The 57,282-nt window shown below is 66.5% G+C and carries 55 protein-coding genes and 1 pseudogene; 25 read left to right on the forward strand and 31 right to left on the reverse strand.

What is annotated here, in order from left to right:
• Window positions 1–179: zinc ribbon domain-containing protein (locus tag B141_RS47750; RefSeq protein WP_157180821.1), on the forward strand; the 179-nt coding region annotated here is incomplete at its 5' end.
• Window positions 180–253: 74 nt separating this feature from the next.
• Here the strand turns inward: B141_RS47750 and B141_RS0124675 are convergent.
• Window positions 254–1,291, reverse strand: coding sequence for a Gfo/Idh/MocA family protein (locus tag B141_RS0124675; protein WP_020577864.1), 1,038 nt, complete (start codon window positions 1,289–1,291; stop codon window positions 254–256).
• 121 nt (window positions 1,292–1,412) lie between these two features.
• Window positions 1,413–2,912: a CehA/McbA family metallohydrolase gene (locus B141_RS0124680; RefSeq protein ID WP_020577865.1), complete on the reverse strand. Its 1,500-nt coding sequence runs from the start codon at window positions 2,910–2,912 to the stop codon at window positions 1,413–1,415.
• A gap of 811 nt (window positions 2,913–3,723) precedes the next feature.
• On the opposite strand from B141_RS0124680, the gene B141_RS0124690 reads away from it, so the two are divergent.
• On the forward strand, window positions 3,724–4,131 hold the full coding sequence (locus tag B141_RS0124690; protein WP_020577866.1) for a DUF4259 domain-containing protein: 408 nt from the start codon (window positions 3,724–3,726) through the stop codon (window positions 4,129–4,131).
• A 332-nt stretch (window positions 4,132–4,463) separates the two neighbouring features.
• Here the strand turns inward: B141_RS0124690 and B141_RS49585 are convergent, their stop codons facing one another.
• The 3 genes from B141_RS49585 to B141_RS0124710 form a co-directional block, all read right to left on the reverse strand.
• Window positions 4,464–4,619: a hypothetical protein gene (locus B141_RS49585; RefSeq protein WP_020577867.1), complete on the reverse strand. Its 156-nt coding sequence runs from the start codon at window positions 4,617–4,619 to the stop codon at window positions 4,464–4,466.
• 233 nt (window positions 4,620–4,852) lie between these two features.
• Window positions 4,853–8,545, reverse strand: a complete 3,693-nt coding sequence (locus B141_RS42525; RefSeq protein ID WP_020577868.1) for a type ISP restriction/modification enzyme — start codon at window positions 8,543–8,545, stop codon at window positions 4,853–4,855.
• Window positions 8,546–8,889: 344 nt separating this feature from the next.
• Entirely contained in the window at window positions 8,890–9,600 is a 711-nt protein-coding gene (locus tag B141_RS0124710; protein ID WP_157181253.1) for a hypothetical protein, read from the reverse strand.
• Window positions 9,601–10,467: 867 nt separating this feature from the next.
• On the opposite strand from B141_RS0124710, the gene B141_RS49590 reads away from it, so the two are divergent.
• Window positions 10,468–10,962: a hypothetical protein gene (locus B141_RS49590; protein ID WP_157181254.1), complete on the forward strand. Its 495-nt coding sequence runs from the start codon at window positions 10,468–10,470 to the stop codon at window positions 10,960–10,962.
• 596 nt (window positions 10,963–11,558) lie between these two features.
• Window positions 11,559–11,789 (forward strand): zinc finger domain-containing protein, encoded by a 231-nt coding sequence (locus tag B141_RS0124720; RefSeq protein ID WP_020577872.1) that lies wholly within the window; start codon window positions 11,559–11,561, stop codon window positions 11,787–11,789.
• Window positions 11,790–12,661: 872 nt separating this feature from the next.
• Here the strand turns inward: B141_RS0124720 and B141_RS46060 are convergent.
• A complete protein-coding gene (locus B141_RS46060) occupies window positions 12,662–13,474 on the reverse strand; it encodes an IclR family transcriptional regulator (RefSeq protein WP_084678495.1) in 813 nt (270 codons plus the stop codon).
• 163 nt (window positions 13,475–13,637) lie between these two features.
• Here B141_RS46060 and B141_RS0124735 point away from each other — a divergent pair, with 163 nt between their 5' ends.
• Genes B141_RS0124735 through B141_RS42535 form a run of 5 tightly spaced genes read left to right on the forward strand, consistent with a single transcriptional unit; the run spans window position 13,638 to window position 18,898 of the window.
• On the forward strand, window positions 13,638–14,162 hold the full coding sequence (locus B141_RS0124735; RefSeq protein ID WP_020577875.1) for a GNAT family N-acetyltransferase: 525 nt from the start codon (window positions 13,638–13,640) through the stop codon (window positions 14,160–14,162).
• Window positions 14,159–15,280, forward strand: a complete 1,122-nt coding sequence (locus B141_RS0124740) for a Gfo/Idh/MocA family protein (protein ID WP_020577876.1) — start codon at window positions 14,159–14,161, stop codon at window positions 15,278–15,280. The genes B141_RS0124735 and B141_RS0124740 overlap by 4 nt, the downstream gene beginning before the upstream one ends.
• 56 nt (window positions 15,281–15,336) lie before the next feature.
• On the forward strand, window positions 15,337–16,713 hold the full coding sequence (locus B141_RS0124745; protein ID WP_020577877.1) for an aspartate aminotransferase family protein: 1,377 nt from the start codon (window positions 15,337–15,339) through the stop codon (window positions 16,711–16,713).
• On the forward strand, window positions 16,707–17,906 hold the full coding sequence (locus B141_RS0124750) for a mandelate racemase/muconate lactonizing enzyme family protein (RefSeq protein WP_020577878.1): 1,200 nt from the start codon (window positions 16,707–16,709) through the stop codon (window positions 17,904–17,906). The genes B141_RS0124745 and B141_RS0124750 overlap by 7 nt, the downstream gene beginning before the upstream one ends.
• A complete protein-coding gene (locus tag B141_RS42535) occupies window positions 17,903–18,898 on the forward strand; it encodes an amidohydrolase family protein (protein WP_202805899.1) in 996 nt (331 codons plus the stop codon). The genes B141_RS0124750 and B141_RS42535 overlap by 4 nt, the downstream gene beginning before the upstream one ends.
• On the opposite strand, the gene B141_RS0124765 is transcribed toward B141_RS42535, so the two are convergent.
• From B141_RS0124765 to B141_RS0124780, 4 genes are all read right to left on the reverse strand, one after another.
• Window positions 18,859–19,692: a carbohydrate ABC transporter permease gene (locus B141_RS0124765; protein WP_020577879.1), complete on the reverse strand. Its 834-nt coding sequence runs from the start codon at window positions 19,690–19,692 to the stop codon at window positions 18,859–18,861. The genes B141_RS42535 and B141_RS0124765 overlap by 40 nt on opposite strands.
• Window positions 19,689–20,489, reverse strand: coding sequence for a carbohydrate ABC transporter permease (locus tag B141_RS0124770; RefSeq protein ID WP_020577880.1), 801 nt, complete (start codon window positions 20,487–20,489; stop codon window positions 19,689–19,691). Before B141_RS0124770 ends, B141_RS0124765 begins: the two co-directional genes overlap by 4 nt.
• A 129-nt stretch (window positions 20,490–20,618) precedes the next feature.
• Window positions 20,619–21,932 (reverse strand): ABC transporter substrate-binding protein, encoded by a 1,314-nt coding sequence (locus B141_RS0124775; protein ID WP_020577881.1) that lies wholly within the window; start codon window positions 21,930–21,932, stop codon window positions 20,619–20,621.
• 34 nt (window positions 21,933–21,966) lie between these two features.
• Entirely contained in the window at window positions 21,967–23,217 is a 1,251-nt protein-coding gene (locus tag B141_RS0124780) for an NAD(P)/FAD-dependent oxidoreductase (protein WP_020577882.1), read from the reverse strand.
• 116 nt (window positions 23,218–23,333) lie between these two features.
• On the opposite strand from B141_RS0124780, the pseudogene B141_RS51640 reads away from it, so the two are divergent.
• Window positions 23,334–23,808 (forward strand): annotated as a pseudogene (locus tag B141_RS51640) (IS3 family transposase); the annotation flags it as partial.
• A gap of 111 nt (window positions 23,809–23,919) precedes the next feature.
• On the opposite strand, the gene B141_RS0124785 reads toward B141_RS51640, so the two are convergent.
• From B141_RS0124785 to B141_RS42540, 4 genes are all read right to left on the reverse strand, one after another.
• Window positions 23,920–24,144 (reverse strand): hypothetical protein, encoded by a 225-nt coding sequence (locus tag B141_RS0124785; RefSeq protein ID WP_020577883.1) that lies wholly within the window; start codon window positions 24,142–24,144, stop codon window positions 23,920–23,922.
• Window positions 24,145–24,254: 110 nt separating this feature from the next.
• Complete coding sequence (locus tag B141_RS0124790) at window positions 24,255–25,169, reverse strand: fatty acid desaturase family protein (protein WP_020577884.1); 915 nt, start codon at window positions 25,167–25,169, stop codon at window positions 24,255–24,257.
• Window positions 25,170–25,374: 205 nt separating this feature from the next.
• Window positions 25,375–25,545, reverse strand: a complete 171-nt coding sequence (locus tag B141_RS49595; protein ID WP_020577885.1) for a hypothetical protein — start codon at window positions 25,543–25,545, stop codon at window positions 25,375–25,377.
• Window positions 25,546–26,462: 917 nt separating this feature from the next.
• Window positions 26,463–26,960, reverse strand: a complete 498-nt coding sequence (locus B141_RS42540) for a DUF5994 family protein (protein WP_020577886.1) — start codon at window positions 26,958–26,960, stop codon at window positions 26,463–26,465.
• 615 nt (window positions 26,961–27,575) lie between these two features.
• Between B141_RS42540 and pknB the strand changes: the two genes are divergently transcribed.
• Window positions 27,576–29,405, forward strand: coding sequence for a Stk1 family PASTA domain-containing Ser/Thr kinase (gene pknB / locus B141_RS0124805; RefSeq protein ID WP_020577887.1), 1,830 nt, complete (start codon window positions 27,576–27,578; stop codon window positions 29,403–29,405).
• A gap of 62 nt (window positions 29,406–29,467) precedes the next feature.
• Here pknB and B141_RS0124810 read toward each other — a convergent pair whose 3' ends face one another.
• Window positions 29,468–30,385: an aminoglycoside phosphotransferase family protein gene (locus B141_RS0124810; RefSeq protein ID WP_157181255.1), complete on the reverse strand. Its 918-nt coding sequence runs from the start codon at window positions 30,383–30,385 to the stop codon at window positions 29,468–29,470.
• Window positions 30,386–30,595: 210 nt separating this feature from the next.
• Window positions 30,596–31,141 carry a DUF2637 domain-containing protein gene (locus B141_RS50825; protein WP_202805900.1) on the reverse strand — a complete coding sequence of 182 codons (546 nt, stop codon included), beginning with the start codon at window positions 31,139–31,141 and terminating at the stop codon, window positions 30,596–30,598.
• 733 nt (window positions 31,142–31,874) lie between these two features.
• On the opposite strand from B141_RS50825, the gene B141_RS0124825 reads away from it, so the two are divergent.
• Window positions 31,875–32,693 (forward strand): GNAT family N-acetyltransferase, encoded by an 819-nt coding sequence (locus B141_RS0124825; protein ID WP_020577891.1) that lies wholly within the window; start codon window positions 31,875–31,877, stop codon window positions 32,691–32,693.
• 156 nt (window positions 32,694–32,849) lie between these two features.
• A complete protein-coding gene (locus B141_RS0124830) occupies window positions 32,850–33,263 on the forward strand; it encodes a hypothetical protein (protein ID WP_020577892.1) in 414 nt (137 codons plus the stop codon).
• A 365-nt stretch (window positions 33,264–33,628) separates the two neighbouring features.
• Here the strand turns inward: B141_RS0124830 and B141_RS0124835 are convergent, their stop codons facing one another.
• Complete coding sequence (locus tag B141_RS0124835; protein WP_020577893.1) at window positions 33,629–34,105, reverse strand: RidA family protein; 477 nt, start codon at window positions 34,103–34,105, stop codon at window positions 33,629–33,631.
• A gap of 408 nt (window positions 34,106–34,513) precedes the next feature.
• Between B141_RS0124835 and B141_RS50375 the strand changes: the two genes are divergently transcribed.
• Window positions 34,514–35,563 (forward strand): phosphotransferase family protein, encoded by a 1,050-nt coding sequence (locus B141_RS50375; RefSeq protein WP_169512968.1) that lies wholly within the window; start codon window positions 34,514–34,516, stop codon window positions 35,561–35,563.
• Between the two features lie 62 nt (window positions 35,564–35,625).
• On the opposite strand, the gene B141_RS42550 is transcribed toward B141_RS50375, so the two are convergent.
• Window positions 35,626–36,318, reverse strand: coding sequence for a hypothetical protein (locus B141_RS42550; protein WP_020577895.1), 693 nt, complete (start codon window positions 36,316–36,318; stop codon window positions 35,626–35,628).
• Between the two features lie 104 nt (window positions 36,319–36,422).
• Between B141_RS42550 and B141_RS49605 the strand changes: the two genes are divergently transcribed.
• From B141_RS49605 to B141_RS0124860, 3 genes are all read left to right on the forward strand, one after another.
• Entirely contained in the window at window positions 36,423–36,599 is a 177-nt protein-coding gene (locus B141_RS49605) for a hypothetical protein (protein ID WP_020577896.1), read from the forward strand.
• Window positions 36,600–36,810: 211 nt separating this feature from the next.
• Window positions 36,811–37,290 carry a DUF3987 domain-containing protein gene (locus B141_RS0124855; protein WP_020577897.1) on the forward strand — a complete coding sequence of 160 codons (480 nt, stop codon included), beginning with the start codon at window positions 36,811–36,813 and terminating at the stop codon, window positions 37,288–37,290.
• Window positions 37,287–38,183 carry an aminoglycoside phosphotransferase family protein gene (locus B141_RS0124860; RefSeq protein WP_020577898.1) on the forward strand — a complete coding sequence of 299 codons (897 nt, stop codon included), beginning with the start codon at window positions 37,287–37,289 and terminating at the stop codon, window positions 38,181–38,183. The genes B141_RS0124855 and B141_RS0124860 overlap by 4 nt, the downstream gene beginning before the upstream one ends.
• Window positions 38,184–38,518: 335 nt before the next feature.
• Here the strand turns inward: B141_RS0124860 and B141_RS52325 are convergent, their stop codons facing one another.
• From B141_RS52325 to B141_RS0124875, 3 genes are all read right to left on the reverse strand, one after another.
• On the reverse strand, window positions 38,519–38,641 hold the full coding sequence (locus B141_RS52325) for a hypothetical protein (protein WP_020577899.1): 123 nt from the start codon (window positions 38,639–38,641) through the stop codon (window positions 38,519–38,521).
• 162 nt (window positions 38,642–38,803) lie between these two features.
• The gene (locus tag B141_RS0124870; RefSeq protein WP_020577900.1) at window positions 38,804–39,130 is read right to left on the reverse strand and encodes a winged helix-turn-helix domain-containing protein; all 327 of its coding nucleotides are present in this window, start codon (window positions 39,128–39,130) and stop codon (window positions 38,804–38,806) included.
• Complete coding sequence (locus B141_RS0124875) at window positions 39,127–39,555, reverse strand: hypothetical protein (protein WP_020577901.1); 429 nt, start codon at window positions 39,553–39,555, stop codon at window positions 39,127–39,129. Before B141_RS0124875 ends, B141_RS0124870 begins: the two co-directional genes overlap by 4 nt.
• Window positions 39,556–40,141: 586 nt before the next feature.
• Here B141_RS0124875 and B141_RS0124880 point away from each other — a divergent pair.
• A complete protein-coding gene (locus tag B141_RS0124880) occupies window positions 40,142–41,623 on the forward strand; it encodes an MDR family MFS transporter (RefSeq protein ID WP_157181256.1) in 1,482 nt (493 codons plus the stop codon).
• A 379-nt stretch (window positions 41,624–42,002) separates the two neighbouring features.
• On the opposite strand, the gene B141_RS42555 is transcribed toward B141_RS0124880, so the two are convergent.
• From B141_RS42555 to B141_RS42570, 6 genes are all read right to left on the reverse strand, one after another.
• A complete protein-coding gene (locus B141_RS42555; RefSeq protein WP_020577903.1) occupies window positions 42,003–42,212 on the reverse strand; it encodes a hypothetical protein in 210 nt (69 codons plus the stop codon).
• A 147-nt stretch (window positions 42,213–42,359) separates the two neighbouring features.
• On the reverse strand, window positions 42,360–43,703 hold the full coding sequence (locus B141_RS0124890) for a glycoside hydrolase family 28 protein (protein ID WP_020577904.1): 1,344 nt from the start codon (window positions 43,701–43,703) through the stop codon (window positions 42,360–42,362).
• 46 nt (window positions 43,704–43,749) lie between these two features.
• The gene (locus B141_RS42560; RefSeq protein ID WP_020577905.1) at window positions 43,750–44,649 is read right to left on the reverse strand and encodes a dihydrodipicolinate synthase family protein; all 900 of its coding nucleotides are present in this window, start codon (window positions 44,647–44,649) and stop codon (window positions 43,750–43,752) included.
• Window positions 44,646–45,443, reverse strand: coding sequence for an SDR family NAD(P)-dependent oxidoreductase (locus tag B141_RS0124900; protein WP_237742797.1), 798 nt, complete (start codon window positions 45,441–45,443; stop codon window positions 44,646–44,648). Before B141_RS0124900 ends, B141_RS42560 begins: the two co-directional genes overlap by 4 nt.
• 35 nt (window positions 45,444–45,478) lie before the next feature.
• A complete protein-coding gene (locus B141_RS42565; protein ID WP_020577907.1) occupies window positions 45,479–46,672 on the reverse strand; it encodes a mandelate racemase/muconate lactonizing enzyme family protein in 1,194 nt (397 codons plus the stop codon).
• Window positions 46,665–47,360: a GntR family transcriptional regulator gene (locus B141_RS42570; RefSeq protein WP_063828661.1), complete on the reverse strand. Its 696-nt coding sequence runs from the start codon at window positions 47,358–47,360 to the stop codon at window positions 46,665–46,667. The genes B141_RS42565 and B141_RS42570 overlap by 8 nt, the downstream gene beginning before the upstream one ends.
• A 232-nt stretch (window positions 47,361–47,592) precedes the next feature.
• Between B141_RS42570 and B141_RS0124915 the strand changes: the two genes are divergently transcribed.
• The 4 genes from B141_RS0124915 (at window position 47,593) to B141_RS50380 (ending at window position 51,238) form a co-directional block, all read left to right on the forward strand.
• Window positions 47,593–48,528, forward strand: coding sequence for an ABC transporter permease subunit (locus tag B141_RS0124915; protein WP_020577909.1), 936 nt, complete (start codon window positions 47,593–47,595; stop codon window positions 48,526–48,528).
• Window positions 48,518–49,429 (forward strand): carbohydrate ABC transporter permease, encoded by a 912-nt coding sequence (locus B141_RS0124920; RefSeq protein WP_020577910.1) that lies wholly within the window; start codon window positions 48,518–48,520, stop codon window positions 49,427–49,429. The genes B141_RS0124915 and B141_RS0124920 overlap by 11 nt, the downstream gene beginning before the upstream one ends.
• Window positions 49,430–49,471: 42 nt before the next feature.
• Window positions 49,472–50,761, forward strand: a complete 1,290-nt coding sequence (locus tag B141_RS0124925; RefSeq protein WP_020577911.1) for an ABC transporter substrate-binding protein — start codon at window positions 49,472–49,474, stop codon at window positions 50,759–50,761.
• Window positions 50,762–50,896: 135 nt separating this feature from the next.
• Window positions 50,897–51,238: a DnaB-like helicase N-terminal domain-containing protein gene (locus B141_RS50380; RefSeq protein WP_020577912.1), complete on the forward strand. Its 342-nt coding sequence runs from the start codon at window positions 50,897–50,899 to the stop codon at window positions 51,236–51,238.
• Here B141_RS50380 and B141_RS52930 read toward each other — a convergent pair.
• Window positions 51,191–51,811, reverse strand: a complete 621-nt coding sequence (locus B141_RS52930; protein ID WP_084678500.1) for a zinc-ribbon domain-containing protein — start codon at window positions 51,809–51,811, stop codon at window positions 51,191–51,193. The two genes, B141_RS50380 and B141_RS52930, sit on opposite strands and share 48 nt — an antisense overlap.
• Window positions 51,812–52,765: 954 nt before the next feature.
• On the opposite strand from B141_RS52930, the gene B141_RS0124940 reads away from it, so the two are divergent.
• Window positions 52,766–53,362 carry a hypothetical protein gene (locus B141_RS0124940; RefSeq protein WP_020577914.1) on the forward strand — a complete coding sequence of 199 codons (597 nt, stop codon included), beginning with the start codon at window positions 52,766–52,768 and terminating at the stop codon, window positions 53,360–53,362.
• A gap of 134 nt (window positions 53,363–53,496) precedes the next feature.
• Window positions 53,497–53,940 (forward strand): hypothetical protein, encoded by a 444-nt coding sequence (locus tag B141_RS0124945; RefSeq protein WP_020577915.1) that lies wholly within the window; start codon window positions 53,497–53,499, stop codon window positions 53,938–53,940.
• A gap of 57 nt (window positions 53,941–53,997) precedes the next feature.
• On the opposite strand, the gene B141_RS0124950 is transcribed toward B141_RS0124945, so the two are convergent.
• Both B141_RS0124950 and B141_RS49610 read right to left on the reverse strand, forming a co-directional pair.
• Complete coding sequence (locus B141_RS0124950) at window positions 53,998–54,381, reverse strand: HK97 family phage prohead protease (protein ID WP_157181258.1); 384 nt, start codon at window positions 54,379–54,381, stop codon at window positions 53,998–54,000.
• 501 nt (window positions 54,382–54,882) lie between these two features.
• The gene (locus B141_RS49610; protein ID WP_157181259.1) at window positions 54,883–55,353 is read right to left on the reverse strand and encodes a peptidoglycan-binding domain-containing protein; all 471 of its coding nucleotides are present in this window, start codon (window positions 55,351–55,353) and stop codon (window positions 54,883–54,885) included.
• A 296-nt stretch (window positions 55,354–55,649) separates the two neighbouring features.
• Here B141_RS49610 and B141_RS0124960 point away from each other — a divergent pair, with 296 nt between their 5' ends.
• Entirely contained in the window at window positions 55,650–56,075 is a 426-nt protein-coding gene (locus B141_RS0124960) for a hypothetical protein (protein WP_020577919.1), read from the forward strand.
• A 94-nt stretch (window positions 56,076–56,169) separates the two neighbouring features.
• On the opposite strand, the gene B141_RS0124965 is transcribed toward B141_RS0124960, so the two are convergent.
• Window positions 56,170–56,655, reverse strand: a complete 486-nt coding sequence (locus B141_RS0124965; protein ID WP_020577920.1) for a carboxymuconolactone decarboxylase family protein — start codon at window positions 56,653–56,655, stop codon at window positions 56,170–56,172.
• Between the last annotated feature and the right edge of the window lie 627 nt (window positions 56,656–57,282).

The following is a 57,282-nucleotide window of genomic DNA, read 5'->3' on the forward strand; positions in this document are numbered from 1 at the left end:
AGCAGTGCTCCGAGTGCGGCCACGTCGACAAGCGCAACCGTGTCGACCAGGGGCTTTTCATCTGCCGGAACTGCGGGGTCGTTGCCCACGCCGACCGGAACGCTTCCCACAACATCGCCCGCAAGGGCGAGGCTGTGTGGACTGCGGGGCGTGAGTCACGCGTCCCTGCCACCCCATAAGGAGTGTCTGGACGCAGGAGCCAACCCAGCAGCCAGTTGGGCGCTACCTCCAAGCCCGGTCCTTCAGGGCCGGGTTAAGTTGACCGCAGGTTGCCCACCCGGTTCGCGTCGCGCTGGGCGGTGAGGGCGATCTCAGTCGCGGTGAACACCAGTTCCTGCGGAATCGCGCTGTCGCCGCGTTCGACCACGTCGGCGAGGATCGCGGGGAAGTACGGAAGCTCGAGGTCGTCGCTGCGCAGGTAGTTGGTGCCCTCGCCGTTGACGAGAAAGAGGTGGTCGCCTCCGGGGCGGCCGAGCAGGTCGATGTGCTTGCGTACCTCGATGTAGCCCTCGGTCCCGAGTACCGTGAGCCGTACGTCCCCCCACACTCCGAGGCCGGCCGGCGTGTACCAGTCGACCCGCGCGTAACCCTGCGCCTGATCGCTGCGTAGTACCAGTTCACCGAAGTCCTCGAACCCAGGTCGGTCCGGGTGGGCGAAGTTGCCGACGGTGGAGGAGACCACCTCGGCCGACGTCGAACCGGTGAGGTAGAGGAACTGGTCGACCTGGTGGGACGCGATGTCGGCGAGGATGCCGCCCGCGAGCCCGGGATCGAAGGTCCACGCCGGCCGCGTCTCCGGGCGCAGGTGGTGCGGACCGAACCCCACCGTCTGGACGACCCGGCCGATCGCGCCCTCCTCGATCAGTTTCCGCGCGTGGAGCGTGGCGCGCGAGTCCGTCCGCTCCGAGAACGCCACCGACCAGAACCGGCCGGACTCCGCCACCGCCGCGCGCACCTCCGCCAGCTGGTCCAGGGTGATCGCGCCCGGCTTGTCGGCCACCACGTCCTTGCCGTGGCGCAATGCCTCCACCGAGATCTCGGCGCGACGCGCGGGAACCGCCGCGGTCACGACCAACGCGATGCTCGGGTCCTCGAGCAGCTGTCTGGCGTCGGCGACCCGCGGCACCTCGGGGGCCTGCTCTGCGACGGCAGCGGTCAGCTTGGTGTCGGTCTCGCTCCACAGACCCGCCAATTCCGCGCCCGCTTCGGTCAGGCCGCGTACCAGGCCGAGGATGTGGGGGTGGTCTAGTCCCAGTACGGCGAACTTCAGTGGTTTGCCGGCTGTCGTCATGCCCCCACCCTTCCACGACCCACACGTGCCCGGATGGCCACATCGTGCCGAGGTCGTGGCGTCCGGGGTCCCCGGGTTCCGTCGCCGGTTCGTGGTGAACCGGCGACGGAGCCCAGCCGGGTCACTCGTCGCCGATGAAGATCGGGTTGGTCATCGCCACCATGGCGTTCGGGGTGGTGCTGTTGGGGCCACCGGAGGTGCGGCGCACCTCGGCGCGGACCCAGCGGGTGTAGCGCGGGTAGGTGGTCCAGGTCAGCGTCGCCTCACCACTCGCGGGCACAGTCGCGCTCCGCTCCGGGCCGAGCTGGTCGTTAATCACCACGGTGGTGTCGGGCGCACCCTTCACCGTGACCTCGACCGTGACGGGCGTCCCGGTGCTCGCGCGCAGGCGTTCACCGATGCCGGCCTCGCGACCCTCGGCGCGGGCCGTGAACGCCAGCGACACCGCGGTGGACTCGGCGAGGTAGGACCGGCCCGCCTTGAGTCCTGCCATCAGGTCCGTGCGCGCCAGGCTGTCGGCGAGCACGACGGTGTGCGGAAGCGCGACGATGTGGTCCGGGTTGTGCGCGTCGGAGTTGCCGATCGCCGGAATCCACTGCCCGCCACGCAGCAAACCGTCCCAGTGCGTCACGGATGCTTCGTCGGCGCGGTCCCACGGGCCGTTCCACACCTCGACCAGGTCCGCCAGCTCGTAGGCGTACTCGTAGGTGCAGCCGAAGCAGTTCGCGAATGGGTGCGCCGCGGTCACCAGGCCGCCCACGTCGTGGACGTCGTTGACGAACTTGCGGAAGTCCTTCGGGTCGGAGGCGCGGTAGCGCCAGTCGACCCACGTCCCCGCAGGGAGCCCGATCGCCGGCCAGTGCCCGGACCGGGTGGTGACCTCCTCTCCGTTGAGGATCAGCAGGTCGTCGGTGGCGTAGTTACCCCAATGCAGCTGGGCGCTCTGGGTGTTGTGCTCGGTGGAGGTGATGAAGTCCAGGCCGGCGGCGCGGGCCGCGGCCACCAGCTGGTCCGGCGTACGCCTGCCGTCGGAGTGGACGGTGTGCAGGTGGGAGTCGCCGCGGTACCACGCCTTGCCGCGCTGCTTGGCCAGCGCACTCGTCGGAGCGGGGTTGGGCTCGAACGCCTTGCCCTGCGGGCCGAACGAGAGCGTGATGTCGACCTTGTAGTTGAGGCCCTGCGGCGCGACGGTGTAGGGCCCGAGAATGACGTGCCAGGTGCCCGCCTTGATCGGGCCGGGCACATAGCCGGGCGTGGCCTCCGACGCGCTGATCGAGAACCGGTCCCGGAAGCCGCCGGACCAGCCGCGGAACCCGTTCTGGTTGCCGAGCTGGATGCCCTCGGGCCCGAACATGCCGATGTCGCAGGCATTCCCGCGCGTCCCGGGCGGAACGGCGGGCCTGTCGTAGGAGTAGACGACATCGATCTGGTTGACGCCCTGCGGCACCTTGACCGGGAGGTAGAACCAGTCGGAGATGCTCAGCGGGAAGGTGCCGGTGACGGTGCGGGTCTGGGTCGTGGTGTCCGCGCCGGGCTCGGCGAAGGCCACCTCGGGCAGCATGGTCACCGCCGCACCGGCGGTCAGGACCCCGCCCGCTCGCAGCAGGTTGCGTCGACTCAAACTCCCAGCAGACATACGTACCTCCGGATGATCAATGTTTGAGACGTGGACCGAAGCTACGGCCAGCGGAGGACCGACGGGCCACGAACGCACGAACACCCGTGAACTTTGTCCGGGCGGTTCTCACCTTCTAGCGGCGGTCCTCCGGGTCCGCCGCACGTAGGAGTCGACCCGGCGTCCACTCGAGGAGCGCTCGACTCGACGCGGCGTCCCGCCCGGATCTACACCTCCGCCACCCGGCGGCGAAGGTGCTCGACGTGCGGGTCGCTCATTCCGAGCGCGAGTGCCTTGTGAAGCTGACACATAGGCTCCGTGGACGGCGACCGGCGGTGGCTCATGGCGTGCGAACGACGCGCATCGATCGTCACCGCTCCCCCGGGCTCGCTGGGCCAGCGCGACGCGGACGGCGGACAGCACGTCCTGTCTGGTGAAGCAGATATGCCCGAACACTGGTCGTGCCGTCGTCTACGGATGGTCAGCTGGGATGTCTTGCTAGGAGGTAGATCGGGGCGAGGCCGGCGGGGTCGATTGGTTGTGGTTGTCCTACGACGTCGGCGATTTCGACGATTTGCGTGCGGTTGAAGTTGAGGGTGGCCCACGGGGCGCGTCCGGAGCCGTGGGGGTAGCGCCATCAGATGGAGCAGGAACGCATTCCGTTGACCGGCGCAGTCGACGCCCTCATGGCTTCCGGTTGACGCTGCCGACGTCCCTCCCTGGCCCCGTTCGGGTGACAGAAGCACCACGCACCTTGCAGCCGTCCGTGGGGTTGTGCTGAGATCCCTTGCCAGTTCGGCCTGGGATGGGAGATCTGATGGGTGCATGGGGCACTGGAGTCTTCGACAACGACGGCGCCCTGGACTTCCTCACCGAACTCAGGCAGTGCGATCCCGAAGATCGCGAGAGGTTCATCCGCCAAACGCTCCAGACCGCCGCAGGCAGCCAGGACTACCTCGATATCGACGACGGCCAGATGGCGATCGTGGCGGCCGCAGCTGTAGCCGCAGCACGTGCAGGTCAGCCCCTCAACAGTGGCACCGACGAGATCGTCATCGCCCCGCCAACGCCCGAACTCCTGGCCCAAGCGGTGCGAGCGCTGGACCGCGTAACTGGCGAGAGCTCCGAGTGGCGCGAACTGTGGGGAGAAGGCAGCGTGGCGGGCGGAGACATGCTCGATACTGCCCTTGCCGCCGTCGCCGAGGTTCGTACCAATCTGCTCTAAGCGCCGGGACATCCCTACTCTGGTGGCCACGATTCGACCACACAGCACGTCAAGGGACGCCAGTCCACCGACCAAACCCGCATGCCGTCCTGCCCACGATGCGCCCACAAATGATGATCAACAGGGATCGGCGCAGGCCCCTGAACCTTCGCTGGTCAGAGGCCTGTTTGTGCTGGTTGTGGCAGGTGCAGGGTTCGAACCTGCGTAGGCTGAGCCGACGGTTTTACAGAAAGCCGGCTTCTGCCGTCTGACCTGCCCGTTCGCCGACACGCGCAGAATTTCGCCGCGCATACGCCGCAACGCTCAGCTGTTTGTTGCTCGACAGCAGGAATTCAGACCTTGAAGCGCATGACGACGCCGGCTTGACCGTTGCGCTGCGTTGGCACGAAGCCGAGGCGTTCGAACATCGACACTAGCCCGGACTGCGGCGCCGTTCTCGGCGTGAGTTCGGCGGCCTGGACCGGCCCGATGCCTGGCACGTCCTTCACCGGCCACGACTTCAGGCAGTCGTTGACCTCCTCCGATCGTCAACTAGCCGGAGCGGGGCGAGGCGGCAGGCTCCGTGCCAAGCCCGCCAGGTCATGCCGGAAGACCACACCGCCCGAAGGGAGATCGCATACGTGGCACAGGTCGCTGGTCCTTCGGCAGACATCGCCGAACTCGAACCGTAGCCTCGTCGAACTCAACGCTCGAGACCCGAGGAAGCCTGGCCTTATGAGCGCTAGAAGAGAGTGGGTGGGTCATCAGACGGCACGGCGGTCCTCGCATCACGCGGAGGCGGAATGACCGTGGCAGTTTCAAGGTCGTCTGTTGTGAGGAGTGGACCTGAGACGATCCGCTCGAGCAGATCAGCCTGCTCCGGCTCCAGAGCGACGCAACCCTCGAGGACAGCGACAAGATCCCGAAGCTCTTCGGTCACAGCTCCCGTCCAACGGGTAACCGTCAGGTCGTCCAACGGCGATCCACCGCGACGCCCTTTCGGGTTGCGCCTGCGGTAGTCGAACCAGTGCTTGATGACTCTCATCCCGGAGACTTCGTATGCCCACACGGCCGGGCTGACCGGGCCGATCTGACCAGAACCCACCCAGAGGATTCGGCTGTACTCGTCGTAGGTCATCGAGTCAGGCATCTCCTCTTCGCTCCCCGGTATGGGGACAAGCACCCCTGGTCGGCCTGGCATTGGCTCGTCACTCGGTCTGTTGGCGCTCGCGTCGACGAACCGCTCTCCATACGTATGTAGCCAGATGACCCGCCGACCTAGCCCTACAGCCCGGCGCCAGAGCCCTGGATCCGCCGTCAGCGGTACTCGTACGCCTGGTTGTTGAAGCTCATCGCGGAAGCGCTCGGTGTACCCGGAATGCGCGACGATGCCCGCCAAATACGCCACCACGTCCTCAGTACCGACTTTGAGGCCGAGTCGCATCTTGAGCAGAGCGAGCAGCTTCGGCGCGACGTTGGGGGTCTGACCCGCCGGATCGCGGTACAGGGGCATGACACGACCGCCGCGACCGTGCAGGTAATGCGTGTCGGGTATGTCATTGCTGAACACGGCGGCAGGGCCGTTCGTTAGCGGCTCCCGAAGCTGAGTGACCAGATAGACTTGACGCGGCCCAGCGATACGCCACAAGTCAAGACGCGGACGGTCTATGACCCGCTGATCAGCAATGAGGTACTGTCGATCAAAGCTTCGAAATCCTAATCGTGCGATTGCTGGCTTGCGACTGACCTCCTGCCTGAGCGTCGGTCTTGAATGCTCACCCGATAACGCTGGTAGGACCTTATCGATTGTGCGATCCCTCGTCTCCTTCAGAAGACTGCGTTTTTTAGACGGGTCGGCGCGAATGATCTCCCTCCACCGCTCACCGAGGATCTCGCTGCTTGGTCCATGGACCCATGCTCGGTTGCTCTTTACGCCTGGCGATCCGTACGGGAGGAGGTCGTCGATTGTCGGAAATCTGGTCCAGTCGCCAGCTTGCATTGGACGTAGAGGCGCATCCCAACCGATCGGGCAGTCAAGGAATGAACCGTGAGTAAGGTTAATCGAAGCCAGACGATTGAACTTCTCCAGTTGGCTACCCGCCACCGCAAGGTAACGAACCCGTGCGGGATTATCGACCCGAGGTTCCGAGGAACGCGCAAAGATACCGATAGCCACTGGATGCTGAACACCAGGAAATATTCGGGTCCTCACCTCTGACTGATGGCCCTCCGGTGAGACATCGATGATCCATCCGAAGTCGGCCTGCTGCCGCAAGTAGCGGCGCATCCCCGCGAAGCCTGGCCCGTTGAGGTACGCGTTCGTCGTGATGAACGCAACGACACCCGCTGGCTGGTCCGCTGTTGACTCGAAGGCCTTCCATAAAGCCCAGCGCCAAAAGTAGACAGCAAGGTCATGAAGCTTGTACTCGTGCTTGCCATTCCCTGGTTGGCGGAAGTCATCCAGCAATGACCTCTTACGGCGCCCACCATCCAGCACCCATTTCCCGAACTTCTTCGCCATAGCTCGGTAGGGTGGGTTCCCGAGCACGACCATGACCCGCTCGTCGGTCTTCACCTTGTTCGCGGCTATGCGTGAATCCACAAGCGGCCGATAGGGACGGGATCGGCGGGGTATCGGCATGCCGATGGGGTCGTCGAGAGTGTCGGCGACATAGAGTCGGAAGTCCTCGTCCTTCGCTTCGGTGTGATGCGCAGCGAGAGCCTGGTCGAGCTTGAGTTCAGCAACGGCATAGGGTCCTATCTGACGTTCGAACCCGATCAGTCGTGGGAGAAGGTCCCGTAAGGAGGCCGGTACATCACCGCGCTCGCCGGTGACGGTATCGGCTACCCGATCGATCACGCTCTGCAGGAAGGTCCCAGTTCCCATTGCGGGATCCAGCACCACCACGTTGTCGGCGGCAAGTCCCCGCCTGATCTTGAGCTTCGCCCGTAGCACCTCGTCGACGAAGTTCGTCATGAAGTCTGCGACCGCTGCGGGTGTGTAGTACGCACCTGTCTTGCGACGAAGCAGAGGGTCGTAAGCTTCGAGGAACTCCTCGTACAGCCAGTGGTACGTCCCTGCCGTCGGCCACTGCGCCCAGTCCGCGACTCCGATGACCCGCCGCATGGTCTGAAGAACGATGCTGCGATCCTCGATGCTCGGCCCGCGCCCTGGCCGAGCAGTCAGTAGTGAAAGTGCCCGCCCCACCAGGAGATGGCGCTTGGCGAGCTTCTCCCCAATGTCGGGAAGCTCCAGGCCTTCGAACGGGACACCCTCACGTCGGGCGAGTAGCAATCCGAACGTGACTGTCTGAGCGTACGCATCGACAAACTCCTGGTCAGTCAGGTCTGGGAATAACCACTCCTGCCAGTCCGCGACGTGGTCAGACAGCAAGGGACTGTCGCCCGATTGTCGCTCACGTCGTAGGGCCTCACCGACGTCTTCACGAAGAAGGTGGCACAACCGCGCCGACGTCTTGATCAGACCGCGCAGATCGCGCGGAGGAGTCGGTTTCCACAGCAGGTAGTCTTTTAGAACCGAGGCGAACCTGCTGTCCTTCGGACGGAGCCTGGAACCTGCCCGCGCCAGATCCCCCTCAAGGATCGCGATTTCAGACCGCTCGCCGAAGTGATAGACCGCCCAATGAGACCCATCGGTATACAGAACGTTCGGCAGCGCCGAGAGCTTCTCCCACTGTTTACGGTCCCTGGCCTTGCCCCAGCGGGGCGAACCGGGTACACCCATACCCGGCGCCTTGAGCTCCACGACCCCCGTGCTCGCTCCACCAACGTCGATCGCAAGGTCTGGGCGAACTCCTAGGAAGCGATCCGCAGCTTCCCGGTGCGCCCGCAGGTCAAGCCCCAGCTTCCTCGTTACCGTTCCAAGAAGCGTTTCGACGGCGAACGTCAAGTTGGCTTCAGCCTGACCGATTCCCGCCCGAAGTAGCGGCGCGACTGTCGCTCCAAATGTTGCGACCGCTTCCTCGACCGTTTCAAGGAACTCGGCAGCTGATCCGCGTATCGCACGTGGCTGGGGGATCTTTGTATTGGACCGGTGCGCCGCCATGACGCTCCCCCATTCTCCGGTCGATGAGATCGTCATCAACCAGACAGCCCATACAAATCGCTCTGACGGGTGACACAAAGTCATCGCCAGGGTGAATGGGTGGAGCCCGTAGATCAAGACCGAGAGGAGCGCCCTTTCCGCTAACGGCCATCGGGCAGCTCCCTCGGTGTCGGCGTAGTGCGGCCGGACAGACCGCGATGCGTCCACCTTGTTGGCGAGCAACCCAGCCGTTGCTTCGGCAGTGACGTCGTCTGCCACGAAGGTGGGTATCACTGGCACCTCGATGCTCTGCGCAGTCATCGCGGCGTACGCGCGTCGTGACCGGTCAGGCATGTCGATCAAGCCGGTATCGCACAAGTTCTCAAGCACGCGGCCGAAGTCGGCTCGGGACGCGATGATGCGTGGCGACGGCCATAATTACCGCAGCCCTACCGCTTGCTGACTCGCCTGGACGCACGCGTCGCCAGGCAATGCCTGCAACTGCTCGATCAGAACGATGATCACTGCGCACATGTGCGCCATCGCCCCAGACCATGCTGCTGCAACGTACGACGACTTCGAGCGCGTGGCGCATGGCATTTGCCGGCTCACCAAGCAAGCTCGGCCACGCTAGAAGGACAGGTCACCCCGAGCCTGCTCGCTGCGTTCCGTCGGGACGCAGAGCCGGCCATTCTGATCGTCGTCGGAGAGCGGAGGCAGGGACGAACGTCGGCTCATTGGCCGCGGAGGAACACATCCAGCTGCGTTCGCAGCGCCTCCAGCGGGCTTGCCTCGTCCGGCAGCCGGTGGATCAGTCGGTGGCACGTCGGGCACAGAACGTCCAGGTCGTCCACCTGTGTGCTGACCGACCTTCCCTTGGTCTTGCCCAACGACGAGCGATGGTGCACATCGAGCGCGAAGAGCCCAAAGTGAGCGCCGTAGCCCCGGTCGCAGGCGGCGCACATACCGTTTGCGGCGAGGATGGCGGCCTCCCGGTTGGTGGACGACCGGCTCCACTTGTCGCATCCAGCGATCTTCTTCTTCAGCTCTTCGTCTCCCAGCACGGTCCGCTCCCGGACAGCCTGGGCAAGGGCCGCGACCAGGTCCCATGCTCGCTCGCCCTCCAACGGCGCGCGCCACCGCGGCGATAGCGGTTCGTTCATCAGCTTGTAGACCGACTCGAGCGCGACGGGTGGGGAGATAACGACGTCTGCCTCATCGTCGTAGATAGCAACCAAGTCGAACCCGTCATGCCCGCGCTCGACGTCGAAAACAGGAACCAAGTCGACCGCGTACTTGCCGCGCGTGCCGAACACCCCGAGCAGCAGGTCTCCCGGCTCGCCCCCGGAACTTCCACCCCTGGCAGCCGAGGTCTCCGTCCTCCGCCAGCAGTTCCGGATCTCGGAGCGCGCGCTGGATGGGACCTTGAGAGCGACTGTAGGCAAGCAAATCCTTCTCAGTCCCGTCGCAGCGCAGGATGCGCAGGTCTGGCCCTGACCGCTTGGCCAACGCGAAGAGCCCGTCGGCTACCTCGTCGTTATCTCGCGCCCCGAGCAGCCCCGCCGCCGCATTATCCCTGACCATACGTCGCAGCATAGGAGCGCGCCGGGCCCGACGCGACCGCTAGGCTCACCTTGCAGTGTGACGGTCTCAATGCACGTGATGCCGGCTGGCGACGGCTACAAGTACCTGCTGGGCACGGTCGGCGACTGCGACAGGTCCCTCTCGACCCCGCTGACCCGCTGCTACAACGTCGCGGGCACACCGCCGGGCCGGTGGCTCGACGGCGGTCGGGCTCGACCCGTCAGACCCTCGGCTCGCGCCACGCGATTACCCCGTGAGCTGGAGCAACCGCGGCTACGACGTCGAGGTCACGTCAATCCCCTGGAACCGTGGACGGTTCCAGGGGATTGACGTACCTTCGATGTCGGAGGGGTCCGAATTCGGATGGACGCATGCGCTCTCATTAATGGGCAGAGAGTGCTCCTAGAGGTAAAGACTGGTCGATTCGCTAGGTTGTCAGAGAACCAGAAGAAGGCATTCGAGAAGCTTCTTGGAAGGCTCGCCGGAACGAATAACGAACAGATTATTCCACGAGGGAGGCGAGCCGAAGAGGCAGGATTCAGGGTTGGGGTAGATGTTGGCCCAATACCGTTTTGGATAGTCTGGCGGCCGTAGCTTGACGAATCCGGTACGATACGCGCATGGTATCGCCATTGGAAGCAGCTGTCAGAGGCCCACTAGGTGAGCTTGGATTCCGCAAACGAGAAGCTGGATTCACGATAGATCTCGCTAGCGGCGTCCTAGGCTGGGTGGGTCTCAACACTGCGACAGAGCACTACCCCAAGGGCGTGTGCGAGGTTCTTCCGGTCGTAGGGGTCAGGCATCAATCAGTGGAGCGAGCCTTCGACGAGCTTTTGAGCCTGCGATTCAAGAGATACGGAGCACCCACCATTAGCACTCCTTTGTATCTGATTATGCCAGGCGGTAATACCTACACTCCGTGGATCTTCAATGCCTTCGACAAACCTGAAGTCACGGCGAATGAGATTGCTGCCGCCGTGAATGAATATGGTCTCCCATGGATGAAGGAGAAGGTGGATCTGCAGAGAATTGCTGAATACTTAGAGCATGAGGGTCATGGCTTCTTGCTGCCCGAGTACCGGGTACCGATTGCCCTGGCCTTCTTGGGTCGGAGCGCCGAGGCGATTGCGATGGTCGAAGCGAGGGATGCTATCGACGACAGGTCTCAATATCATTCCTTTTCCCAAGCCTTTTCGGAATGGATTTCGCGAATATCAGGTTGATAGCGGGCGACGGCTGTAACTATCGATGCGGCCCCGTGTCGCAGGCTTTTGGGAAGCCCGCAACACGGACTAGCGGCACCGGTAGGCCAGCTCCTGAAAGAGCTGTCAGCTCAAGCTACGGTCGAGGGCCTCCGGTCACCCGATGGGCTCGCCGTCTCCCAGCAGCCCGTCCCTGCCTGGCGTCCACCCATGCCGCGAGGCCCGAAGAATGTCGACGCGCTGTTCCAGCCCGGTCGGCGGTATTCGGTGCCTCCCGTCGGCGACGTCGTAGTGGAGACCCGAGCCGCCCGATCCACGCGCCGACCGGCCGCTGTTCCGCCAGCTCGCGGATCTCATTCGAGGTCAGATTGCCTCCAGTGAGCTCGCGCCTGGTCAGCGGCTGCCCAGGCCGGAACGGGAGCGAGAAGTCCTCACTGCCATCGGTTGACAGGCACGCCGTCGCTCACCCCCATGGCGGCAGCCGGATGAAACAGGCCCGGCGGCCGGAGGCGCCGCCGGGCCCTTGGAGCGGGGAGGGACGACGTGCGCTGGTGGAAGATTGGGACGTTCGCGGTGTTCGTGATGTTCGGATATCTCCTGGCCATCGCGGTGGAGCGATGAACGACGAGAACCTGATCGACTCCGGCCGGCTCGATTGGGTGTTCGATGGCCACCTGGCCGCGAGGTACGGCTACACGACTGCCGATCTCGCAACGCTCGCACGAGTGCTGTCGAGGCCGTGCCCACACTGCTCCGCGGAGCCCGGCTTGTGGTGCATGAACACACGGTCCGGTGGACAGCTCGAAGGCTTGGACAACCAGCACCTCGCGCGGCGTCATCTGAGGTAGAGACGTCGGCTTGGCCGGGACGACTGAGTAGGTCGCGGAAACTGCGTCCGCTCGTCAGGCTGCCAATCGGTTGGAGAAGCAACCGGATAGCGCTCGGTCAGGGCGTCCGAAAGACCGGCTCGTCAACCTTGATGGGAAGAGTGCCTTGCCGATTCAACTCGCTGTAGTGACGAGTGTCGCGATTATGGTGTTCACCATTCCGCTGGTGATGCCGTACGCACCCTCACCCAGTTCGGTGACACGATAACCGGACTCCGGGATTGCCGGCCCCGTGGCGAACTCGGGCACAGGCGCGAATTCCGTCATTCGGCGCTTCCCCTCGCGGTCCGATGTCGGATCACACGCCGACCTTGACACGGCCACCATTCCCGTTCCCTCACCCGAACATGTGAGAGATAACCAGCGCCTGCGGCAACCGCGGTCAGCAGCAGCCGTGGTACCTCGGCGGGCGCGGCAATGGTGACCGATCGCCGGGTACCGGCAGAGTTTGGCGAAGCCCGGTTCAGCGGATGGTGTAGCCACGAAGGAACCGCTCGACGAGGTTCCCCGCCACCCGGGGACTTGAGCAGCGATGCCCAATAGGCCTGGGATGACGGGGCCCTCAGAATTGCGGCCGAAGCCTGTGACTCGTTCAAGGTCCCGGGCTGACGGCTCCTCCGACTCTGTGTCAGCGCCGGATCGGTATCAGCGGCCGACAACGCCGGTACTAGACCGCGACGTCGGCGCGAGCGCTCCACGAACTCCAGAAGTTCGACACCCGCCTGGCGCCGACCGCAAGTCACTTCATCAGTCAGTTTCGTCGTCGGCCGCGCCGAGGAGGGATTTTCAGAACTTCAACCATAGAAGGCAGAACGACACCTAGCAAAGTACTACTAAAGCCCTGCGCGATTACCGCGCAGGCGAGTCCGGCGGGCCAACGTGTCCGCCGCGCCGACCACCGACTCGGTGATCGTCGCCCGACTCTCGCCGAGGATCTGGTGCTCCAGGCCGGTCACCCCGATCGCCGCCACCGCGTAGCCGTCGTCACCGACGACAGGAGCGGCGATGCAGGCGATGCCGGGCTCCTCTTCCTGGTCCTCGATGGCGTACCCGCGCTCGCGGATGATCGCGAACTCTTCGCGAAGTTCCTTTCTCGACAAGCGTTTCGCCTTCGGCCCGGTGCCGGGCGTCGCGAGCTCGATCAGCTCCGCCGCCCTGGCCTCGGGCGAGAACGCGGCGATCGCCTTGCCGAGCGCGGTGTGGTTGTATGGCGACATCCGGCCGGGGAACGTGTTGAACTGCACCATCCTGGTGGTGGCCGCCTTCGACACGTAGACCACCTGTGCACCGTCGAGCACACCCAGGTGGGCGGGTAGTCCGACGTTGTCGCGCAGGTGGTTCAGGACTGGGGCACTCTCGTCACCGAGCTCCACGCGGTGCAAGGTGGCCATGCCCATGCTGTACAGCTTCAGCGTCGGCCGCCAGAGATGACTGCGGCCGACAACGGTGCGCTGAGCGTAGCCCTGGGACTCGAGCGCGGCCGTGATCGCCCAGCACGTCGTCACCGCCATCCCGCACCGCGCGGCGAGGTCGGTGAGGCTAATCGGCTCACCGGACTCGACCAGCGCTTCGAGCACCTGCAGGCTCCGCCTGGTCGATGCCGATCCTGCCTCGGGTGGCCGCTGCGCCATTCCGCCTCCAGTCATGCCCTTGTCGTGCCGCAGCCCTGCAGCATGCGCTGCCGGGTATACGTCCGGGTGCGGCAACGGCGTTCCATCCCTCTTACGCTGTCGCGCCTTGACGCTCCTTCAACCGGAGCAGTATATTCAAATTACCGATTATACATTCTAAATACAGAAAATAATTACCATGGACTCGCTGCTGCTGCGTCGTCCCACTCTGGACACCCTGCCGGACCTCGCCATCGACGTGGGTGTCGCCACCAGCGCCGACCTGACAGAGCTTGCCCGGGTGCTCGACGCGGCGTTCGCCGAGGACTGGGATGTCGACCGGGTACGCCGTAATCTCGTCGACGACCCGACCGTGAAAGGGACGTACGTCGTCCGGGACGGCGACCGGATCGTCGCGACGGCGTCGGCGCGCCTGCTCCCCGAGCAGTATCCCGATGCCGGCTACCTGCATTGGGTCGCGGCCGATCCGGCCGTACGGGGCAAGGGCCTCGGCGCGGCGGTCACCGTCGCGGTGCTGCGGGACTTCGTTGCGCGAGGACTCGCGTGCTCGGTATTGGAGACCGAGGACCACCGGCTGGCGGCGATCACGCTGTACCTCGGCCTCGGCTATATCCCGCAGTACCGCGATCCGTCGCATGAGGCGCGCTGGTCGGCGATTTTCACGGCGCTGGCGGACGTCGCCCGTAAACGGGCCCGGCCATGACACTCCGCGTCGGCGTGGCCGGCTGCAGGCGGGGTGAGGGATTCCTCGCGGGTCTCAGATCGCTTGCCGGCAAGGCGATTCTCACGTCCGTGTACGACCCGGACGCCGACGCGGCCCAGCGCTTCGCCGCCGAGCACAGGATCGTCACCGCCGCGAGTTACGAGCAGCTGGTCGACACGGTGGACGCGGTCGTCGTCGCATCCCCGCAGCAGTACCACGCCCCGCAGGCGATCCACGCCCTCGAATCCGGCCGGCACGTGCTCAGTGAGGTGCCGGGGGCGGTCAGCCTCGAGCAGGCGCAGGCACTCCTTGCGGCCTGCCGGCGCAACACCGCGACGTACATGCTGGCGGAGAACTACGGCTACACGCGGCCCAACCTCGTCGTCGGTGCCATGGTGGCCAAGGGCGTGTTCGGCGACCTCTACTACGCCGAATCCGAGTACCTGCACGAGATGAAGTCCTGGCACACCACGCCGTCCGGTGCGCCGACCTGGCGCTACCACTGGCAGGTCGGCCGCGACGGCCACACCTACCCCACGCACAGCCTCGGCCCACTGCTGTCGTGGCTGGACGACCGGATCACCGCGGTCAGCTGCGTTGGCACCGGCCGCCACACCGATCCCGAGCACGTCATCTCCGACACCGTTCTGCTGCTCGGCCGGACCGCCCGCGGCGCGCTGATCCGGACGCGACTTGATTTGCTGTCCAACCGGCCCCACCTGATGGACTACTTCTCGATCCAGGGCACGGGTGGCGCGTACGAGGCCGGGCGAGCCGGTGAGCCGGGTCGCGTCCATGTCCACGGTCGGACACCGGACAACACGTGGGAACCCATCGACCGCTACGTCGAGGAGTTCCTGCCCGAGCAGTACGCCGATCCGCTGGACGGCTCCGGCCACTGGGGCGCGGACTCCTGGCCGGTCAGGGACTTCGTCGCCGCGATCGAGGCCGGCGAGAGGCCTCCGATCGACATCTACGCCGCTCTCGACATGACACTGCCAGGTCTGGTCTCGGAGCACTCGATCGCTCAGGGCGGTGCCTGGCTCGCGGTTCCCGACCCACGGACCTGGACTGCGGGGATCGGCGTGGATCCCGGGCGCGAGGCGCCGTTGACCTGACAGCCCTGCGTACGAACGAAGAACCGACCGCAAGGAGCGCCGCTCGCGTGAGAGAGATGTCGTCGACCCGACTCCGAAGCGCGGCCGAGTTGGCCGCTCGTGCCCGCGCCGCCATGCCGGGCGGGGTGAGCAGTGGCCAGCGTTCGATCCCGGGCCTGGAGGATCTGGTGATCAGCCGGACCGACGGGGCGCGGTTCTGGGACGCGGACGGCAGGGAGTACGTCGATTTCCATGCGGCGTTCGGCCCGCCCCTGCTCGGCCACAACGACCCGGACGTCACTCTCGCGGTGATCTCCGCGCTGACCCGGACCGACCTCGCAGGCGTCGGAGTCACGCCCGAGGAGATCGAGCTCGGCGAGCGGCTGATCGAGCTGGTACCGAGTTTCCAGCGGTGCCTGCTCACGTCGACCGGGTCAGAGGCCACGTTCCATGCCCTGCGGCTGTCCCGGGCGGTGACCGGCCGGCGTCTCGTGGTCAAGTTCCAGGGCTGCTACCACGGCTGGCACGACGCGGTGAGCCTCAACGTCATCTCCGCGCCGGAGATGATCGGGCGCCGCGACCCGATCTCGACGGGCATCCTGAGCGAGGTGCTCGACGCGACGCTCGTCCTGCCGTTCAACGACATCGCCGTGCTCCGCAGGACATTCGCCGACCACGGCCCGCAGATCGCGGCGGTGATCGTCGAACCAGTCCCCCACAATGTCGGCGCGCTGCTGCCCGACCAGGAGTTCCTGCAGGCGCTGCGCGAGGAGACCACCAGGGCGGGCACGATCCTGGTCTTCGACGAGGTGATCACCGGCTTCCGACACCACCTCGGTGGCTGGCAGGCGATCAGCGGCGTCACACCGGACCTGACCACGCTGGGAAAGGCGATCGCGAACGGTTACCCGCTCGGCGCGATCGGCGGGCGAGCGGATCTGATGGACGAGTTCAGCACCATACCGGGCCGGCCAGTGTTCTTCGCCGGGACATACAACGGGCATCCGGGCATCGCGGCCGCCGCCAACGCCACCTTGACGAAGCTGCAGACCGAGCCTGTGCACGAACACGTGTTCACACTCGGCGGCCGGATCAGGGACGGGCTGTCCGCGCTGTTCGCGGGAAAGGGCGTTCCGGCTCAGGTGACGGGGTACGGCTCGGTGTTCGTGGCGTACTTCATGACCGGACCGCGACCCCGGACCTACGCCGACCTGCTCGCCAACGACGTCGGACGGTTCATCGGCTATCGCCGGAACCTGATCGCCGACGGCCTGTTCGAGCTGCCGCTCAACCTCAAGCGCTCGCACGTCAGCTACCGGCACACCGATCAGGACGTCGACCGCCTGCTCGAGGCGGCCGACCGTGCAATCGACGCGACGGTCCTCGACGGTGGCGCCACGCTGACCACTGGAGTGAGCACGATGGGCAGCGCACATGAGGAACCGGCATGCTGACGGTCGATCGGTCCCGACCGACCGGGCCGGCCGGGCGGATCAGCGGGGTCGAGACGCTCTCGCTCGGGACGGCGTGGCGCGACTTCTCCTTCGTACGCCTGCACACGGACGCCGGTCTCGTCGGCATCGGCGAGATCACCCATCCGTACCGAGGACGCGAGACCTGCCTGCTCGCCGAAGCGATGGGCGCGCGGCACCTGCTTGGCGCCGACCCGTTCGACGTGACCGAGATCTGGCAGCGGATGTTCCAGGGCGACTACTTCCGCGGCGGCGACATCGGCGGGATCGTCGCGTCCGGGGTCGACCAGGCCGTGCACGACCTGATGGGGCGTGCCCTCGGACTGCCCGTGTACCGGCTGATCGGTGGTGCCGTCCGCGATCGCGTTCCGGTGTACGCCAACGGCTGGTACACCGGCGACCGTACGCCGGAGTCCTTTGCCGGCAAGGCGAGAGAGGCGGTGGCGCGCGGGTTTCGGGCGTTGAAGTTCGATCCGTTCGGTGCGGGGCACGGCCAACTCTTGCCCGAGGAGCTCGAGCAGGCGGTCTCACTAGTCGCCGCCGTACGGGAGGCGATCGGTCCCGGGACCGAGCTGTTCGTCGAGGCGCACGCGCGGTTCTCGTTCCCGACAGCGGCGGCGATCGTCGACGCGCTCGCGCCGTACGGAATAGGCTGGCTCGAGGAGCCGCTGCCCTGGACCCACATCGAGCGCTACCACGAACTTCGGGCCAGAGCCGCGTTTCCGATCGCGGGCGGCGAGCATTTCCACCATCGGTACGAATACCAACGGTTGTTCGACACGCGTGCCGTCGACATCGTCCAACCCGACCTGTCCATGGCCGGCGGGTTCACCGAGATCCGCCACGTGGCCGGGACCGCCGACCTGCACGGCATGCTGGTCGCGCCGCACAACTCCAACTCACCCGTCTGCACCACCGCCACCATCCACCTGGCCCTGGGCCTGCCGAACCTCAAGATCGTCGAAACCTTCGACGCCATGCTGGAGGACTTCGTGACCGAGGCGATCAGCGGCACGCTGCCGATCGTCGACGGGCACGTCGGGATTCCCACGGCGCCCGGGCTCGGCATCACCTTGCACGACGAGGTGTTCGCCGAGCACCCGCCACGGAGAGGATTCTGGAACCTGTTCGCCCCCGGGTGGGAGGATCGCGACCAGAGCCGACCAGATCGGTGATCATCGACGTCCACAGCCACCTGTTCGACCATTACGACCAGCTCGGCGAACCGTTCCGCGGCGATTCCGCCCGCGCGCGTGCCGGCGAGGTGGATTTGCTGGTGCGCTACGAGGACTACGCCTCGACCGCCCCACCCGACACGCGCACGATCGTGGTCGGTGGCAAGGCGATGCGGAGCGGGTTGTGGGTGCCGGACCGGGCCGTGGCCGACTACACCGCGGCCTATCCGGAGCTGATCGGTTTCCTCTCCCTCGACCCGACCCAGCCGGGGTGGCGGGACGAGCTCGAGCACGGGCATCGGGACCTCGGTCTCCGGGGGATCAAGCTCATGCCCATGTACGCCGGCTTCGATCCGGCCGACCCGGTTTACGACGACCTCTACGCGTACGCGGAGCGGAACGGCCTGCCGTTGCTGGTCCACACCGGGACCACGTTCGTCCGCACCGCTCCCCTGCGCTGGGCGCTGCCGGTCCACCTGGACGAGGTGGCGATCCGGCATCCCGGGCTCCGCATGGTGCTCGCCCATCTGGGCCACCCGTTCGAGGGCGAGTGCATCGCCGTGATCCGAAAACACCCGCACGTGTACGCCGACGTCTCGGCCCTGCACTACGCCGTTCCAGCTCTGGCACGCGCTCCGGCTGGTCCAGGACTACGGCGTCTGGCCCAAGCTACTGTTCGGATCGGACTATCCGTTCACCACCGTCGACGCGTCGATCGAGGGTCTCCGCAGGGTCGCCGCCGTACCTGGAATCCCCGGTCTCGACCCGCTCGACGCCGACCAGGTCGAGCAGCTGATCCATCGCGAATCCCTGCCACTGTTGGGCCTGACATGACCGAGCACGCACCCGTTTCGTTCGACCTGAACAGCGATGCGCACCGCCGGACTCGCCGAGGCCTGGAAGGCGCGGATCCCGTCCCCGCAGGAGTTCATGCGGCCGTGGCGCAACCCGGTCACTTGACCGACCCCATCACCAGCCCGCGCCGGACATAGCTCTGCAGGACGACGTAGAGCAGCATCGGGGCCGCCGACGAGACCAGCAGGGCCGCCATCGACAACGGGTAGTCCGCGCCGGCCAGCCGCTGACCGAGGCTCGCGATGCTCGCGGTGAGGGTCTGTTTCTCGTCGCTATGCAGGAACACCAGCGGCACGAGCAGGTCGTTCCACCACCCCGTCAGGTTGAAGATCGACGCGGTGACGAAGCCCGGAACGCTCAACGGGACAACGATGTCGAGCATGACCCGCCGGTACGTGGCGCCGTCGACCTTCGCCGCTTCGATGAGCTCGTCTGGCAGCACACGGATCACCGCGGTGATGAGGAAGATGCTGCCGGGAAGTGCGCGGGCGACCCACATGCCGATCACCGACACCGGCGAGTCGCCGAACCCGAGCCCGACGAAGAACAGGTAGTTCGGCACCAGGATCGCGATGATCGGAATGCCCATGCTCGCCACCACGAGGCCGAGGATCACCTGGCTGCCAGCGAACCGCAGCTTGGCGAGCGCGTAGCTCGCCGGAACCGCGAGTACGAGGGTCACCACCAGCGCGCAGGCGGCATAGCCGGCGGTGTTCGCGAGGATGCGGACGACGTCGAAGCGGTTCCCGAGCGCGATGAAGTTCTCGAAGTTGAGCCAGTTCCGCGGGAGGCCGATCGGGTCGTCCATGAACTCCAACGACCGCTTCAACGAGCCCGTGGCCATAAAGAGGATGGGATACACCGCGGCCAGTGCGACCAGGCTCAGCGCGATCGTGGTCAGCCCGCGGCCGATCCGTTTGGCAGCGGTCATCGGCCCAGCCTCTCGATCAGGCGTACCTGGAACCACGAACAGGTGAAGGCGATCACCAGCAGGAGCACGGCGAGCGCGGAGGCCGCGCCGAGCCGCCCTTCCTGGAACGCGGTCAGGTAGATCATGTAGTCGATCGGTGTGGTCGACCGGCCGGGTCCGCCACCGGTCGACACGAACACCAGGCCGAACAGGTCGACCAGCACATAGATGACGTTCGTCAAGAGAAAGTACGCCACGGTCGGCAGCAGTTGGGGCAGCACGACGAAGAACAGCCGCCGCCACCAACCGGCGCCGTCGACCTTGCTGGCCTCGATCAGCTCGGGCCCGATCGTGGAGAGTCCGGCGAGGAAGATGACCACGCCCTGACCGAGCGTCTGCCAGTAGAACGCCGTCAGCAGAACCGCGAACGCCGTCACGGTCTGGCCGAGCCAGTCCTGCGCGAGCGACCCGAGACCGATCGCGTTCATGACGCCGTTGACCGCACCGTCGGGGCTGAACAGGATCCGCATCAGCAGCCCGACCACGGCCGCCGAGAGCACCGTCGGCAGGTAGTACACCGACCGGAACACCCGCCAGCCGGGCACCCGGTCGTAGATCGCCACTGCCACCACGACGCACAACAGCAGCAGCGGCGGGATCGAGCAGAGGAAGACGAGGTTCGTCCGGAACAGCTCGAAGAACTGCCCGCCGAGCAGCGCATCGGCGTAGTTCGCCAGCCCGATCCAGGTGCCGGTGGCGCCGTTCCAGTCGGTGAAGCTGTGCCAGATCGTCGAGAACGTCGGGTACCACAGCAGCACCGCGAGGACAACGACCGCGGGTCCGATCGTCAGCCAGGCGAGCAGGGTGTCGCGCTGCCCGGGTCCTCTGGCCGCCAGGGAGAAACCCGGCCGATCCGGAGGACCTGGCCGCTCGTACGGGGAGGCGTCTCACTTGATGGCGTCTCGCTTCTTGTTCAACCGGGACAGGAACTCCGCGGCGTCGATGTCGCCGTTCCAAGCGAGCTGGGCCTGCGTGCCGAGTTCGTTGACCAGCTCGGCGGAGAACGTGTTGTCCGGCCAGAACGTGTTGGTCGGCTCGACTCCCCAGGCCTGCACCTGGTTAACGAGCTCGTCGGCGTACACGCCCCTCAGGTCGGTGCGTCCGACCAACGGGCCGGACTCACCGGTGGCGGCGTACCGCTTCTGCTCGTCGGCGCTGAGCAGGTGCTTGATGAACGCCACCGCCTCGGGCTTGTGCTGGGAGTCCTTGGAGACGATGAACGCGCTACCGCACCCGCCGACGGTGCCGCCGTCGACGCCGTCCGGTCCGACGTTGGGAAGCTTGGCGACCGCGGCGGCCTTGCCGAGCCTCTCCCGCAGTTGGGGAATGGCCGCCGCCCCACCAACGCTGATCGCGGCCCTACCGTTGTAGAGCCGCTGCAGCGCCTGGCTGTCCTCGGTCGTCGGTGCGCCCTTGGCGCAGAACTCGCGCAGCCGCAGCCACTTCGTCGTCGCGTCGACGATCGCGGGATCGGTGAACGAATTCCTGCCGGTGTTGAGCGCGCCGATCCCGGGCGGGCCGCCGGCGGCCTGGGCCAGCCAGGTGTCGTACGTGAAGAACACGTACGCGAACTTGCCGAGCGTCAACGGCGTGACCCCGGAGCGCTTGATCTTCTCGAGGTCGGCGATCCAAGAGTCGAAGTCCTGCGGCCACTTCGAAGCGTCGACGCCGGCCTTCTCCACCAGGTCGGCGTTGTAGAGCAGGACCATCGCGCCGTCGGTGCCGTTGGGCACACCGAGGATCCGATCGCTTCGCTTCGGGTCGAACCCCTCGGTGACCGCCGCCCAGCCGGACAGCGCGTCGTACTCGCGGTCGTCGAAGTACTGCCGCATCGGCTCGAGGAACGGCGCGATGCTGAGCAGATAGCTCCCCGACCACACGTTGGCCACGTCAGGTCCCGTGTGGGCAAGGCTCGCGGTCCTGATCTTCGTGAACATGCGCGCGTCGGCGGGCAGGGCCTCGACTCGGACCTGGATCCCGGTCTTCTTCGTGAACCGCCGGATCGCCTGGCTGATCCAGAAATCCTCCGGCTTCTTGGACTTGTCGTTGGAGTCGGTCGTCGAGTATCCGCTCCAGAACGTGATCGGACCCTCGCCGCCGCCACCCGAGGAACCACCCGAGCATCCGGCCAGGACTGGAGCGGCAGCGACCGCAGCACCGGCCAAGTGGACGAACCTGCGACGCGAGATGAGGTTGGTCATGGAGGTGCCTCTCGATCGATCCTGATGCGGGGATCTACCTACGTGCGACCAGCCGGTCGGTCGGAGTGGGACCGGAGAAGTCGAACCGGATCTCACGGCCGGCGCCGAACCGATCGGGGTCGAGCCAGCCGGTCTCCAGGGACACCGGTGCGCCGGGGACGTCCCCGATGTCGATGACGGTCCGGTCGTCCAGCACCCGCGCGACGACCGCCTTGGCCAGTCCGGGGTGCAGGGTGATGCCGTGGCCGTTACAGCCGAGAACGTGGACGAGGTTGGTCAGCGGTCCGGACGTACCGACCAGCGGATAGCCATCTGGTGTCATGCCGTACACGCAGTTCCAGCCGGGCAGGAAGCGCGCGGTCGGCAGCTTCCAGTGCCGGCGGATCATGGCGGCGACCTTCGCGGGATAGTCGTCGTCATTCGCCATGTCGGTGAAGTCCGGGTCGACGGTGTACGCCGGGTCGGGCAGGTGCTGGTGCTGCCCGAACAGCAGGGTGTCGCCCACCTCACCGCGGCACCAGCCTCCGGCGCCGTCGACGGCCTCCGGCCAGCCGGTCAACGGCGTACACTCCAGCCCGTCGTCGTAGCCGGTCGCGACGGCGACCTGGATCCGCTGGGGAACGAGCTCAAGGTCGGCACCGGCGAGCCCGGCGACCTTGGCGCCCCACGGCCCCGTGGCGTTGACGACCGCGCCGACGGAGTACGCCCCGCGCCGCGTGACGAGGTGGGTGACCCGGGATCCGTCGTGCTCCATGGCGAGCACCGGTGTGCCCGGCAGCACGGTGAGCCGGCCGGTCTCTCGTCCGAGGCGGGCGTACAGGTCGACCAGGGCGTATGGGTCGAGGAAGCCCTGGTTCGGGAACAGCTCTCCGCCGTCGATGTCGTCGGGCACCCACGGGAACCGCGTCCTCACCTGGTCGGCGGTGAGCAGCTCCCGGTGGTAGATGCCGTCCGGCCCGGTGTCGTACGCGAGCGAGAACGCCGACGGTTCCGGCGCCGGTTGGCCCGCGCGCCAGTACGTGAACGAGCCGTACTGGTGGAACGGCAGGTCGTGGTCACGGTGCAGCCGGACGACCCGGTCGTACCCGATCAGGCTCATCACGGCGTACAGCTCGCCCATGTCGTGCAGGCAGACGACCCCGGCCGAGCCGCCGGTCGTGCCGCCCGCGAGGGCGCGCCGCTCGAACAGCACGACCTGGACGCCGGCCGAGGCGAGCTCGTACGCGCACGCCATCCCGAGGATCCCTCCACCGACAACGGCCACCTCGGCGGTACGCCCAGTCATCGCGCCTCCCACGCAGACTTTCTATTCCAAATACAGTAAATATATCCCTAATAACGATAGAACTTCACTTCGTCCGTCGTCAACGGATTCTTGGCGACTCACCTCGCTGCGGGCGTGGGATCTATGAGCCGGACGAGGACGGGCGCCGGCGGCCTGGTCGCTGTACGGGAGCCTGAAGATGTGGGCTCACCTGCAGCGCCAGGGCGTTCCGGTGGCCCGCTGCACCATCGAGCAGCTGATGCGGGACCACGGCTGGCGAGGGATCACGCGTGCGAGGAAGGTGATGACAACCGTTGCGGACCCGGCTGCGACCCGGGCGCCGAATCTGGTTCGTCGTAACTTCCACGCCACCGCGCCGAACCGGCAGCAGGTCGCCGATTCACCTATGTTCCTTTGTTTGATAGGCGTTTCGTCTACACGGCGTTCGTGATCGACGCGTTCGCCGGGGCTGATCGGTGGGTGGGAATGCTCTGCTCGCAGACAATCGGCTTCGTGCAGCGAGCCGTACGTCAGGCTGGAGAATTTCGAAGAAAACAAGGGTTTCCGCTGCGGTCGGCGCCACACTGCGATGCCGCAATCCCGAGGAGCGACGTCACCCGGCGCGCATTCCTTTAGCGCCAGCGCGGTCGCCGCCGGTGCAGCCGCGGTCTGGGCGAACCAACGGACCGCGCACGCCAACCGTATTCGACCCCCCGATTCCGGTCATAGCACAGCGCCGCGAGGGGCCACTTCGAAGGCGGCTACGCCTCGGCCGTAAAGCACGACGAGTCGGTCGCCGTGTCTGGCGCGAAGCACTCCGGTGTCTTGGGCGAGCTGTGAGATGACGTGCTCGATCACCTGATCTGCCTCAAGGATGTCGGGTTCGTCGTAGGTGAGGTCCAGGTGATCGCCGCTGGTGAGCCGGACCCGCAGGACAACCTCCGCCATAGCTACGGACCATAGACCTGCGGCTGTTGCGCTGCTCTACACCGGTGGCGCGGTGGTTGCTGGATGGGACTTACGGCCACGTTCAGGGTCGGATCTGGGGCCGTTCCGCCTCATGAGTTTGTGCTCTGAGGGCTGCGGAGGCAGGCGCCGACCTGGTGGAGGTAGGTGAGTACTTCGCGGTAGGAACGGAACAGCCCGGCGTCATGGTAAGGGATGCCGTGTTCGTCACAGAATGCCTGGACGAGCGGTTTGGCGCGGCGCAGGTTCGGCATGGGCATGCTGGGAAACAGGTGGTGCTCGATCTGGTAGTTCAAGCCGCCCAGGGCATGGTCGACGAACCAGCTGCCACGGACGTTCCGGGACGTCAGCACCTGCTTGCGTAGGAAGTCCATTTTCTCCTCCAGCAGCGGCATGCCCTTGTGATTGGGTGCGAACGAGCACCCCATGTAGAACCCGAAGATGCCCTGGTGGACGGCAAGAAAGACCAGCGCCTTGCCAGGGGACAGCACGAGGAACACCGCCGACAGGCATGCCGCCGTGTGCAACCCGAGCAGCAGCGCCTCCAGGCCCTTGTGCTTGACACCGCGCTGCCACAGGGCGCGGATTCCGGAGACGTACAGATTCAGACCCTCCAGAAGCAATAGGGGGAAGAAGAGGAATGCCTGCCATCCGGCTAACGCTCGGCCGGCAACCCCGCGCCGTTCGCGGGCGTGTTCCTCGCTCCAGGCGATCACACCGACGCCGACGTCTGGGTCGTCGTCGACGTGGTTCGGGTTGGCATGATGGCGGGTGTGCTTGCCGATCCACCAGCCGTAGCTCAGCCCGATACCAGCATCGGCCAGCAGCAAGCCGACTATCTGTGCCGTACGTCGGGAGGTGAAGACCTGGCGGTGTCCGACGTCGTGTGCGAGGAAGGCGATCTGGGTGAACAGCACAGCCAGGATCGCGGCGAGGACGATCTGCAGCCAGGAATCACCGAGCAGGAAGAACCCCGCGATAGTGCCGCCGAGCAGCGAGAGGGTCACGACGAACCTCGCGGCATAGTGACCGGGCCGGCGTTCTAAGAGCCCGGCCTGACAGATTCGATGCGACAGCCTGGCGTAATCACTTCCCTTGGGCGGGTCTATCGCGGACGGACCGGTTCCCTTGGTGGACAGAGGAGTACTCGATCCGGGCATGCTCACGCTTCCTTCGTTCGATGGTCATGGTTGACCGGCGGGCGCTGTTCGTTCAGCTGAAACGCGCCGCCGTCTCCGTGTGCGCTGCGTCGAGGGCGCCGTGGCCGAGCATGACGCGGGTGATGGGACCGCGGCGGTGGTCCATGGCAAGAATCAACGCAGGCAGTTCCGCAACAGGAGAGCCTGGCTTCTGCAGCGTGAACAGGCTCAACGCGATGAACACCCCGGCGGAGGCGCCGGAGCTGACCAGGTCGGGCTCATCCAGGCACGGATCGCCAACTGTGATTCGGTGGGAGCTGATGTGCCACGCGAGGGGAGCGAACCCATCGGCGCCAGCGGCGCGTTCCTGTCGGTGGAAGTGCTACGCGTGCGATGCGCGATGTGGATGACGTCCCCTTCGATGGCCGGTCTGGCGGGCAACCTCAGGATGGGGATGTCGTCGACTCCGGATGCACGAACTGTACGCCGACAGACTCTCGAAAACGAATATTCTCGGGGCAGGGCTTCGGCGTGACTCTGAGAACGGACACCACCGTCGGCCAATTTACGTAACGCGGCGGCCGAGAAAAGCCGATATGTACACCCAACGCCCGAAGACGCAGACAGGCCGCGTCGAGCTGTCACGGGCTGGGATTCCGGCCACACATCTTACGCTGCGGAAATGCGCGAGTGTCGCTGCCGGCCGACTCGGCGCGACACATCCGCGTTCACGGTTTTCCCGCGAGTCAGCCTCACATGTATTGGCCGGTCGCTTCGCTTCAACGGTGCTCGCTGTCTTAGATATCATCGCTGACATCACATTGGCCACATTGATGACCACGCCATGCTCAAATGGCTCACGGTTATACCGGGCCAAAACCAGACTGCGCCGTTCGCCCAAAGCGCGCGCGATCGCATTCAATGCTTCGTCTTCTCCAGCGAAATCCCGACTCATCACGATCACGTCTTCACCGGCGATCGGGCAACCGCACCGTTAGTTCAATGTGGTCAGGCATAGTTTGGCACCTTCCCGACCAGAATCGCATGTCCCGACGTCCCATTCCCAAGTGTGCGCCCCGCAGCGGCTGACTTGCTCGCTCAGGGATCGTCCGTCCGTGACGCTGGCCGGTGGCTGGGCCATCCCCTAGCGCGCCTCGCCGCTCACCGCGACAGCGGCCTGATCATCTCCTGGCTTATCGCTGAGGGGTCCTCGGCCGCCATCTCGGCCTGCGCCGCTTGGCCAGCAGCGGTGGTGAGGATGTCGGGGGCGGGTACGGTGTTGGCGGCATCTGCGGCTAGGGCCATGGCCGCCTCGGCGAGCGGGACATTGGTGGCCGACGGGACGACCAGCAGTTCGATGTTGTAGCGGTTGTCCCAGCTGGCTGTGAGCAGATTGCTCGGCTGGGTCGTGAACCAGCCGAGCCGGATCAGCCGGCCTGCGACGCGGAGCCGAGGAGGTCGGGCATCCCAACCGCTGAGGCCAAGCATGATGCACGTAACGGGGCCCCCGCGACGGTCGTCGATGGCGAGGATCAGCCCGGGCAGTTCTTCGATCGGATCGGTTGACCGCGGCCACCAGGCGCCGTGGAGCACGGCGCTGCGCGACAGGCTCGGACCCCATCGCAGGCGGGGTGCCAACGGCGCTGGCGCCCGGGTCATGGGCCTACGGTCGCCAGCAGCAGAAGTCACGGGGCTCCTTCGCCAGGGCCACACACAGCGGCCGGGTATCGGTTCGGACCGGGCGGGTTAATGCACGAGTACGCAGCCGGAACCTGTGCGGCGTCTTCGGTGCGTGGACCTGTTGCAGACCTAACACAGGACCCTGCGGTGGGATGGCGGGCTATCTGACGGCGGTAGGCGATCGGTTCCAGATGCAGTGACCCTACGCCGGCAAACTTCCGGAAAGCCAGCGTTCCCGGACGTGGGCTTTTCGCGGGGCTCCGCAAGCTCTGCACAAATAGGACGACCTTGGCCTGGCCATCCGTGCCGCGAGGATGAGGTCGACATCAAGGCCCACCGACAACCGCCTCATCTGGCCACCGAGTGGACATCAGGTGCCGACCCGTTCGGCCAGAAAGTCTTCCCGGTCCGGTGGCCTACGGCTTGCATCGGGCACCTGGATCGCCGGATCCTCGCCGGCAACGGTGCCGGCCTGGGCGTCTTAACCTAGACTGCCCGGGCGGCGTACCGGGTGTGCGGCAACGTCTGGTTGCTGTCCGCTCGCGGGTGGGGGCTGCGTTGTGTAAGCGACCCGACCGCTCAAGGACAGCAGGTATGAGTCCCAGCCACCGCACCGAGTCCGGCTCCCCCAGCAACCCCGAGGGCATCGTCGGGGCGCGGCTCCTGGGTGGCCGATACGCCCTCGGCGAGGAGCTCGGCCGCGGTGGGATGGCCGTGGTGTGGACCGGCACCGACCAGCGCTTGGGCCGGACTGTGGCGGTGAAGACGCTGCGCACCGAAGTGGCGACCGACCAGACGGTCCAGGCCAGGTTCCGCCGGGAGGCACAGTCGGTGGCGGCCCTCAACCACCCCTCGGTCGTCGCGGTCTACGATACCGGCGAGGAGGTCCTCGACGGCGTGTCGGTGCCCTACATCGTCATGGAGTATGTCGAGGGCCGCACGCTGCGCGACGTGCTTGGCGAAGGTCCGCGCATGCCACCCGACCGGGCTCTGGCCATTGTCGGTGACGTCCTGGACGCACTGGAGTACAGCCACCGGGCTGGCATCATCCACCGTGACATCAAGCCGGCGAACGTCATGCTCATCCCCGCCGGCAAGGCCAAGGTCATGGACTTCGGCATCGCCCGCGCCATGGCCGACGCGTCAGCGAAGCTCACCCAGACCGCCGCCGTGGTCGGCACCGCACAGTACCTTTCGCCCGAACAGGCCCGCAGTGAGCCCGTCGACGCCCGCAGTGACATCTACTCCACAGGCTGCCTGCTCTATGAGCTTCTCACCGGCCGCCCGCCGTTCCTCGGGGACCCGCTGTCGGTGGTCTACCAGCACGTTCAGGAGGAGCCACAGCCGCCGTCCACGCTCGAACCCCAGGTGTCGACCGAGGCCGAACGCATCACCCTCACGGCATTACGGAAGGACCCCCTCGACCGCTACCAGAGCGCGTCACAGATGCGGGCCGACATCGACCGGGCCCTGACCGGCCAGAGCGTGGCCACCGCGCCCCAGCCGCAGGAAGCGACGACAACTCCGAACGCGCCGACCGGCACGATGCCACCGCCGACCGTCACGATGCCGCCGCCCACCCACGACGGACCACAAAGGGGCGGCGCTGAACCCCACCACGGTCGGAATCGGCGCCAGATGCGGTGGTACGCGCTCGCCGTCGTGCTGCTCGTCGCGCTCGGGGCCGCGGCTGTCGCTGGTTACCGGATGTTCAAGACGGACACCGTGGCCGTCCCAAGACTGATCGGCACGACAACCGTCCAGGCCAAGGTGGCCCTGGACGCGCACCAGTTGGAGCTGGGCAAGACGACGAAGACGGCCAGCGAGGAGGTGCCGAAGGGGCAGATCATCGCCCAGTACCCCGCACCGGCACGCTCAGCCGCGCTCGGCAGCGCGGTCGATGTCACAGTCTCCACCGGGAAACCCGAGGTGCGAATCCCCGAGGTGCTCGGACGACAGGTCGCCCGAGCACGGGCCACCCTCGAGACCGCCGGCTTCCGGGTCCGCGACCGAGAAGACACCAACTCCAGGAAACCTGAGGGCGTGGTGACGCGGGTCGACCCGCCGGGAGGTTCCGTCGTTCCCAAAGGCTCACTGGTGACGCTGTACCACTCCACTGGCCTGATCAAGGTGCCCGACGTCCAGTACAAGGACGAGGCCGAGGCGCAGGCGATCCTCATGGCGGCCGGCTTCAAGGTCAACAAGATCCCGCAGGAGAACGCCGACGCGGATCCCGGCACCGTGACCGTTCAGATCCCCGAACCCGGCACGCGCAGGTCGCCCGGCACCAACGTGAGCATCGTGATCGCGCGCAAGCCCAAACCGACACCCACGCCGCAGCACACACCCACGCCAACACCCAGTCCCTCACCGACAGACCCGGGGCTACCGCCCCTGCCCCTGCCCCTGCCCCTGCCGTTCTGACGGCTCCCAGCCATCGAGTTCAGGTGCTGGCCCGATGTGCGCCGGCCTGATTGTGCGGCGTGCTAATAATCCGCGGCGAAGTCGGCGAGCAGCTCGGCGATGTCCTCGTGGACGCCGCGTATCATTGCGGGATTGCGGGTCCGGTAGTAAGGGATCGCGATCATCTCCAGCGACAGGACCCAACCGCGAGCGCGCGCCCAGGTGTCCTGGTCGACCTCCATCGCCTCGCGGAAGGCTCGCCGCGAGTCACCGGTGAACAGGTACCACGCGGCCAGGAGATCGGCTGCCGGGTCGGCGGCCCACGCGGTGCCGAAGTCGATGACCGCGGACAGTTTGCCGCCGGCCACCAGCACGTTGCCTGGCATCAGATCTCCGTGGATCCATCTGGGCGGACCGGCAAAGGTGTCCGCCGCGAGCGACGCCTCCCAGGCGGCGAGCACGAGTCCGGTATCGAACTCGTCCCGCAACTCCTCCAGCGCCTCCCGGAAGAGCGCGTCACGCGGCGCGAGCGGTGTACCCCGGGCAAACGGGTCGTCCGGTGGGACCGGAGCCCCGCTCGTGTCGACCTCCTGCAGGCAGCGCACAAAGCCGGCAAGCTCCTTCGCCACGGCCACCGGGTCGGCAAGCTGATCCAGCTGATAAGCCTCGCCCTCCAGCCACCGGTACACACCCCACGTGAAGGGATAGTCCGCGCCGGGCCTCCCGAGGGCCAGCGGCTCGGGAATGGCCAGTGGTAGGTGAGGGGCAAGTCGCGGCATCCAGGCCAGGTCTTTCTCCACCTGGCCCTGTGTCGATGCGGTGCGAGGCAACCGGACCGCCAGGTCGGAGCCGACCCGAAACGTCACGTTGTCCGTGCCCGACGAGGCCACGACACGGACCGGAAGCCCGGCCCACTTCGGGAACTGCTCGGCCAAAAGGCGCGCCACCAGGGACGCGTCGATGTCCACTTCATCATCGTGCAGCTTGGCGACCTCAGACACGGCAACGGAGCCTCCCACGCCCCTTGCCGAGGGTCAACGCACTTTCGTCAGCTCACAAATCCCACGGAGCAGCTCGCTCCGAAAGACGTCCGTGGCCGCCGGATGACCCCTTTCGAGCCCCGGCGTGGGCATCGTGGCGGCCCGTGTCGAGGGTGACCGCTTGGGTGCCGCTATCGCTGCGGGGCCCTGGAATCAGTCACCTGGGGGCCGCTACCCGGGTTGAGGTTTGTCGTTCATGGCGAGGAGGGCGAACCCTGCGACGACCATGAGCCCGTCGACGGCGAGCGGGCCGATCGCGGCGTTGATGGCGTCCTCGCCGTACCGGGTTAACAGGCCGGTCATGTGCCGGTAGGACATGATGGCCGCGACCGCGGCGACGAGTCCGGTGCCACCGAAGCGAGCCAGGCCCCACCAGAATCCGGATCGGCGCCACTCCGGGCGGCTCATGCACTCAACAGCGAGTAGCAACGCCACTGGAACGAAGGCCCCGGCAATGCGCGGCCCCGGCGCGGGTTGAGCATGGGCGACGTTCGCCGCGATCGATGCTCCGATGCCGAGCAGGAATGCCGACCAGACCACCAGTCGGGCGCCACGCGGCTGCCAGCGTACGGATGCCGCGGCACCGTTGGGTGATGATGCCCGGGTGCCAATGGTCTGCCGGACAGCAGATGAGGTTGGCGCCGGCACCTTCGCCGACACATCACCGGCCGCTGCTGATGGCTGGTCCTGGCGCCGCTCGACTGGCGTGGCCGTCACCCCTGTGACGGCCGACGACTCCAACGGCAGGTCATTCGACTGTCGTTCGGTTGCCGCGCCGGCGGCCAAGCTCGGCCGATCTCCGGTATCGCCAGCTTGGGCAGGAGAGTCACTCTTTGGTCGTTCGGCAATCCGAACCCTGTTGACCTGCGATCGTTCAGAAGTTGGCAAGATTGCCGAAGGCTGTTCCGCTCGTACCTCTGCGATCCGGTCTCGCCCCCAGCGCTCTCCCCGGTCGAATATGGCGCCGAGCGTCTTACCCGTGAGCGGAAACTCACTGTCGAGGCTCTGCCGGAAGGCCTGCCGTGCCTCCTCCTGCAATGCCGCGGCACTGCGACCCTTCCGCCTGGCTGCCGCCGTCGTCGCCATCGTGGATGCCGTCATCGTGGTTGCCGTCATCGGGCCGCGTACCCCTCCTTGATGATCGTTTAGCGTGCGTCACGCACCCGGCATCGAAGCCAAGTGTGGCGAGCATCATGTCGCGAACCTCACTCAGGCGCCGAACAAGATCTCGCGGCACTCCTGACGCGGCAAAGCATCATGCCACCCCTCTCCGGGTGTCGCAGCGGCCGCGAGCTCACCGGCACCTTCAGCCGACGAACTTTCTCCCTTTACACCCACCTCGAGCTCACTTTGGACGACGAAGCCGCGGTCGCTCGCGGAGACCTCGCTCCGGCCCGGCCCGCCGAAACCCAGTTGCCGACTGGCCGACCCGCCGGGCAGGGTCGTCGCCGTGACCGACACCGCGAGCGACCCCGCCGCCCTCCTGCGCGCCTACGACGACCAGCTCCGCGTGGAGACCGCCTCGGCGGTCGCCGTCGAGCGGATCGGCCCGCTCACGTGCGCGACGTACCTCGGGGGCCGCGGCTTCATCACCTACCGCAGCCTCGACACAGACGGGCAGCGGGCCGACGAGGAGCAGGTGCGCGCCCTGGTCGACGCGGCGCTCGCGCACTTCGAGCAGGACCCCTCGATCGTGCGGGTCGAGTGGAAGACCCGCGGCCACGACCACGCCCCCGGGCTGCACGACGCCCTCGTGGCACGGGGCTTCGTTCCGGACGAGCCCGAGTCGGTGATGGTCGGTGAGGCGCGGCTGCTGGCCTACGACGTGGACCTTCCCGCCGGGGTCGTCGTCCGACAGGTGACGGACGAGTACGACGTGCGCGCCATGTGTGCGATGCAGGCCGAGGTCTTCGGCGACTCCCCCGAGTTCGCCGCCGAGATGCTCGAGCAGATCCTCCACCGGCTGCGCACCCGCGACGACATGGAGATGTGGGTGGCCGAGGACCACGGCCGCATCGTCAGCGCCGGTCGGCTCGAGCCGGTCGAGGGCACGGAGTTCGCCGGGATCTGGGGCGGCGCGACCCGTCCGGAGTACCGCGGCCGGGGCATCTACCGCGCCCTGACCGCGGCCCGGGCCCGCTCGGCCCTGGCACACGGCAAGCGCTACATCAACAGCGACTCGACCGAGTTCTCCCGCCCGATCCTCGAGCGGTCCGGCCTGGTCAAGGTCTCCACCACCACGCCCTACGAGTGGCGCCGCGACCGCTGACCGACCGCTGACGTCCCACCCGCTGCGCCAGGAATGCCGCGCCGCCCTCCGCAGACGTCGCGGTGGCACCTGTGTCGCTGCAGGTCGTCATCACCGACCCGTTGTCCGGTCGTGAGGCTGTTGACGAGGGCCACGCCCTGGTGACCCGCTACAAGGTTGGCGAAGGGTGGGCACCGGTTCCGCCGCCCGGCTCACCGGCTCAACGTTCCCCAGCTCCAGACCGAGATTGACGCGGTAGCTGGAAGGGCTGGCGACCCGACCATCTGGCTGCTTGAGGTCAAGGACCCAGCCGACGTCTTCGTTGTTCCCGAGATTGGAAGAGCTTTGGACAGCTTCTTTGTCGATGGAAAGAAGCCCGCGTATGCCAGTCAGCTACAGAGGAAATTCGACGACGACCTCGAGCCACATGCGGCAGCGGTCGCCGAGGCGCTTGGTCTTCCGCCCGCTCCGCCGGAGAGCCCCTATGTCATCAAACCCATGTTCGTAAAACGGAGGGCCGCCCCGGCCGATTTCGTCAGTGGACCGTTTCCAATCACGTCGTTTCCCTACCTTCCTTATGCGCTGAGTTAGGGCCTGTTCTGGGAGGGGACCCGCTGCTTGATGCGACTTGGTTATACGCGAACGCGAGCCGCACACATGGGGGTTGAAGTGGCCGGCATTAGATCGCGGTACCTGTCGATGCCAGCCGGAGATTGTTCCACGCCGACGTATCACTTGTACGAATGCGGTTAGCGATGCAGAGTTCCTTCACCGCTACCCAGATCGAGGATTTCCGGGTTCTTACAATGGGAGTGAAGCATCCCGGCAACCAGGTAGTACCGTAGGCGCTCCTCAGGGCGCGAATAGACCGTGCGCCAATGATCCGAGGCGAACTCCGAATCTCACTGATCTATACTCTTCTCACGTTTCATATATCGCATGCTCGCTCCTCACACCTACGCTGGGGCCTGCTCAAGGGGCGAAACCTCAAAAACACTGTCCACGATGATGGGGACGCCTTGCCTCAGCGCGGCGGCTCCAAAGACGCTCCGAGCGTGACGACCAGCCTCGCCGAAGACCTCTACCATTAGGTCGGAAAATCCGTCAAGGACGGCGTGTGGCTGCTCAAAGTCAGGGGTGCAGAGAACAAATCCCTGCGCCTTTACGACTCGTACTACACGGTTCAGTGAGCCAAGTTCGGCAGTAACAGTCGCTAAAACCTGGAGCCCCGCCTCGCGCGCCGCCGCTTGCCCTTGCTCAGTGGTGTACTCGCGCCCAAGGCGACCATGCCACGATGGTGCCGGTCCCTTGCCCGACAGAAACAGCAGATTGCCTGTTTGCGCGGCGTTCACGTAACTGGCCGCAGGAGGGGCGGCGGACGGCAAGGTGATCCCTAGCATCTTCAGGCGGTCGTCGATCGAGTCGCGCGTCACGGCCGGAGACTATGCCACACGCAATTGCTCGTACCCTCGTCGGCTCTCCTGCTTGGTCTGGGGTGACTATCTCGGACTGGGATGGTGACACCTCGTTCCGATCGCTCACTCCGCCAGAATCGAGCGAAGCGAGCGCTTGAGATGGCATGACCGCAGTAAGCCGGCACGAGCCGCGCCCCTAAGGGACTTTGCAGGAATGCCTTCTCAGCGGGGGTTCATGATCTCGGTGATCCGGAGGAACCCGTCGGTGGACCGCCGCGGTCGCCGTGATCTACGGCAAGTGGAAGACGACTCTGCTGTGGGTTCTGGAGTCCGATCGGCACCGCCCAGGCGAGCCGGGCGTCTCGTGCTGTCCGTTAGAGGTCCCTATCCGGACTGTGCCGTACCCAGTCGCTAACGTCTCGGGCCATGCCACGACACCATCCTCCACCGGCAAGACCGCTGGGGCCGGACGCCGAGGGCCGGTGGGTCCGCCGCTGGACGTCACCGGAGTGGACCCGCACCGTGGATGCATGGGTGAGCCTCCGGCTCGCCGAGCAGGACCGCCGGATCATCGACGAACCCGTCACCTACCGAGCCCGCTTATGGTCCGTGGTCCGCTGCTATCCGTCTGCCGAGGGGCTGGTGTGGTTCAAGGAGACCAATCCCGGGCATCGATTCGAGGCAGGCCTGACCGCTGCCCTGGCACGTCTCACACCCGCTGCCGTCGTCGCGCCGATCGCGGTAGATCGCGCCTATGGCTGGCTGCTCTCCAACGACCACGGAACGACCCTGGACCACCCGGACGTCGCTGATCAGCCAACACGGTGCACCGTGGTCCGCGAATTGGCCCGCCTCCAATGCTCACTGCTCGGCCACCTCAAGGTTGCCGAGCACCCTGGGCTCGTCGTGCTCCCACCCAGCGCCGCGGGCGACCACGTGCGCGCTGTCGCCCGAGAATGGGCTGCGCTGCCATCGGACCATCCACTACACGCCGAGCCGGACACGCAGGAACGGGCTGCGCACGCCGCCGACGTACTAGATCGGTGCACTGCGCCCCTCAGTGACGCCGTGCCACTCGACCTGGAAATCAACGACGTCTACGCCGCGAACATCTGCGCCGACCGCTCAACCGGCACACTACAACTGCGGTTCTTCGATTTCGGCAATGCACTCTGGGGCCACCCGTTCGTCACCCTGCACGGCTTCCTCGACTCGGTGGAGGAGTGGAACGAAGCCCCATTGTCACCTTCGGACCGCGAAGCGCTCTACGACACCTACCTAACAGTGTGGCGCGAACACCTCCACGCCGACCCACAGCTACTGCGCCGCGACCTCACCGCAACCCGAGTCCTGGTCTACGTGCACCGGCTCGTTTCATGGCTGCGTCTCGTCCCGCACGCCGATCCGACCGAAATCCGAACCAGAGCAGAGATACCACGGCATCAGATGGCCAGCATCGCGGCACTGGCCGATTGACGTTCCCTATGAGATACAGCCTGGCTGGCGTGGTCTCACGGCAAACGAGGTTCGCTACCGGTTCAGAGCAGCAGTTGCGTCCATGCAGAGGTGTTCTTCCACGTCTGGTCGTCGGTCGCGAACCCCACGAAAACGGCTGCTACGTCGTCGAGGCTGGCCATGAGTGTTCGGTAGTGCCGGTCGGGTGCACCTTCCCGGTACTCCACGGCGTAATGTCCTTCGGGGACATCGCCGGCCTGCTGTCCGACGCCGACTTGGACGAACCAGTCAGGTTCCTTCTCCAGGCTGGCGTACCAGTTTCGCTCGGAGAGCGCCTGCAGCAGGCGGCGCAGGTCAGCGGGGGCGGGGCTGTCGACCATGCTGCCGTCGTAGAACTCGAGCCGCAGTTCGTTCATATCTGGCCGCGGTGGGTTGTGAACCCGACCGGACTGCGGATCGAAGCAGACCAAGCCGTGCTCGGCTGCAAGCGGGATGATCCACCGTGCGACTTCCTGCGCACAAGACCACCGAATGTTCATGATCAGATGACTAGGCGAGAGGCCGGGGCTCATGCACCAGGGCGAGTCGTCCAAGGCTTCATCGGTAAGGCCCTCCAGGGCAGGGAACCGCTCGGTCACCGCCTGGTAGAAGGCCTCGACACGGGGATCGGCCGCCACAACCACGGCATGATCGTGAGCCAGCTGCTCGCAGATCTGTTCGGCCAGCTTGACCGTAACGGGCTGAGGTAATCCCCACACGTAAAGATCAAAACTCATCTGGCCGTGACCTCCTCACTCTCGGGCCGCCAGGCCGCTCCCGATGATACGAACCGGGTCAAGTCGCGGGGCGACCTGGAAACCGGTGACCGGGTGCAGCGAGGTTGTCCGAGGGCTGCGACATCTGCCTGAGCCTGGACGGTGACCGCTACGACGTCGCATCCGGCTACGTCTGCGCACACAACGAATCTGATGGGACCTGGATGCGCCGCGCCGGCAAGAAGGCCGCCGGGCGGCTACTAGACGACCGCACCTGGGACCAGATCCCCGCCGCTAGCTGACCTGCAAGCCCGCGCTCTGGCCTTCCCGCACTTTCAGGAGATCAGCCGTGACGATGCCTGCCAGACCCCTGCACGTGGTCACCGAACCCGACAACACCTCCGACACCCGCGACGACCGGTGGGAGCCACCCGTGCCGCTCACCGGCAGGCACCAGCTACCCCCTTCCCGGTGGAAGCGCTCCCCGCGTGGGTCGGTGACTACGTTCAGGCAGTGGCGACCGAGACCGAAACCCCGGTCGACCTGCCCGGCCGCATCGCCCTCGCCGCCCTGTCGACAGCGGCCGGCGGCCGCGCCGAAGTGGAGGTACGGGGCCGCTGGCACGAGCCAGTGAACATCTTCACCGTCGTCGCACTCCCACCCGGCTCCCGCAGATCCGCAGTGTTCTCCGCAATCATCCGCCCGCTGCTCGACGTCGAACGCGACCTCGCCAACGACGCCAAGGTCGCCATCGCCGCCGCCGAACTAGAAAGGAGGATCGCCACCGAACGCGCGGAGAAAGCCGCCCGCACCGCGATCGGCGCAGACCCACTCAACGCAGGTCAGGCCATCGGCCTTGCCACCGACGCAGCGATGGCCGCCGAATCCGCGGACCACAGGCAGGCAGCACAGCCCGTACCCGCGAGAAAGCCACATCCCACGGATCGTTCCTGCGTTGGGCGCATAGGGAGGCTCACTATCCTGCCGCAATGATCGAGATCCCGGAGGAGTTCGCGCGACAGCTCATCGATCGTGAGGGCGATCCGGGCCGTGCCTGGCTGGCGTCTCTGCCTGGCTTGGTGGATGATGTCCTCCAGCGGTGGCGCTGCACGCCGACAGGGCTGATCGGCGGCAAGGTCGGGATCGTCGTGGCTGTGCAGCGTGACGATGGCACACCTGCAGTGCTGAAGATCTCCTTCACCCATGCGGGCAACCGGTACGAAGCTCGTGCGTTCGCCACCTGGGCGGGCCGTGGCGCCGTTCAGTTGTACGAACGTGACGACGCCAAGTTCGCCATGCTGCTGGAGCAGGGCGAACGGCAGACCCTGGACGATCTCGGCGACGCCGACCACGCAACGGCAGTGCTGGGTCGACTCGCCCGACGACTGGCCGTCGAAGCCCCGCCCAACCTCCCCCTGCTGTCGAATGATGCCGATGAGTGGGATCAGACGCTCTGCGAGAACTCCAAGACGCCTGGGCATCCGCTGTCGCAGCGCGCGTTGGGTGCGGCAGTTGCCACCATTCGCGACCTCGGCCGCAACCAACCGAGCACCATGGTGCATGGTGACTTGCACTTCGGGAACGTCGTCCGCGCCCAGCGCGAGCCGTGGCTGGTCATCGACCCCAAGGGTTTCGTCGGAGACCTCGCCTTCGACGCGGTTACGGTGCTCCACTGCAGTCTCGACAGCCTACGCAGGGCCGATGACCTCCGATCGGAGTTGCACCGTCGTTTGGCGATCTTCGCCGATGCCGCCGAGATCGACCGTGAACGAGCCGTCCGCTGGACACAGGCCCGTGCTGCGATGAGCGCTTGTCGCGGTCGGGCGGTCGACGACGCAGACTGGGAAGCCCAGTTCCGCGAGCAGACGGCCGAGCTTCTGGCGTGACACCTACGACCGCCAGGAAGGCCGAGTGTCACTGCACACGCGCAGGAGCCTCGTGCCAGAGACCGTGCAACGCGCCAAGGAACTGCATCCACACGAGGTGGCCCCGTGGCGAACTCGGGCACAGGCGCGAACTCCGTCATTCGGCGCTTCCCCTCGAGGTTCGATGTCGGATCACACGCCGACCTTGACACGGCCACCATTCCCCTTCCCTCACCTGAACATGTGAGAGATGACCAGCGCCTGCGGCAATCGTGGTCGGGAGCAGCCGTGGTACCTCGGCGAGCGCGGCAATGGTGGCCGATCGCCACCGACTCACGGACCGTTGGGGTAGGTAGTCACGCGGGGCGGCCGAACGTGTGGCGGGCCCAGTCGGCGAAGCAGGTCCAGGCAACCTCGGGGTGGGCGGCGTGCAGCGGGGCGATATCGACGCGGTAGCCGGGCCCGTTCAAAAACTCCACATCGCGTGCATATCGGGGTTACCGATCGCCTCCAGCGGCACCCGCTCATGGCGTACCCCCGCCCCAGCGCGGCGCTCAGCGCGGCTGCCATCTGGGCGGGAGTGGGGGCATCGAACGTGCCATGGTCGGGTCGGGCCAACTGCTGCAACAGCGGTGGGCCCGTTAGGTCGATGCACGGTGTTCCTGCGCGGTCGGTGACCAGTTGGCGAGTTGGTTGAGTACGGCCAGGTGAGCATGGAACGCTGCCCTGCCGGCCCGGGTGGCCGACAGCCAGGTACGCGGCCGTCGCCCGACCTGCCCCTTGGTGACCTTCACGTACCCGGCCTGTTCCAGGGCGGTCACGTGCTGGGACAGCACGGAGTCGGTGATCTCGACGGTATCCCGGATGAACTTGAACTCAGCCTTGTCCGCCGGCAGGAGCGCCGCCATGATCGAGAACCGGGTGGCGTTGTGAATGATCGCGTCAAGCTGGTGGCGCGGATGGTTCACGTCCGTCTCCCCTCGCGCCAGGCGCCCACGAGGAACGGCAGGGCCATGACCCCTCCGGCTGCCGACCACCAGCCCAGCGACGTACCCGCCTGCCACCGGACGACCGGGCCGATCACGACCAGGTACGCCCCGAACCAGGCCGCCATGGCGATGAGAAGCCTTCGGAAACCACCCCTGGGCTGGACCTCGTGCGATCGCGCCCACGTCCCCAGTAGACCGATCGCCATGGCCCAGGCAACTGTCGCGGCGAGCCGGGCGGCGAACGACGGGAAGAACGCCTCGACAGCCACGATCAGCCCGAAGGCCAGCAGGCCCATCAAGACCATGTAACCCGACCACCACCGCCCCGCCGCCGTGGTACGGCCTCCTGCCCGCGCCGCTTCACCCAGTACCGTTCGGGCCCGCGCCGCATCCTGCTCCACCATTTTGCTCCCTAACTCGTGAAGTACTTTAGGTACGCTAAAGTACTTCAGGGCGAACCCGCAAGACCATAACCGCAAGTCACGTTCGGGGTCCGCGGACCGCATCTACCGACGCGCGGGTGGGGCGTCGCCGAGATGCTGCAGCAGCCCTGCTCGGCACCGAGGGCTCTCAGCTTTCCAACTGCTTCAGAGCCCATTTGGCCCGTGCTCGTCGTGGACGGCGCGCGGCTTGGGCGTCCCACTTCGACTCGAATACCAGCCCACCGGTACGCGGCGGCGGGAGCCTGGCGACACTCTTCGCCAGGATCGGCGCCCGTATCCGCACGTCGAGCAGATACCCACCGATGCTGAGGCAGGGTTTGATCGTCAGCCGATTCCTCTTCAGCGGTGATACTCGAAAGTTCTGATCAGCAGGGCTGTCTAAACTCCGGGCTCCCGACCTGCGAATTCATCAGCCGGTTGCGGGAATGCGTGTCGGCACCGATGAGTTGTGGGCAGGGTGCCGGTCTGATCCTGCATGGCCAGGACTTGTGAGGCCGTCAGCCGGATTGCCGGTTGTGACATCGACAACTACTACGAGCGAGGATTCATGTCTGCCGAGTTGCCTGATCGTTCTGTGACGGCCATCCCTGCCGCCCCGGGACGCACTCCTGCCGTGGTCCTCGTGTTGGTGCTGGCGAGTTTCGTGGTGATCCTTAACGAGACCATCATGCTCAACGCGATCCCGCGGCTGATGGCCGACCTGCAGATCACTGAGCAGGCTGCGCAGTGGGTCTCCACCGCGTTCATGCTGACCGTGGCCGCGGCTATTCCGGTCACGGGGTGGTTCCTGCAGCGGGTCTCTACTCGCCACGCCTACGCCACAGCGATGGGTGTCTTCCTCGCCGGGACCGCGCTGGCTGCGGCCGCGCCGGTCTTCGAGGTTCTCCTCCTCGGGCGGATCATCCAGGCCGTCGGCACGGCGGTGATGATGCCGCTGCTGATGACGACCCTGATGACCGTGGTGCCCGAGGGCGACCGGGGCCGGGTGATGGGCAATGTGACGATGGCGATCTCGGTGGCCCCGGCGCTGGGGCCGACGGTCTCGGGTGTGGTCCTGCAGCTCGGCTCCTGGCGCATGCTCTTCCTGTTGGTGTTGCCGATCGCGGGCACGGTCACCTGGTTCGGCCTGCGTCGCCTCGAGAATGTCGGCGATCCGCAGGACAGCACCATCGACTGGCTCAGTGTGATGATGGCCACTGTCGGCTTTGGTGGGCTGGTCTACGGACTCACGCAGTTCGCCGAGGGCGGGGTCGGACGGTCGGCTGTGTTCGTTGTGGTCGGGCTGGCGGCGATCGTGGGCTTCGTGACGCGCCAGTTGCATCTGCAGCGCAATGGCTCGCCTCTGATGGACCTGCGCACGCTGCGGCACTCGACGTACGCCAGGGCCTTGATCCTGATGTCGGTGGCGTTCATGACGATGCTGGGCTCGATGATCCTGCTGCCGCTCTTTTTGCAGAACCTGCGCGGCATGAGCCCGCTGCAGACCGGGCTGCTGGTGATGCCCGGCGGGCTGGCCATGGGTCTGCTGGGCCCGACCGTCGGACGGCTGTTCGACCGGTTCGGTGGGCGGGTGTTGGTGATCCCCGGCTCCGTCGGGATCGTGACTGCGGTCGCCGGTTTCGCTCAGGTGTCCATGACGATGCCGTACTGGCAGGTGCTTGGACTGCACATGCTCCTGATGTTGTCACTGGCCGCGGTCTTCACCCCAGTCTTCACGCTCGGGTTGGGCGCGCTGCCGCCGCACCTTTACTCCCACGGCAGCTCGATGCTGGGCACCCTGCAGCAGGTTGCCGCGGCGTTCGGCACCGCACTGGCGATGACCGTGATGTCCGCACGTGCCGACCAACTGATGACCGGTGGAGTGGCCGCGGGTGATGCCGAGCTCGGCGGGATGCGGCTGGCTTTCCTGGTCGCGGCGGCGGCGTCGCTTGTCGTGGTCGCGATCGCGCTGCGGATGCCGCGACGCCAGAGCCACGACTCGCAGGACGTGCAGGACGACGAGTTGGACGAGCTCCAGCCCGCCTGCTGAACAGACGACCATCGGTCGTTGGTATCGAGAGCCCGCCTGCGGTGGGTGGTTGCGGACCGGGGCCCCAGCCGCCTCCGTGCACCAGGCCACGCTCGCCGGCCGGCGAGGATGGCGTGCCAGTCCGCGACCGGCTTCAGCCAGCAAGCGAGCACCCCGCCGAGCACTCTGTCGGATGCTCGGCGCAGCGGCGCTTCTCATCGGTGTATTCACCGCCAGTTCCAGCAGGCGCTGCCGTGCGGAGGTCTTGCCACCCGTTGTGGTCAGCTGTACGGACGGTCATTCGTAGCCGGGGCGAGGCTTCCTTCGGACGAACCGGCGCCGTTGATCGCGTCGATAGTGCTGCGGCTCGCTGACCGCGGCCAATGAAAGCGTCGAGCCGCTAGCCGGTCTCCCTGCCTGGTAGGGGCGCGCAAGCCAGAAAGCTCTCGTACGCCGCGCGCGCGTCGTCGTCGACGAGTGGTTGTTGATTGGAATAGCGGCCATCGGTACGGTCGCGCTTCGGGCCTGACATCCAGAACTCTTCTCCGGTGTCGACGTCGTAGAAGTTCGAATCGAAGTTGGCCCTTGGCGTCATGATCCGCTCGGGCATTCCCGAAGGGTAGGTCCGTAGGCCGGTAGCCACTGGTTTGTCGATTGGCTGCAGAAGCGGACGCACGTCAGGCGCCGGTGATGCCGAACTTCTCCAAGACAAAGCGCCAGAACAGTCCGGCGACCCACAAGGTCGGAGGTCGGCGGGCTAACAAGCTCGGGGCCGCCACTGGTGGTGGATGCGGTGGTCGTCGAGGTTGTTGCTTGGGTCGACGCCGTGGTCAGTGGAGATCGAGACGTCGTCGAGCCCGAGCCCGGTCACGCCGACGATCCTGCCCAGCTCACGAGCGACGACGGAAACTCGCTCGAAACGGACGTCGCGCATCGGGCTCTCGGGGTATCCGTCGAGGTCGAACGCTTGGGACGGGCCGTCGTAGCTGGGGTCGAGCTCGGCCCGGATGTTGGCGACGGTGAGCCCGTTGACGTCGGTGAGAGGCGCCTCGGCCGGTGTCGGGGTCGCGAGCACGTGCCACCACGGCGGGATCGCACCCTCGACATCCGCGGGGATCTCGACGGCGTTGAACCACGGGTACCAGTTGAGCGCCACGCTGAACGGGAACGCGACGTTGCGCATGGTCGAGTCGCGGAACTCGACGCCGCGGACGAAGCCGCTGCGGGACCGAGACGACTTGATGCGGAACCCGTAGTCGGTGCCGGTGAACTCCAGGTCGTGGAACCGGACGTCCTGGATACCGCCGGATAGGTCGCTGCCGAGGGCGACGCCGAGCCCTTCGCCGATCCGGCAGTTGCGGACCTCGATGTCGCGGCATACCCGGCCGACCCGCAGCCCGTCGGCGTCCCGCCCGGACTTGAGCACGATGTTGTCGTCGCCGCAGGCGATCGTGCAGTTCTCGACCAGCACCTCAGTGCAGGAGTCGATGTCGATGCCGTCGGTCGACGGGCCGAAGCTGTCCTCAATGGTGATCCCGTTGACGTATATGGCATTCGAGTAGCACAGGTGGACGGTCCAGAAAGGGGAGCGGCGGATGGTGATCCCCTCGATGGAGACGTCGCGGCACTCGTGCACGAGCAGCACCCGCGGTCGCCGCACGTCGTAGTCGGCGGCCCAGCGCAGCCCGCGGCCGTCGTACTCGGAGCGCAGGCCGCCGGTGCCGTCAGGCCCCCAGTAGCGGTCCCACCAGAACTGGCCGCGCCCGTCGATGCCGCCGGACCCGGTGATGCGAAGGTCGTGCAGGCCGAAGGCGTTGAGGATGGCCGCAGGTCCGTCCATCTCGATGCCCGCCACTCGGGAGAACACCGTCGGGTAGTTCTCGTCGTCGGTCGCGGCCACCAGCACTGCTCCGTCGCCGAGGTGGAACTCGATGCCGGAGGCGAGGAACAGCGCGCCGACCAGGTAGCGGCCCGCGGTGACGGTGACTCGTCCGCCGACTTTCGCCGCGGCGTCGATGGCCGACTGCATGGCCGCGGTGTCGAGCGTGGCGCCGTCGCCGGCCGCGCCGTGATTCCGCGGGTCGAAGTCGATGCGTTGCACGATGCTCCTCGGGGTCGGTGGGAACCTCGGATCAGCTGGGTCGCCGTCAGGCCGATGCCGCCTCGGCCCAGGACGCGGCGGCTTTGCGCAGCCGCGCTCGCGCCGAATCGGTCAGGGGCGAGTGCGGGGCGCGAACGTCGCCGGCCTCCACGCCGTGCCAGCGCAGCAACTCCTTCAGCACGGCCACGTTGAAGCGCCCGTTGTCTTCGGCCCTGATCGCCTCGATCGGGCCGATGGCGTCGCGCAGCAGCTCGCCCAGCCCGTTGAGGTCGCCCCGGCGGGCGGCGGCATGTACGGCGAGCGCCGCCTCCGGGCGCACATTGGCGATGCCCGAGGTGAAGCCCCGGACACCCAAGCTGGCGAACGCAGGCACCCGGGACTCGGCGAGCCCGTTGATCCACACGCAGTGCGCGGCCGATGCGTCGTTCAGGAGCGTGGCCAGGGTGAAGAGGTCCTCGCGGGCGTACTTCACCGCCACGATGTTCGGGTGTGCCACGAGCCTGGCGAGGTCGTGGCCCTTCACCCGGGTCGAGCGCAGGTAGAGGACGACGGGGAGCGGGGCGCGGTCGGCGACCTGTTCGTAGTACGCAACGAGGCCCGACCCATCGCCGAACGGGTCGGCCGGCTCGTGCACCATGACGGAGTCGTAGCCGAGGTCGCGGGCGAACTCCGCGTCGGCGAGCAACGTTCCGAGGCTCCCCGCCACGCCGGCCACAAGCAGGGCGTCCGTCCGGCCCAACGCGACCGCGCGCAGTGTGCTCCGCCGCTCGTCGATGTCCAGCTGCTGCACCTCCGCGGTGTTGCCCAAGGCCGTGAGGGCATGGATACCGGCGCGGTCGGCGCGGGCGGCGATCTCGGTAGCGACGTCCTCGTTCACGCTGGTCGTGTGGTTGCGGTACGGAGTGACCAGGACGATGGTGACGCCGTCGAACGCTGCGTGGTTCATGCGACCGGGCCCGAAGCCGGAAGTTCGATCTCCGCCGACATCTGCCGGGCCTGGGCGGTGAGACCACCGTCGATCGTCAGTACCTGCCCTGTCACGTAGGCCGCCTCGTCCGAGGCGAGGAAGGCGACGGCAGCGGCGACCTCGGCGCCGGTCCCCGCCCGCCCGAGCGGGATCGGTGACGCCTCGCGCCGTCGCACCTCGTCGGAGAGCGTGTCGTAGCGGTCGTTGACGATGGCGCCAGGCGCCACCGCGTTCACCCGGATACCCGAGAGCGCGAGCTCGAGGGCGGCAGCCCGGGTGAACGCCTCGACCGCGCCTTTGGTGGCGTCGTAGGCAACGGCGCTGCGGTGTGCCCTGGTCGCGCCGATCGAGGAGATGTTCACGACCGACGACCCTGGTGGCATCACACGGGCGGCCGCCGCCGTGCACAGGTAGACGCCGCGGGCGTTGACGGCGAAGCTCCGGTCCCACTCGTCGAGGCCCAGATCGGCGAACGGCACCCGGCCGAGCATGGGCACGGCCGCGTTGTTGACCAGGACGTCGACCCCGCCGAGCTCGGCGACGACCGCGTCGGTCATCGCGGCCACTGCGCCGGGATCGGAGACGTCGGCCTCGACGCCGAGCGCCGTGTGCCCGTCGGCCTCGACGCCGAGCGCCGTGTGCCCGTCGGCTCGGAGCCGCTGCGCTACGAACCGCGCCTCCTCGGCGGATATCCCGTTGACGGCGACGTTCGCGCCCTCCGCCGCGAACCGTGTGGCGATCGCCAGCCCGATGTTGCGTGTGGCGCCGGTCACGATGACGCGCTTCCCGGCGAAGCGTAACGGCCAGATCACGAGGTCCTTCCCCCCACTCGGTCGATGACGGCCTCCACCGTGGCCGTGTCCGCGCCGGCCGTGTCCCAGCGCAGCGGCCCGGCCGCCGCGGCCAGCCGCTCCGGGTCGAGCGCCACCCCCAGCCCCGGCCCCTGCGGCACGACGAGCCTGCCGTCGCGATACTCGACGGGCCGCTCGACCACGTCGCCGGTGTACAGGAGCGGGCCGACGGGGTCGCACGCCACGGACGCGGACTCCGTCGCGGCGCCGAAGTGCGCCGCCGCGGCAGTGCCGATGGACAGCTCCTGGGTGGTTCCGATCAGGCAGCGCAGCCCGGCGGCCTCCGCGATGGCCGCCACCCGTCGCGCTGGCGTGATGCCGCCGAGCGCGAACAGCCCGACGTTGAGCACGTCGACTGCCCGGGCCGCCACCAGCTCCAGCGCCCATGCGCCGTCGTAGACGTGCTCGCTCACAGCCATGAGGGTGCGCCGGCGGACGAAGGCCAGGCCAGCGGCGTCACGCTCGCGGGCGGGCGCCTCGACTAGCTCGTAGTCCAGCTCGCGGGTCCGCTCGACGAAGCGGGCGGCGTCGACGGCGTCGAGCAGGTTGGAGAAGTCCAGGGACTTGATGCGCAGCCGGTCGCCGAACCGCGCCCGGGCCGAGCGCAGGAACGTCTCGTCGAGCTCCAGGTGGCGCCCGACGTAGACCCGGAACAGCGAGAAGCCCTGGTCCAGTCGTGCCGCCAACAGTTCCAGGTTGGCCTCGACGTCGGCGGCACGCTGCTGACGGAAGATCGGATAGGCAACGGCGAGCGAGGACCGCACCGGGCCGCCGAGGAGGTCGCTGACGCTGCGGCCCTGCCGCTTCCCGCGCAGGTCCCACAGCGCGATGTCGACACCGCACTTGATAACTGCGGCCTTGTCGTAGAGATGACCGGCGGACGGGAAAGCGGCCTCCAGCCGCCGCGCCGCCTCGTTCGCGGCCTCCACGTCGAGGCCGCGGAGCAGTGCGTCGAGGGTGCGTTCGAGCTCGGCGACGTCGACGTGGAACCGCGGCAGGTGCTGGAAATCGGACATCTCGCCGATGCCTGACAGGCCGTCGTCGGTGCGCAGTTCGACGATGACGTGCCCGCAGACCAACCCGGTCGCGCGTGCGACGTTGACCGGGCTGAGCCGGACGGCGCTGACGCGGCTCAGGGCTGCCTCACTCACCGGAGTCGAGGTTGCGCAGGAGCGCGGACGAGGAGCGGGTGATGTGCTCGCGCATCAACTGCTCCGCGCGACCCGCGTCGCCCCGCTCGAAGGCGTCGAGGATGGCGGCGTGCTCCAGGCCCTCGGTGTCGTAGGTCGCCTGGGCGCGCCAGCCGGCGGTGGCGATGAACGTGTTCAGTACCTGGATCTTGTCCAGGAAGTCGACGAGCAGGGGGTTGTCGCAGGCCACGTAGAGCTCACGGTGGAACTGCCGGTTCTTCAGCCCGAGCTGGGCCGGCTGGTCGGCGCGGAGTAGCGCCTGTGCCTCGCTCAGTGCCTGCCGCGCGGCCGGGTGCGGACCTGGCGGCCGCTGCTCGACGGCCAGCCGGATCGCCGTCGGCTCGACGGCGGCACGCGCGACCGTCACGTCGCGGACGGTCGCCGCGTCGAGCGTGCGGACGCTCATCCCCTGGTAGGCGTTGAGGACGACCAGGCCGCTGGACTGCAGCTGCTTCAGCGCCTCCCGGATCGGCGTCTTGGATACGCCCAGCATGGTCGAGAGCTCCCGCTCCACGAGCGCAGTGCCCTGCTGCAGCGTGCCGTTCAAGATCGCCTCTAGCAGGGCGTCGCGAACCCGGTCGCCACGGGAGATCGGCCGCTCGAGCGGCAGTGACGGGGCCTGGCCCTCCGGGACAACGAGGAACGTCATGGCGAGATCGTACTGTCCTGCGATACCAGCATGCAACTCATCCATGATTTGCCTTCGTACGTCTAACGATGCTTTGACCAGTGGATTTGTGACGCTGGTCGAGCTGCCGCCGTCACCAAATTTGCCTGAATTGACCACGTGGTATCGCACGATCCTGAATTGGTGCCATACTGCCGGCTACCTGATGACCGCTGGCTCAAGGAGGAAGCGTGCGCGATCGGGAGACACTGCGGTGAGCGCGATCGGCGAGTTGAGGGCGCTGAGCAGACGTTCCGGCAGGGACGGGCCAAGAGTCAGGCATCGCGACAACCGCGCGGCGTACCTCTTCCTGCTGCCCTGGTTCGCCGGCCTGCTGTTCGTCACCGCGGTGCCGATGCTGGCCTCGCTCTACTTCTCCTTCACGAAGTTCAACCTGCTGCAGCCGCCCCGGTTCATCGGGCTGGACAACTTCACGCGGATGTTCCATGACGAGCGGTTGTGGGCGGCGCTGCGGGTGACGTTCACCTACGTCCTGGTCTCCGTGCCGCTCCAGCTGATACTCGCGCTGCTGCTCGCCGTCGTGCTCAACGAGGGCGTGCGTGGGCTGGCGATCTACAGGTCGGTGTTCTACCTGCCGTCGCTGATCGGCGGCAGCGCTGCGATCGCCATCCTGTGGAAGCAGATCTTCGGAGCCGAAGGGCTCGTCAACCACGTGCTCGCGTTCTTCGGTGTGCCGGGCGAGAGCTGGGTCGCGAACCCCAGCACAGCACTCTCCACGCTCATCACCCTCGGGGTCTGGACGTTCGGCGCGCCCATGGTGATCTTCCTGGCGGCGCTGCGGCAGATCCCGGCCGAGTACCTCGAGGCGGCCGAGATGGACGGGGCTGGTCGGGTGCGGCGGTTCTGGAGCATCGTGGTCCCGCTGCTCACGCCGATCATCTTCTTCAATCTTGTGCTGCAGATCATCGGGGCGTTCCAGTCGTTCACCCAGGCCTACATCGTGTCTGGCGGCACCGGCGGACCGGCCGACTCGACGCTGTTCTACACGCTGTACCTCTACACGAGCGGCTTCGCGAACCTCGACATGGGCTACGCCTCGGCGCTCGCCTGGCTGCTGGTGGTCATCATCGGCGCCTTCACCGCCGTCAACTTCTGGGCCTCGAAGTCCTGGGTGTTCTATGACGACTGAGCTGCGGACGCCGCCGAGGGTGAGCGGAGGCCTATCCCGCCGTGCGGACCGGGCGCTGCGCCGAGCGTCCGGCGCAGCGCGCGGCCGCCGGCTGCTGCGTCACGTCCTGCTGATCCTCGCGGCGGTGGTCATGTTGTACCCCGTCCTCTGGATGGTCGCGGCCTCGCTGCGGCCTACCGACGAGATCTTCCGCGATCCCAGCCTGATGCTCGACGACGTCGATCTGTCGAACTACTCCGATGGCTGGTCGGCGCTTTCGCACCCGTTCGGCGTCTACTTGCTGAACTCGATGATCGTCGTCATCGGAAGCATCCTGGGCAACCTGGTCTCCTGCTCGCTTGCCGCCTACGCGTTCGCGCGGCTGGACTTCCGCGGCAAGCGGGTGTGGTTCGCCATCATGCTCGTCTCGATCATGCTGCCGGTCCACGTGGTGATCGTGCCGCAGTACTTCATCTACTCCGAGCTGCACTGGGTCAACACGTTCATTCCGCTGATCCTGCCCAAGCTGCTGGCCACGGATGCGTTCTTCATCTTCCTCATGGTGCAGTTCATCCGCGGCATCCCGCGCCAGCTCGACGAGGCTGCGCGCATCGACGGCTGCGGCCACCTGCGAATCTTCGCGCAGGTGCTGCTACCGCTCATGGTTCCCGCGCTGGCCACCACCGCAATCTTCACATTCATCTGGGTCTGGAGCGACTTCTTCACCCAGCTGATCTTCCTGACGAAGCCGGAGAAGTACACAGTGCCGCTGGCGATCCGCGCCTTCATGGACGTCTCGTCCGGCACCAACTGGGGTCCGATGTTCGCGATGAGCGTCGTGTCGCTGGTCCCGGTCTTCCTCGTGTTCCTCATCGGACAGCGCTTCCTGGTCCGGGGCATCGCCACTACCGGCGGCAAGTAGCCGCGCCTCCGCCCCACGGGCTCGATGAAAGGACGTGACACCATGACCGCAAGGTTCCGCCGCACCGTCGCGGCGAGCGCGCTCGCCGCGATCGCGGTATTGCTCACCGCCTGTGCCGACACGACCGGCAGCACGTCCGGCGAGGACGGCACGATCACGCTGACGATGACGTGGTGGGGCAACGACACCCGGCTTAAGAACACGCGCGCGATCATCGACGCGTTCGAGCAGGCGCACCCGGACATCACCATCGAACCGACCTACTCCGACTACTCCGGGTACTGGGACAAGCTCGCGACGCAGACCGCGGCCGACGACACGCCGGACATCATGCAGATGGACGAAATCTACCTGAGCACGTACGCGCAGCAGGGCGTGCTCCTGGACCTGTCCGCCCTGAAGGACCAGTTCGACCTGTCCGGCTACCCGCAGTCGGCGATCGACTCCGGCTCCGTCGACGGGACGCTCTACGCGCTGGCCTCGGGTGCGGCCTCCTACGCGTTCGTCGCAAACCCCGGCCTCTTCCAGAAGGCCGGGGTCGAGGTCCCAGACGACACCACCTGGACCTGGGACGACTTCCTTGCACTGACCAAGCAGCTTAGCGAGAAGGGCGGCGGCGACTACTACGGTTTCGCCAGCTCCTTCGGGTACGACGAGGGCTCGCTCCGGCTGTGGCTGCGGGAGCAGGGCGAGACCCTATTCGACGCCGATGGAAAGGTCGCGGCGTCCGAGGACGCCGTCGCCAGCTTCTTCGACTACCTGACGCAGCTCGTCAAGAACGGGTCCACACCGCCGGCATCGACGCTGCAGGAGGGTCAGGGCGTGGGGCTCTCGGAGACCTTCCTCGCCACGAACCGGGTGGCCGTCGGCTCCTTCTGGAACAGCCAGCTCAGTGCGCTCAGCGACGCCAGCGGCTCGCCGCTTCAGTTGCTGATGCTCCCGGAGTCGCGGGGCAGCGACTATCTGAAGCCGTCGTCGTTCTGGGTGGGATCGGGACGCACCGACCACCCGGAGGCCGTCGCGCAGTTCATCGACTTCATGGTGAACAGCGACGAGGCCGCCGACATCCAGCTCACCGAGCGCGGCATCCCGCTCAACGAGGACGTGCGCGCGCACATCGCCCCGAAGCTGTCCGAGGTCGACCGGGCCGCGGTGGAGTACATGGACGGGCTCGAACTCGGCGACGCCGAGCCGGTCACGCCGCCGAACGGAAGCCAGCTGGTCCCCATCCTCAGCCGGTACGCCGAACAAGTCGTCTTCGGTAAGCTGTCTCCGGACGAGGCAGCCGCGGGCTTCCTCCGCGAGCTGAAGGACGCCGTGGCGAACGGCTGATCCGAGGCCGGGACCGACCCGGCACCTGTCCGGCGTACGGTCCGCGCCGCCCTCTCAAGGTAGTAGCGCGGGTTCGACGTTCGAGTCTTGTCGGCTGCTGCGGCTGTCCGAGCTGAACAACCCGCTGTTCCTCGAATGTATTCGGCTGTCATCGGCTCGAATCTCCTTTTCAGCGGGTCCGAGGAGAGGGGCGTCCTGCTGGGGCTGGTCGACCCTGACGACTTCCACAACCGCCGAAACGGCGCGGTCTGGCGTGCCATCCGGTATCTCGCCACCCGCGAGGGCGGTACTCCGACGACCAGGATCCGCGATGTGGTCGACGAGATGGGGTGGACGCCGGGCGTCGAAGACGCCTATCTGAGCCGTTTGGTCGACCACGCGGGGAAGCAGTGTGTCCCCTCCAGGGCCAGCGCGCGCGGGCGGCGGCCCTCATCGTGTCGATGGGCGCCGCTGCTCGTTGCGGATGTCCTTCAGTAGGGCCAGGCCGATGCTGGAAGCCCCGCAGAATCGCGCACCCCGCCACTCCCTCCTGGTCGCCCAGAGATCATCTCGCATCGGCCTACGCTTCACAGACGAATCTGGTCCCTGCAGTAGCCGCAAAGCAGATGCCCACGCGCCATTGAACTCATCCTCGACCTGGTTCGAGCCGGAGACACCGCGCGAAGGCGCGGAGGCATCTGCGTCATGTAGCTGCGCAGCGGCTAGGAAGGCCCTTTCAATCTTCGAGGTACCAGCGGTGGAGCAGAGTGGACACAGGCGCCCCGCCGAGCGATCGATCACGGCAGCGTCCCACTCGTGCTCGGGGTTGGCCGAGCATCGCCACTTGACCACAACACCAGCGGAGAACGGCTTCACGTGCCACGCGGAGAGGTCATTCTCCTCGTGCCACTCGGCTGCAACCTCGGGGTCCAGCCACGCCGGACTCCCCCACACGGACTCACACACGGGGCAGTAGAAGTGACCCCGACCGGCCTGCGGACGCCGACCCAAGATGCGCTCGATGATCGTCTCCTGCCACTCATGCCCACAGCACTGGACGGACTCCACCACAACGGTTTCCGGTAATTCTCGGGTGTGTTATCCGGGGTCAAATCACCGTTACGCGTGGGGTGGAAGATCGCCGCAAGCTCGGGGTCCGCTTCACGGATTGCCTTGCGCGGCACAGCGCGCGTCTCGTTTCCTCGACACCACGGACAACCAATAGTGACGAAACTCCGTACGACCGTGTCGATCTTGTGCCCCTCCAGGCACCGCAGGCTGTACGACAGCCTGAGGTTCTTGCCGGCAACGCCCGTACACAGATCCTTCACCCGCAGCCCGCCGTAGGGCCGCGGGTCACGCCACGCGGCCACCAGCTCTAGCACCCCCGCGACGGGCTGCTCCACGATGCGGTCGTACTCCGCGCTCCACTCGTCGGCACAGTCGGGGCAACGAAACGAGTACAGGTGCTCGCCAGGGGGCGCGGCAAATCATGCGTGACCGTTCTTCCCGCACCACCACCAGCACTTCAGCCGCGCCTTGACACTGAACTGATCCGGACTCCGGCTGTCCGCGTCCTCAACGTTTCCCATCCATCGGGCGACGAGGTCAGGATGCGACTCGCTCAACGGGGCCGCCTTGGTTGCCACCGCTCAATGATCTCAAGCGCTCCGTCGAGTCGTCGAACTGCGCTATCCGATGCCGGTATGAGGGTGTACCCGTCGATGACCCTGACCGACAAGAGCGGCCAGCTGCTCGCGCTCAACGCCATGACGTGCGCGTTCGAGGGGACTTGCCCGCTGGCGCGGCCGAGCGCACCGAGGCTCGCCACCGGCCGCTCGTCTCGGTCGCGGTGGAGCGTGGCGGAACCTGCCGGCTCACGTCGCGGCTTACGCTGACCAGCACCCCCGGATCCAGGGCCACCCCTGACCCGGGGGTGCTGTGTTTTCGAGAGGAACTAGCGAATGACTGAGCGGAGCGCACTGGCACGCCGCCAGAAACAAGAGGCTCGGCACACCGAGGGCGATGCGGGAACACCCGGAGGCTTTGGGGTTCCGGCCGGACTACATGATGCAGGGCTTCCAGCCCACTCCCGTTCCAGAACCCAGCACCGGATGGCTCGTGATCTCGTCGCGGGAGCCTGACTGGCTGCAAGGCCTCGGCCCGGTCAACAGGCTGGAGCTGCCATCGTTCATGCTGGCCCGCTCCTGGTGGGCGGCCTGGTACGCCGACGAGGGTCCTGGGGTCCTCAACTCCCCGCACCCACTCATGCACCGCCTGGGAGTGCTGGAGTGGGCGGCCCGCCAGCCCGCCGCCCGCGCCGTCATCATGATCGGAAACAGCGAGGTGCCGGTCGAGCTGACGGCGGTCAACCGGCCGCCCGACCCCGGGACTGGCTATCTGCGGATCGCGCTGGATTCCAGCCGACCAATCTGGTACGCGGTCTGGTTCGACATCTACACCGGGCTCGTCGAGTTCACCGACGACGACCTACGTCAGGTCATCGAATGGGCGCAGGCGCAGGCAGCCGAAGACAAACTGATCAGGGGCGACGCGCTCCCCGAACAAGTGGACCTCGCCGAGTTCCTTGAGCACCCCGACTGGTATTTGCAAGCTCTGTGAATTTCGCTGTGGTGTCCCTTCACGGGTGAGGGGTGTTTCGCACCGGAACCCGTGTGGGGACAGGGCTTTGGCGCCCCCTCACAGGTGCGTGTCGCACGCTATCAGCGTTGCGAAACCGGGCTTAACCTGCCGCTATGAACCCCACACCGCTTCAGCGAGACATAGCCCAACTCGCCAAACGGCAAGACCAGCTCGCAGCAGAACTCCGACGCCTGAACAGCATCCTCCAGTCCCTCACTGCACTACTGCCTGCAAAGCAGCCACCGACCGAACCCGAGCCCATCGGACGCTACTGCGACACGATCGACCCCGACCTCGGGGTGGCGCTGACACCCGAGGAGATCGCAAAACGCGCGGAACTCGAAGCAGAGAAGGTGCGCTTCAAGGAGTCACGCGACGAGGCATGGTGGGAGCGGGCATACGAGGAAGGCCGCGCCATCCGCTTTCGTACGCGGTGCAACTGCGGCCCGGCGGACCCTCGCGGCCACAAGTCGTGGTGCGTCTCCCACGAGGGGCCGGAGTATCTGCAGGGAGACCCTGACAAGTGGCGCTGTGGCGCTGGCCTGTGGCAGCCATGACAAGCGGTGAGCGACAGGAGACGGGACGGTAACTCTGCCCTGCCGTAGCGTGCGCCGCTACGCGGCCGGATCCTCAACCTCGTCCCACGCGACGTCACCGTCAGGGTGGGGTTCGTCCTCGTCGTCTTCCGGGGCCGGCTGGACAGCGGACTTCACATCCAGCGCCATCGACAGCGGCGCGGCACCGAACAGCACAGAGGAGAGCTCGTACAGGTCGATCACCAAGATGACGCGGACGCCGTCACGGCGGCGGGCGCCCTTGCCGGGCGGAACCTTGTGGCCGATCGAGAACTCGGCCTCATTGGACTCCCAGTAGAACCGGACGTGCTCGAACGCCTCGGAGCCGCGCTGTGTCGCCAGGTTGAATTGCATCGTCGCGACGAGGGCGCCGGCGTCGCCGAGCAGCCCGCGAAGGCCCGCGCACGAAACCGTCGCCAGCACGACAACGTGACCGGATTCGGGGACGCCATCGCCGATCCGGACCCAGGGTCCATCGTGAGGCTGCGCAAGAATGCAGGACACAGGCGACGAGGACCCGCCCAAGCGCTGACGACGCGACGTTAGGCCATGGTCGCGCCTACACACGGAGCCATGCCGAACACCCCCACCATCCCCGACCTGATCCGGCTTGAACGGGACCCAGACGGCGGCGTACGGCTGTTCCTTGACGGCGTACCTCTCCCCTGGGCGATCAGCGCCGACGACCCGGTAGACGTCTCCATCGTCGAGGGGGCAGCGCCGCAGGTGCGGCTGACCCTCGACGCGTGCCAGGTGGAGGTCAGTGAGCCATATCAGGACTTGAATGCGACCCACCCGAGAATTTGCGCTGGTGACCGTCGACGGGCACCAACGCAATCCGACTTCTGGCATGGGCACGGTGACCTTCCCCGGTGCTTCCCCCCATTTTGGGGTACATGACGGGCGCGTGCCACTACCGTGCGATCACGCGAGGTCGTTGTCAATGCAGTGGTGATGCCACCCGTCACGCACAGTCTCGTGCCAGTTGGGCCAATGCATCATTCCGCGGGTTCCATTGCTGTATCCGTTCCAGGTACCGCCTGCGATGCCTTCGGCCTGACGCATCCGGTAGAAAGCAGCGTCGGTCGCTGAGCCCCAAGCTCCATCGACGGTCAGGTTTTCTCCGTAGCAGATATTGAGTACCTGCTGAAGCACCTTGACACCTTCGCCAACGTCGCCCCGTTGCAGCGTGCAGTCAAGGTTGTATGTGCCCATCCCTTTGGTCGGGTACCAAGCGGTGTACTGGCCGCCCCATGTCCCCGTCCACTTCGAGGAGCCTGTGCACTCATGGGCGCGACCATCAGCCAGCGCCGGCGACGCACTTGCTCCAATCGACACCATTGACAACATTGCAAGAATGCTGACGATCAACGCCTTGACGCGCTTTTGACCCATTGAGACCCCTACTTGTGTTGTTGGTCATCGACTGATCGCGACTTCGAAAGGTTCCGCTGGGCATTTATAGATGCCGCCAGCTAACAAACCGCTAACACGACGCGCAGGCCTGCCCAGGCGGCGCTGACCTGTCGACACAGTGACGCTGTTTGGACCATCCAGTGCAATGAGTGGGTCCCGGTAGTTAAGGCGCTGGTCGTGGAGGTGGAACGCCGGTACAACCTCGACAAGGCCTCGCCACGCTGCTTCCGGGCCCCGACGATGGCCAGGGCATCGCCGTCACCCCTGGCGGCAGGGTGTACCTGAACTTCGAGTCCGGGTCGTACGAGTTCGACGGCAGCCGCGGGGGCAGGGCCAAGAACGTCATCCCGGGTACGCACACGGCACGGCTCAGCACGCTGACCGGAATTCCCGGTGGCACGCTGCGGCTGGGCAAGCTGCACTCCGAGAAGCAGCAGGACACCTTCGGCGACGACGAGATCGCCATCGTCGTCGAGGGGCAGAAGCTCGGCAAGACGATCAACATCGAACAGGGCCAGCGCAAGCCGATCAGGAAAACCATTCAGTTCACCGGCAACGCCCGAATCCGGCTGTACGAGGAGGACTTCCCCGACAGTGACGACTACCTCGGCCAGCACAAGCTGAAGCCACGTGCCGACAAGGACGTCCTCTCCTTCAAGGGCCATGGCGCCCACTACCGGCTCAGCTACTCGGTGCGCTGACGTCCCAGCACGAAGAGCCAGCGCTCCCCCGTGTCGGCCCGGATCGGATCGGGTGACCCCAGGCCGGGCCGACACTGGCCGACTCCCCCGCCGATCAGCTCGTCGCGGCGGCGAACATGCCGGGTTCGTACGAGCCGCCCTGCTGGTGCACGATCACCGCGAGCCGGTTGGCGGCGTTGATGAGGGCGACCAGGCAAACCAGCGCGGCGATCTGGTCGTCGTCGTAGTGCTTGCGCACCTGGGCCCAGGTCTCGTCCGACACGCCCTGGTAGGCGTCGGCGAGCCGGGTGCCCTCCTCGGCGAACGCCAGCGCGGCCCGCTCGGCCTCGCTGAACACCGTGGACTCCCGCCACGCCGCCACCAGGTGGAGCCGGACCGCGGTCTCCCCGGCGGCCGCCGCTTCCTTGGTGTGCATGTCGATGCACCAGCCGCAGCCGTTGATCTGGCTGGCACGCAGTGACACGAGTTCCTGGGTGGCCTTCGGCAGCGACGACTGCGCGACCACCATGCCGGTGTTCGCGAACCGCTTGGCGAACCTGGCGCCGATCTCGTTCTCGAACAGGTTGAGCCGGGGCTCCATCACGTCGTTCTCCCTCGCGGTAACGGGTCATGCGTACTGGACGACCACAAGACACCGGCGGACCGAGACGTGTGACGGCACGGCCCCGTGACGTACGCCACCAGATCGCGACCGTCACCAACCGGCCTGCCTGCGCTGGCTTGCCCACGATCCCAACGCAGCGTTGGACACCCTCGCCCCTCACTGGCCTGGGTCGCCTGCGACCGGACGACCCCGAAGCACCTCCGGCACGTCCTAACACCACCTGTGGCCGATTTTGTCAATCTGCGTTGACGGACATTCTCCTGCTGCGCCCTACCTACGGAGGTTCGACGAGACCCTCCAAAGGGCGCGGGACCGACCACACGTCGTCCGGGCCGCTTCGCATGTAGCAACGTGTCAGGTGCCGCACGCACACCTGGCTGCTCGACGCCTTGGACCGCTCGGTCAGCTGAGGCTCACCGCCTGCCACAGCCACGCCAACGCTCTGACCGACACAAGCTGGAAGAGGGTCTTCAGCGCGTACGAGCATTGCTCGGCGCCAGCAGCCGACGCTGGCGTTCCACCCCGGTGCCGGTCACCCGTCAGGCCCTCAACCATCTTGGTGGGCTTTGATCTTACATATGCGGTTTTCCGCGTTTGCAGGGT

It is taken from the genome of Actinopolymorpha alba DSM 45243 (assembly GCF_000373925.1).
Classification (GTDB): Bacteria; Actinomycetota; Actinomycetes; order Propionibacteriales; family Actinopolymorphaceae; genus Actinopolymorpha; species Actinopolymorpha alba.

Coding starts and splice junctions, on each gene's coding strand:
- B141_RS42540 (WP_020577886.1), bottom strand. CDS start 26,960: ATGACCCGGGCGCCAGCGCCGTTGGCACCCCGCCTGCGATGGGGTCCG.
- B141_RS0124675 (WP_020577864.1), bottom strand. CDS start 1,291: ATGACGACAGCCGGCAAACCACTGAAGTTCGCCGTACTGGGACTAGAC.
- B141_RS50375 (WP_169512968.1), top strand. CDS start 34,514: ATGCCACGACACCATCCTCCACCGGCAAGACCGCTGGGGCCGGACGCC.
- B141_RS0124880 (WP_157181256.1), top strand. CDS start 40,142: ATGTCTGCCGAGTTGCCTGATCGTTCTGTGACGGCCATCCCTGCCGCC.
- B141_RS0124925 (WP_020577911.1), top strand. CDS start 49,472: ATGACCGCAAGGTTCCGCCGCACCGTCGCGGCGAGCGCGCTCGCCGCG.
- B141_RS42570 (WP_063828661.1), bottom strand. CDS start 47,360: ATGACGTTCCTCGTTGTCCCGGAGGGCCAGGCCCCGTCACTGCCGCTC.
- B141_RS0124765 (WP_020577879.1), bottom strand. CDS start 19,692: ATGACCGCTGCCAAACGGATCGGCCGCGGGCTGACCACGATCGCGCTG.
- B141_RS42560 (WP_020577905.1), bottom strand. CDS start 44,649: ATGAACCACGCAGCGTTCGACGGCGTCACCATCGTCCTGGTCACTCCG.
- B141_RS0124875 (WP_020577901.1), bottom strand. CDS start 39,555: ATGGTGGAGCAGGATGCGGCGCGGGCCCGAACGGTACTGGGTGAAGCG.
- B141_RS46060 (WP_084678495.1), bottom strand. CDS start 13,474: ATGACTGGAGGCGGAATGGCGCAGCGGCCACCCGAGGCAGGATCGGCA.
- B141_RS0124780 (WP_020577882.1), bottom strand. CDS start 23,217: ATGACTGGGCGTACCGCCGAGGTGGCCGTTGTCGGTGGAGGGATCCTC.
- B141_RS0124775 (WP_020577881.1), bottom strand. CDS start 21,932: ATGACCAACCTCATCTCGCGTCGCAGGTTCGTCCACTTGGCCGGTGCT.
- B141_RS0124690 (WP_020577866.1), top strand. CDS start 3,724: ATGGGTGCATGGGGCACTGGAGTCTTCGACAACGACGGCGCCCTGGAC.
- B141_RS0124720 (WP_020577872.1), top strand. CDS start 11,559: ATGAACGACGAGAACCTGATCGACTCCGGCCGGCTCGATTGGGTGTTC.
- B141_RS0124750 (WP_020577878.1), top strand. CDS start 16,707: ATGCTGACGGTCGATCGGTCCCGACCGACCGGGCCGGCCGGGCGGATC.
- B141_RS0124785 (WP_020577883.1), bottom strand. CDS start 24,144: ATGGCGGAGGTTGTCCTGCGGGTCCGGCTCACCAGCGGCGATCACCTG.
- B141_RS0124945 (WP_020577915.1), top strand. CDS start 53,497: ATGAACCCCACACCGCTTCAGCGAGACATAGCCCAACTCGCCAAACGG.
- B141_RS0124940 (WP_020577914.1), top strand. CDS start 52,766: ATGCGGGAACACCCGGAGGCTTTGGGGTTCCGGCCGGACTACATGATG.
- B141_RS0124735 (WP_020577875.1), top strand. CDS start 13,638: ATGGACTCGCTGCTGCTGCGTCGTCCCACTCTGGACACCCTGCCGGAC.
- B141_RS0124965 (WP_020577920.1), bottom strand. CDS start 56,655: ATGGAGCCCCGGCTCAACCTGTTCGAGAACGAGATCGGCGCCAGGTTC.
- B141_RS0124920 (WP_020577910.1), top strand. CDS start 48,518: ATGACGACTGAGCTGCGGACGCCGCCGAGGGTGAGCGGAGGCCTATCC.
- B141_RS0124740 (WP_020577876.1), top strand. CDS start 14,159: ATGACACTCCGCGTCGGCGTGGCCGGCTGCAGGCGGGGTGAGGGATTC.
- B141_RS42550 (WP_020577895.1), bottom strand. CDS start 36,318: ATGAGTTTTGATCTTTACGTGTGGGGATTACCTCAGCCCGTTACGGTC.
- B141_RS50380 (WP_020577912.1), top strand. CDS start 50,897: ATGTATTCGGCTGTCATCGGCTCGAATCTCCTTTTCAGCGGGTCCGAG.
- B141_RS42555 (WP_020577903.1), bottom strand. CDS start 42,212: ATGCCCGAGCGGATCATGACGCCAAGGGCCAACTTCGATTCGAACTTC.
- B141_RS0124860 (WP_020577898.1), top strand. CDS start 37,287: ATGATCGAGATCCCGGAGGAGTTCGCGCGACAGCTCATCGATCGTGAG.
- B141_RS49610 (WP_157181259.1), bottom strand. CDS start 55,353: ATGGGTCAAAAGCGCGTCAAGGCGTTGATCGTCAGCATTCTTGCAATG.
- B141_RS0124745 (WP_020577877.1), top strand. CDS start 15,337: ATGTCGTCGACCCGACTCCGAAGCGCGGCCGAGTTGGCCGCTCGTGCC.
- pknB (WP_020577887.1), top strand. CDS start 27,576: ATGAGTCCCAGCCACCGCACCGAGTCCGGCTCCCCCAGCAACCCCGAG.